Raw genomic sequence first — 46,106 nt, forward strand, 5'->3', positions numbered from 1 at the left:
CCACCTGATCCCATCCCGAACTCAGAAGTGAAAAGCGCCATCGCCGATGGTAGTGTGGGAGATCCCATGTGAGAGTAGGTCGTCGTCAAGCTTTACATTAAGAGAAACCCCATCCTACTGAGTAGGGTGGGGTTTTTTCGTTTAAGAGAAGTAACAACGCTTCCCACGTGTGGGGCTTTTATGAAGGAACGCATGTGAGAATGACGCTGTTATCAAGCTTTACATTAAGAGAAACCCCACATGACAATGTCATGTGGGTTTTTTTCGTTTAAGAGAAGTAACAACGCTTCCCACGTGTGGGGCTCTTTATCAAAGACACGCATGTGAGAGTGACGCTGTTATTAAGCTTTATATCAAGAAGGCTCTGATAGGTTATCCTGTCAGGGCTTTTTTACGTCTGTACTTTTTTCGTTTGTAGACAAAGCGCTTCATTACCAATCATCCCTTTTAGGGAGGTACCGGGTACGGTACCGTCCCATAAAGTGTGTCTTATTCCATTAAAACATGTTCTCTGACCTGTTAATGAAACAGGTGATTTTTAAAAAAATGACTCACTGGATATTGATAAGTTGAACTGTTCATGTCAATTGCTACGAATGTTCGAGAGTTGCCCGTTCGTTTGATAGCGATACGTTGTGACCGTTTAAGGTCAAATGTATTTGTTATATTTTTGCTAAGCTTTTAGCCTCTTCTTTTAACCAGCGTCTTAAGTATCTTATTGCTTCTTCATCCTTCCTGCTTTCTTTGTAAGTAATATAAAAGTTGTCACCAGTCTTGAATGCACTGCAGGGGAGTTTGACTAGTGTGGTTTCATCATGCTTTTCACTCATCATATAGTCATTGACAAGGGCAATTCCTAATGAGTGCTTGGCTGCTTCATAAGCCAGCATGAGGTGGCTGAAACGGTGAAATTGAATGTGCTCTGGGAGTGCGATAGCTACATTCGCAAACCAGCGTTTCCAATCCTCTATGTGGCGATCATAGATGCTATATGAAGTAATAAGTGGGAATTGAGCTAGCAAACTTGGAGTTGAGCTCAATTTATCAGTTAGTTCTTGATAGGTTATTGCTCCTAACTTATTTTTAATGGTCTCTAAATAATTTTGGCTGCAAACAGGAAAAAGTTCTTCTTGATAGAGAGACTCAAATAGAAACCCCCGCTTTTCTTTTTCTGTGGTGATAAAAAAATCAGCCGTCCGATCAGAAAGGTCTGGAGTTCCATGACTCATTTCAATACTCAGTTCTAGGTTTGGATGTAAATGCTTTAATTCTGGAAGCCTTGGTATCAGCCAATAGACAGCAAACGAGCTGTATACAGCCAGCCTGATATGGGTTTTCTGTTGGCCTTTAATATAGTTTGTTGCTTCTTCAATTTGCAGTAATGAGTTGCTGATTGAATCTAAATAATGCCTGCCTTCCTTTGTTAGCTCTAGGTTTCTTCCTTGACGATGGAAGAGACTCTCCCCTAGGTGATTTTCTAAAATTCTTATTTGATGGGAGACTGCGCTTTGGCTGACATTTAGCTCGCTAGCGGCTAGAGAAAAGCTATTTAGTCTAGCGACGGCTTCGAAGACCGGAAGTGATTTTAGAGGAGGGAGCATACTTTATTATCCAAATAACTAATACTTTAGCTAAATATATCATTTTATCTAATGCTATGTACTTATTAAGCTGGTGCGAATAATCCGTGTACTCAAGGGGATAAGTTGTGTCGGGTCGTACAGTAAGTAGCGCTATTTTAATTCTTGTTCTAGGAAGTTTTTTTGCAACCTTGTGTGATGTCTTTATTAAGATGGCAGACGTGGACGTGGCAATTTTTCAGTTTACTTTTTTTCGCGCTGTTTTTATGTGTCTGATCCTTTGTCCGATCGCAGTGGTCAAATACTTAGGCTCCGATAGATCAATGGCAAGGCTGGGTTTAAAGCTGCATTTTATACGGGGCAATATGTGGGTTTTAGCTGCTGTTCTACTGGTCATTTCCTTAGCTGAATTGCCTTTAGCAACGGCCAATGCTGTGTTTTATACTGCTCCTATTTTTATTATGCTTTTTGGTGCTTTTTTCTATAAAGAGCGTTTGAGTGTGGATGTTGTACTTGCCGCTGTATTGGGATTTATTGGTACGCTGGTGATTTTAAGGCCGACTGAAATTACGTTCGCTATGATAAGTGCGATTCTTTTTGCCATTGTTTTGGCTGCAAATAGCTTATTGATTAAGAAAATACCTCAAGAACAAAGCATGCTATATGGTCTGTTTGTGACTCAGCTTTTTGCTTTACCAATGGCCAGTGGATTGGCTATCTGGGAAGGTGAAGTATTTGAAATTGAAATTTTGATTTATGCGGCGTTGTCTTCGATTTGCTCAATCTTATACAGTTTGTCCTGTTTGCTAGGATATCGTTATGTAGCATCGAGTAAGGTTACTAGTGCTGAATACTCAGGGTTGATCTTTGCATTTTTACTGGGTTGGTGGATCTTTGGTGAAACACCCGATTTAGGTGTTTTTGTCGGATCGCTTTTTGTTATTATGCCTTTATTGTATTTAAGCCATAGAGATATTAGGCGATTACGAAAAGAGCAGCTACTGTCGAATACGCGATCCAATTTAGGTGCTGGTTGAGCAAAGGTTTTTAATCATTTGCTCAACCATATCGGATAAGTCTTCCATGTCTAGGTAGATACCATCTATAAACAGTCTGGCTAGTCCGTGAAGGCTAGCCCAAGTAGTTTGTCCTATCCTGAGAGAGGTGTTGTTGTTTGGCAGGATATTTTGCTCTTGCAACTCTTCTACCCAGTCGATCCATGCTTTAAAGGTTTGCTTAGAGGCTGCTTTCAACGAGTCACTAGGGTTGCCTGCTTTCCATAGGGTTCTGCCATACATCAGGTCATAAGTTTCATTATGTTGAAGCGCATACTCTAAATATGCGTGAACGTATTTTTTGAAACCGTCTTCAGCTGTATTTTTTTGTTCTCTTAAGATTTTGAGTATTTTTTCTTGCTCACCAAAGCCTTGTTCCGCCAGTGCGCAAAGTAGCGCGTTTTTATCTTTAAAATGGTGGTAGGGCGCGGTTCTTGAAACACCAACTGTGTCTGCAAGTTTACGCATACTCAGACCTTCTACACCTTGTTCTTTGATGATTAAAGAAGCTGATTCAAGTAATGATTTGGTGAGATCACCGTGGTGATATTGTGTTTTTAATATTGACATGAACAGATTAGACACTTTTATCTTGACACTGTCAAAATGAAAACCTATCTTGACAGTGTCAAAATTGCGTGCGGGCAGCTGCAGTTTAAAAAATAATAAAACAAAGCGAGTCATAATTATGAGCCATTCAATCTATCCGAACTTATTTGAACCGCTAGATCTTGGGTTTACTCAGCTAAAAAATCGTGTGCTGATGGGATCTATGCATTTAGGCTTAGAAGAGATAAAAGGTGGAATCGACAGAATGGCTGTCTTTTATGCTGAACGTGCTCGTGGTGGTGTTGGGCTTATTGTAACTGGGGGGATTGCACCTAACTCTGAAGGTGCGGTTTACGCTGGTGCTGCTAAAATGGCGTCTGAAGAAGATGTTGAAAAACATCGAATTATTACCGATGCTGTGCATGCAGAAGGCGGGAAAATATGTATGCAAATTCTGCATACAGGGCGTTATGCCTATAATCCAAAACTGGTGGCACCATCGGCTTTACAGGCTCCGATTAATCCGTTTAAACCTGAGGCGTTGACTCCAGAAGGTATAGAAAAACAAATATCTGATTTTATCAATTCAGCGACTCTAGCCAAAATGGCGGGTTATGACGGTGTTGAAGTGATGGGGTCAGAAGGTTATTTACTGAATCAATTTATTGCTACTCGTACAAATCAACGTGAGGACGAGTGGGGTGGGGAATATGATCATCGAATCAAGTTGCCGACAGAGATAGTAAAACGAATTAGAGAAGCCGTAGGCCGTGAATTTATCATTATCTATCGATTATCTATGTTGGATCTTGTTGAGGGCGGTAGTGACCTTGAAGAAGTGGTGACACTTGGCCTTGCTATCGAAAAAGCGGGCGCAAGTATCATAAGCACAGGAATTGGTTGGCACGAAGCGAGAGTGCCGACAATTGCCACCAAAGTGCCACGTGCAGCATTTACTTGGGTAACGGCAGAGCTACGTAAATCCTTATCTGTTCCTTTGGTCACTTCTAATCGCATCAATACGCCAGAAGTGGCGGAGCAAGTTCTATCTCGTGGTGATGCGGACATTGTTTCTATGGCGAGACCTTTTCTTGCCGATCCTGAGTTTGTGGTAAAAGCAGAACAAAATCGTGCTGACGAAATCAATACCTGTATTGCTTGTAATCAAGCCTGTTTGGATCATGTGTTTGATCAAAAAATGACGTCTTGCTTGGTTAATCCAAGGGCCTGCCATGAGACGGAAATCATTATTACCCCCGTAGATTCTCCTAAACGTATTGCTGTTGTTGGAGCCGGCCCTGCTGGTTTAGCGTTTGCGACCACAGCAGCAAAGCGTGGACATATTGTTACTTTATATGATGCGAGTAGTGAAATCGGCGGGCAATTTAATATCGCCAAACGCATTCCAGGTAAAGGCGAGTTTTATGAAACCTTGCGCTATTTCGCTCGTCAGGTAGAACTGACAGGCGTTAACCTTCAGCTCAATACTCGAGTTGATGGTGGACTTCTAAAAAAAGAGAAATTTGATGACGTTGTATTGGCAACTGGTATTTTACCAAGAACACCGGAGATTGAAGGGGTAAGGCATCAAAAGGTACTGAGTTACTTGGATGTAATGAGTGGGCAGCCGGTTGGAAAAAGGGTGGCTGTTATTGGTGCGGGTGGTATTGGTTTTGATATCAGTGAGTATTTAATGCATTCGGCTGCTCATAAAGAGCAAAAGATTGAGGACTTCATGTCTCAGTGGGGCGTTGATATGAACTTTTCAGCCCGCGGCGGTGTAGAAGGAATCAAGCCTATGTTTGAAAAGGCAGAACGAGAAATCTTTTTGTTACAACGTAAGAAAAGTAAAGTAGGTGCTAGATTAGGAAAAACAACGGGTTGGATTCATCGTACTGAATTGTTGAAGAAAGGCGCCACCTTTTTGTCTGATTGTGATTATCAGCGTATTGATGATGAAGGGCTGCATTTAACGGTAAATGGTGAAGCCCGCTGTCTTGATGTTGATACGATTGTGGTTTGTGCAGGACAAGAGCCAAATCGATTATTAGAGCGGGATATTGATCAGGCTGTTCACTTCATAGGTGGAGCTGATGTGGCTTCTGAGCTGGATGCTAAGAGGGCAATTAAACAAGGGACCTTGTTGGCTTGTTCATTATAAAAATATAAAAAACACTCAGAGAGTGATGGTAGAAAATATTGATACATCACTCTCGTTATTTAGCTTTAAGGATGGCTATACTAATACTTGTCTGGTTCTAGCAATGTAGTAATGAACTTGATCTTCAATTTCTGAATTGACCATGGTTTCAGGCCCGCAATCATTAGGGCAGGCCATTTTGGGGGTCGTGCCGAAAAGTCGACAAATTAGTGGGCGCTCATCGTAGACCTCACAGCCATTCGGCCCTAAGTGAACGCAATTGAGTTCTTCCAAAGCTGCGTCATGCTCTGCATCCGATTTAACGGGCAAACGTAACATTTCTTCCGAAGATGCGGTTACAGGTCCACAGCAATCATGACAACCCTGTTTGCATTTAAAGGTCGGAATTCTCTCGCGCAGTCGTGCAATTATATCTCGCTCATTGGTCATGTCTTTCTGCCTTTGGGTCGCTTTTATGGCATTGTTACAGGTATTCTGAGTTTATATTTCATCAAAATTCCTTGTAAGCCTTCCGTAAATCACTTTATCTCGTTGCTTAATGGTGTAACTTATCACATATAAAATATGTTGATAAAAATAACCATGATTGATGGCTAATTATTAGAGTTGGGGTTTATGCAGGTATTAGAAGCATTGTTTGAATGGGTTAGCTTTCACTGGGTGACTATCATTGTAGTGCTGCATATTGGTTTGTCTGTCGTGGCATCCTTGCATGTGCTGCTATTCAAAGAGAACGAACGAACCTCTCTTGCTTGGATAGGTCTAGTGATATTTTCGCCTGTATTAGGTAGTTTGTTCTATTGGTTATTTGGTATCAATCGTATTAGGCGTATAGCAAAGAGAGAGCATCCTCAGCAGCTTAAACAGGACTTTCGATATAAGGAAGATTGTATTGACTTCCATGGACTGCCTAAGCGTTGGCACTCTTCTGTCACGGCGGGATACTCTATTCATCCAGTGAATTATGTTGATGATAATAGCGTTGAACTTCTTGTTAATGGTGATAATGCTTATCCAGCAATGATTAAATCTATTCAAGCAGCAAAACATCATATTGTGTTATCGAGCTATATATTTGATTACGACTCATTAGGTCGAAAGTTTGTGACGGCATTGGCGCAGGCACAAGAGCGAGGTGTGGTTGTTCATATATTGTTAGATGGAATAGGGGTGGGCTACAGCTGGCGTAAATCCGATAGAGCGCTAAAGAGGCGAGGAGTGAAAACTGCGCAATTTTTACCAGCGATTTCATTGACGAGTATTCGCTTTATTAACCTAAGAAACCACAGAAAAATACTCTGTGTTGATGGGGAAGAAGCTTATATTGGTGGTATGAATATCAGTAAAAGTAATCTGGTTAACTCTGCAAAGCATCCGATAGATGATGTTCACTTTAAGATAACTGGTCCCGTTATTGATCAGATTAGCCAAGTTTTTATAGAAGACTGGTTTTTTGCAACAAGAGAGTTGATTCAATTTCCTTCCTACTGTCCAAATGCACTGAAGCCAAATAATGATGAAGCTATTGTCGCTAGAGTTATTCAAGATGGCCCAGATGAGCATCATAATAGGATACGTTGGACATTAATTAACGCACTCGTTTGTGCGCAAAAAAGCGTTAAGATCATTACGCCTTATTTTATTCCTGACCAAACATTAATGACGTCTCTTCATGCTGCGGCTTTGCGTGGTGTGTTTGTTGAAATCGTTGTGCCGGAGCATAGTAATATTCTATTTGTAGATTGGGTTATGGAAGCCAATTATCCAAGAATCATAGAGCACGGTATAAAAATATATAAAAATAAGCGACCGTTTGATCACAGTAAAATAGTGCTTATTGATGATGTTTGGTCATTTATAGGCTCCACTAATTGGGACGCCAGAAGTTTAGAGTTCAACTTTGAAATCAATTTAGAATGTTTTAACAAAAACCTTAACTCACAGCTCACAGAATTGTTTGAGTCAAAGAAGCTCAATACTGAGCGAGTAATAGAAGAGGATATGAATAATTTACCTATTTATAAAAAAATCCGTAATAACTTGTTCCGTTTGTTTTCTCCGTACTTGTGATTTTTAGTGCGTTACTGAGGTTACTTTATGATTAAAAGTCGATATAGCGCTGTCGAGTCGTTAAAAGTAATGGGTAGTGCCTCTAAAGAGTGTATGGGGCCAAACATTGAGGTATTGCTGTGGAATGTATTTAAATGCAAAAGGAAGGGATGGCAGAGTGATTTTCTTTCTTTGACGAGAGATAGAGATTTAGTTTTGCTGCAAGAAGCTATTTTAAATTCACCTTTCGATGGCCTTTTTAACCATTCATTGCATCATCAGTGGATTATGGCGAGTAGCTTTAGAGATCTAAAATCCAACATCGAGACAGGTGTTAAAACAGGATCAAGTGTTGTAGCAAGCAAACACTTTTTTTCAGTTTCTGATTATAGTGAGCCGGTTACCAACACTAAAAAAATGGTGTTGGCGACAGAGTATCCTCTAGTAAATTCGACGGCGTCCTTCTTTACTCAGAGGTTGCTTGTTATCAATTCTCACATGATCAACTTTGTTTCTTTCGAGAGGTTTAGGGCACATTTAGATCAGGCTTTTCAAGCTTTAGAGCATCATAATGGACCCATCTTATTCGCCGGTGATTTTAATACTTGGAACAAAAAAAGAATGCAGTATTTTGATACGTTGGCTATGTCATGCTCGTTAAAGGAAGTTCCTATCATGCGTCAACCAAGACTCGGGCACTTATTTCGCCACCTGGATCATGTCTATTGTCGAGGGTTGAGCGTTGTCGACGTACATGTTCACACAGATATTCACTCTTCTGATCATTATCCAATTAGCTTGTCACTCCGCCTCTCGGACGATTAAATTTCTTTATCGTTATTAGCTTTTATGCCTGTTTTAATAGCTTGCCTAAGGTTTGTAGGCGGGTGGATATTTCTTTTTTGTCCAAGTCTATGAACTCTTGTTGCTCTAGCTCGTTTTCGATCATGAGTTTTTGATGATGCACAAAAGACCAATGAGTTGCATGATTTGCTTGTTCTGCAACACGAATCAACCCTTCCAATTGGCGTAATTGTACCGCTAAGCATGTTTGTGAATATTGGCGAATTTGGTTAAAGGCTATGTTCGCTAGATTTTCAAATGATGTTGTCTTGTAAGTGACTTTTTCAGTCCCGCTTTCATCATAAGTAATACCTTCAGGGAAGTTTTTTTGAGTCAAATCACAAACAGCAGCAGTAAGTTTATCGACACAAGCAATTGCTGAGTATGGATCATTTATGCCAGGAGAAAGAGCTCTTAAGGCAATTTCAACCAGTTGATGCACAGCAAACTCTGGGTCTTGTATAGGAGTGCGTTGAGGCCCTAGAGTAAAAGAGCCGCGTAATATTTGCCTGTCCTTTTCTGAAAACTGTTTAATATCGCATGTCATGATAACCATACGGTTGACAATAAAATCTCCGGGGTTGACGGAGATATTTAAATGTCCACCTCGCCTAGTCATTAAATTGGTTAGAGTCGAATAATCAATGGCTTGAATATAGCCACATGAGTGGCTCTTCAATTCGTATTGTGTGTAACTTTTTTTTGCTTCAGTAGGTGTCGAAGGTGGATTTTTTTTGGCTGAGGGATAGTTGTCTTCTTCCTCTTTTTGCTGTTTGAAAATTTGGTTGATGCTGTATTGGAGTTCTTGATAAACATTGTCTATAACACTGTCAGACTGCAAATTTAGAGACACATGGTGAATGAAATAGATGAGCAGAAGAATACCAAATAGTGTCATGGCTATTGCGCCTGCAATAGTAAGACCTGGAAGGAAATCTCCACCGGCAAAGTCATCGGTTGTTCGAACTAGAATTAGGCAGTAAACAAAAAGAGAAATAAAAACGCCGAGCACAACCTGAGTGCTTGAGTCTTCCATGAAGTTGCGAATTAACCTCGGTCCAAACTGCGACGAGGCGTTAGTGAGAGCCACGATGGTAATGGAAAATGTGATACTCACTACCGTCATCACACTGCTCGCGACGGTAGTAAGAAGGTCTCGAGTAACACTGGCATCAGCATGGTATAGAAAACTTAGCCAACTTAACGAGTTTAGATTTGTATGTAGATCAATAAGCAGCAGAGATATACAGCTTAAAGTGGTAAGGGACAGAATTAAACATGGCGTAAACCAGAAGCTGGTTTTAACGGCGTCGTATACTTTCAATACTGTCGTGTTATTAATCGTTGATAACGCCAAAAGAATGCAACCTCGTTGGTTGTTTAGAGTTAGGGACTACTAATTTTTTTCGTTTGGCTCACCAGTTTTGAGTAGTTTGAGTAAATCTTCTCTTTCTAAGCTGCCTTTTAGCGCTAAATCTAACTGATATTGGTATTCATCGTTCCAGTCTGTGGTTCGTGGGCTAAGTGTAGATAGATCTCTCATGGCCGATTTCATCACTTTTAAATAAGCCTGAATGTTTTGTTCTTGATCGACCAGGATGTTTTTCAAGGCGGTCGCGCTGCTATGCCTTAGATAGAGTTTAAGCACATCATTTTGCTCTTCAATGGCTTTTATTTTGGCGTCTTGCTGGGAAAGTGTTTGCTCAACATTTGAAAGTTGAGAGCTTTGTTCTGTTATTTTTTCTGCGAATTGAGAGTCTTCTTCTGACGGTTGAAGGAGAAAGTAAGTGACGCCAGAAGAGGCTCCGACACTAAAAATAAAACATAGAAAAAAAGCGATAATAAGCATAGTTGGCTTTTTTTTAGGGGCTTCTTCCAGAGGAGTTTTATCATCAACAGGCTTTGATGGCATGGTGCTTCCTTTTTGTTCGCTCGTTTAAGGCTTAATAGTGTGCTTGTTTGTATGAAAAGGACAAGACTTTTGTTACTTAGGGTTTTCATAAGTAGTAAGGATGTCTTTTTAAACGCATTCAATAGTTTAGTTTTTTCCTTGGTGCACGTAAAATACGCACGCATTATTAAATGTAGGTAATAACCTACTAAAATAGTCAGGTAAATACTTGATAAAAACAGTAGGTTTTGTGTACTATTTACCTTCACTGAATAATTTTAATTGGATAGCTTATGCGCCTGACAACAAAAGGTCGTTATGCGGTAACCGCCATGCTTGATCTGGCATTGCATTCGGATCAAGGGCCAGTGTCTTTATCTGATATTTCGAGCCGACAAGGGATATCCTTATCTTATCTTGAGCAGCTATTTTCCAAACTTCGTAAAAAGTCACTGGTAAGTAGTGTTAGAGGCCCCGGTGGTGGATACCGTTTGAGTCGTTCGAATAATGATATTTTTGTTGCGCAAATAGTCGACGCTGTTAATGAGTCTGTCGACGCAACAGGTTGTAAAGGGCGAAGTGATTGCCAAAGTGGCAACACTTGCCTTACCCACCATTTGTGGTGTGATTTAAGTGATCAAATACATGATTTTTTAAATCAAATTAGCCTAGATCAACTGGTACGTCGAAATGATGTACGCCAAGTTGCAGAACGGCAAGAATTTGAAAGCCGACAACGTTGTCTTGAGAATGACAAAATTAGCGCGGCCATTGTTGATTAAATAGAGAATAAATTAGTAGAGCTTAATGCACTGATTCACGGTGTGTTAGTGACTATAATTGAGTGAGTTTTTATATGACTGAGCAGATTGATAAGGCGCTGGCACGGGAATACGAAGCGGGTTTTGTCTCTGATGTAGAATCAGAAACATTTGAGCCTGGTTTGAATGAAGATGTTATCCGTCGTATTTCTGGAATGAAAGGCGAACCTGAATGGATGCTCGAATGGCGCTTAAGTGCATTTCGTGAATGGTTAGAAATGGAAGAGCCGGAGTGGGCTTTGGTTGATTATCCAAAGATAGATTTTCAGTCTATTTCTTACTATTCGGCACCAAAAAGCATGAAGGATAAGCCTAAGTCTTTAGATGAAGTTGACCCTGAATTGCTGCGTACCTATGAGAAACTTGGCATTCCTCTGATAGAGCAACAAATGTTGGCAGGCATCGCCGTTGATGCGGTATTTGATTCTGTTTCTGTTGTGACAACATTCCGTGAAAAGCTAGAAGAGGCAGGTGTTATTTTTTGTCCTATTTCGGAAGCTGTTCACAAATATCCAGATCTTGTTAGAAAATACCTTGGCAGTGTTGTCCCTAAGAAAGACAACTATTATGCAGCGTTAAACTGTGCTGTATTTACTGACGGCTCTTTTGTTTATATTCCTAAAGGCACTCGTTGCCCAATGGAATTGTCTACTTACTTCCGTATTAATGAGCAAAATACTGGCCAATTTGAGCGAACTTTAATCGTTGCTGATGAAGGTAGTCATGTCAGTTATCTTGAAGGTTGTACTGCGCCACAACGTGATGAAAATCAATTACACGCTGCTGTTGTAGAATTGGTCGCCATGGATGACGCTGAGATTAAGTACTCAACGGTTCAAAACTGGTATCCAGGTGACGAAAACGGCAAAGGTGGTATTTACAACTTTGTAACCAAACGTGGTGTTTGTCATACCAATGCCAAAATATCTTGGACGCAAGTCGAAACAGGCTCTTCTGTTACTTGGAAGTACCCAAGCTGTATTTTGAAGGGTGATAACAGTGTAGGTGAGTTTTACTCGGTTGCTTTGACCCGTGGTCGTCAGCAAGCTGACACGGGCACTAAAATGATCCACATTGGTAAGAACACCAAATCGACTATTATTTCAAAAGGCATCTCGGCTGGTCGAAGCAATAATAGTTACCGTGGGCTTGTTCGTATGAACCCTGGAGCTGAAGGTGCGCGTAACTTCACCCAATGTGACTCTTTGTTGATCGGAGATCAATGTGGCGCTCATACTTTTCCATATGTAGAGAGCCGTAATCCATCAGCTATTGTGGAGCACGAAGCAACGACCTCTAAAGTTAGCGATGAGCAGATGTTCTTGTGTCGTCAACGAGGTCTTGATCCTGAAAAAGCTGTATCCATGATTGTTAATGGCTTTTGTAAGGAAGTATTTAAAGAATTACCAATGGAATTTGCCGTTGAAGCGGGCAAGTTACTAGAAATAAGCCTTGAAGGCTCAGTAGGTTAAGGAATTATTAAAGATGTCGAACACGAAAAGTTTGTTGACGATAAAAGATCTGCACGCCAGCGTTGAAGAAAAACAAATCATTAAAGGTTTGGATTTAGACGTCAAGCCGGGTGAGGTGCACGCGATTATGGGGCCAAATGGTGCCGGCAAAAGTACCTTAGGTTATGTTCTTTCAGGTCGTGATGGCTACAGCGTTGAAAGCGGTAGCGTGATGCTTGATGAAGAAGATTTGTTAGAAATGGAGACAGAGGACCGTGCTCGTGCCGGTTTGTTTCTGGCGTTCCAATACCCAGTTGAAATTCCAGGCGTAAGTAACTTAGAGTTTTTGAAGGCGTCAGTAGATGCCCAACGTGAAGCACGTGGCGAAGACGCCATTACTTCAGCTGATTTCTTGAAAGAAGCAAAAGCGGCATGTAAACAAGTTAACTTGCCAGTGGCTTTCTTGAAGCGTGGTGTTAACGAAGGCTTCTCTGGTGGCGAGAAAAAGCGTAACGAGCTAATGCAAATGTTGTTGCTTAAGCCAAAGCTTTGCATTTTAGATGAAACCGACTCAGGTTTGGATATCGATGCTTTGCAAGTGGTTGCAGAAGGCGTAAATAGCCAACGCTCTGCTGATCGTAGTTTTATTGTTGTGACTCATTATCAGCGTCTTTTGGATTATATTAAGCCTGATTTTGTGCATGTGTTGTCTGACGGCAAAATCGTCAAAAGTGGCGATGCTTCTCTTGCACTTGAGCTAGAAGCTCAAGGTTACGCTTGGTTGCAGAAAGAGCCAGTTGAAGACGAACTTGAGGGGTAATGCATGAGTGAATGGTTAGAAAGTGCCATTGCTCGGGCGCAAGGTATCAATGATTGGCTTGCTCCAAAGCGAGCTCACGCACTTGAACTTTTAGCGAATACCAAATGGCCTACACGCAAGACGGAAGCATGGCGATATACGCCACTTCGTCCAATAGAGCGCACGCAAGCGAAAGTAATAAGCGAAAAAGTCGCTTTGACACCGGTTTCTATTGCTGATTTATCCGCTATTGAATTGGTTTTTGTTAACGGTCAATTTGATTCAGCTCAGTTACCGGAAACCTTGCCTGAGGGGTTGTCCATTTCTTTGGGTGGGGATTTAGATGCTGCTGAACAGGCTGAGGCGTTAAGTGGGTTTTCGGCGATTAAACCTGAGCGACATATTTTTGGCTTGGTGAACGATGCGTTAGCACAAGATGTGGTGGTGGTATCTGTTGCTGAAGGTGTTGAGGTTACTTTGCCGATTCGTATTAGCTCTTTATTGAGTCAAGGCGCGGAATCTCATACGCGTGTCCAAGTCGCTTTAGCTACCGGCTCTAAATTAACGGTTATTGAAGATCTCCAGGCGCAAGGTGAGAGTTTAAATACCGCGTTTGTTGAATACAATATAGCGGCCAATGCACGTTTAGAGCATTATCGTTTTGCTCTTCAAACAGGTAGCAATGTGGCTGTCGGCGGTAGTCACTTCAATTTGCATGACCATGCGAAAATGAACAGCACAATCGTTGGTTTTGGTAGTGAGTTGTCTCGTTTGGACACGGACATTATTCATGCGGGCGAGTTTGCTGACGCTAAGTTAAATGCAATGTACTTGTTGGATGGCAAGGAGTTGTTTGATCTTCATGCGACCGTTGAGCACGCTATGCCAAATGGTAAAACGGAAGAGAATGTTCGTTGTATTGTCGCAGATCGTTCTCGCGCTGTATTTAATGGCCGTATTCATATACATCGTGATGCGCAGAAAACCTTAGCAGAATTGAATAATCGCAACTTGTTGTTGTCCGATAAAGCTGAGATTAACACTAAGCCTGAGTTAGAAATTTACGCAGATGACGTGAAGTGTGCTCATGGTGCAACGGTGGCTCAGATTGATAAGCAGGCTTTGTATTACTTACAGACTCGCGGTGTAAGCCGTTCGAAGGCGCAAGTAATGCTTAACTTTGGTTTTATTAATGAGCTGATTGATTTAATGCCAAATGCGGCGTTAGCGGAGTGGATTCGTCCGATTATTCGCGAGCGTTTTGCGCAAATGGAAGTGAAGTAAGCGAGACAACGATGAGTTTTGATGTAGCAGCTATTCGTGAGCAATTTCCTATTTTAAAACGCGAAATTGATGGTAAGCCACTTATTTATCTTGATAATGCGGCGACGACGCAGAAGCCGCAATGCGTGATTGATGCCTTGGTGAATTACTATACGACATGTAATTCTAATGTGCATCGTGGTGCCCATCGTCTTGCGGACGAAGCTACGCGTCGTTTTGAAGGCGCACGCGACATCGTAAAAGACTTTATTAATGCGCCGAAACGCGAAGAGGTCATTTGGACTACGGGTACTACAGAAGCGATTAATATTGTCGCCAATGGTTTGGGATCTTTGTTGTCACCGGGTGATGAAGTCATTGCAAGTGGAATGGATCACCATGCCAATCTTGTGACATGGCAGCAAGCCTGCAAAGCATCTGGTGCGACTCTAAGAATCATTCCTGTGACGGATGCTGGCGAGTTAGATCAAACGACTTACGATGCTTTGTTAAATGAGCATACTAAGTTTGTTGCTTTTCCGCATGTTTCTAATGCATTGGGTACCGTGAACCCAATTAAAGAAATGACAGCGAAAGCTAAGCAGTTTGATGCTTTAGTCTTAGTGGATGGCGCTCAAGGTGCCACTCATGGTTATGTTGATGTGCAGGATATAGGTTGTGACTTTTATGCCTTTTCAGGTCATAAAGTTTATGGGCCGATGGGTGTTGGTGTGCTTTGGGGTAAAGAATCAGTATTGTCGACGTGGCCTGTTTGGCGCACCGGCGGCGAGATGATTTCTACCGTGACTTTGCAAGACGCTACATGGAATGTATTGCCTTATCGCTTTGAAGCGGGTACGCCAAATGTGGGTGATGCCATTGCTATGGGTGAGGCGATTCGTTGGTTTAGTGCCCTGGACCAAGATGCTGTAGCGACTCATGAGAAAGCGCTACTGGATCGAGCAACTGAGCTTGCCGAGCAATTTGAAGGCTTAACCATTATTGGCACTGCCAAAGAAAAGATTGGTGTGCTGAGCTTTGTAATGGATCAGGGGCATCCAGCGGATATCGGTTTTTTGCTAGACCGACAAGGTATTGCGGTTCGTACAGGAGATCATTGTGCGCAGCCTTTGATGGCACGCTTTAATGTACCTGGTACGGCGAGAGCATCGTTCGCGATTTATAATACATTAGAAGAAGTTGACGCTTTGTTTGTTGCACTGAAAAAAGTGCGAACAATGCTGGCTTAGGAGGTTTCAATGACAGTAACAACGTTTGATCCTGTCTCTAGCGTGTCTTTAACCGCTTCTGCACAGAAATATTTTGCCTCTAAACTGGCTAAAGAGCCAAGCAAATTGATTCGATTAAGTACTAAAGAAAGTGGTTGTACTGGATTTTCTTATGTATTGGATATCGTTGATGCGGCATTGGAAAAAGATACTGTTTTAGAGTTTGGTAATGTTGTTCTTGCGGTAGACTCGCAATCCGTTTCCATGCTTCAAGGAACAGAGATTGACTTGGTGCGTGAAGGCGTTAACGAAGTTGTGAAGTTTAAAAACCCGAACGTTGTAGCTGAGTGCGGCTGTGGCGAAAGCTTTAGTGTGAGTTAACTTCATGCAAAAAATGGTAGTAACACAGCGTGCTTGTCCTGCAAGGCGAGTTCCAAGCGGTGAGCCGGTTAGTATTCCTGACGGTCAATTTATTACGATCAATCAAAGTCTTGGCGGCAATTATACGGTTACTTGGCAAGGCAACATGTTGCGTATAGATGGAACGGATGCTGAGGCCATTGGTCAACAACCTGAGGTTTTAGATTTTGAAGATCTCGGTACAGGTAACATTAGTGAAGAGCAGGTTTGGCAAGCGCTAGATACCATTTACGATCCTGAGATTCCTATTAGTCTAGTGTCGTTAGGTTTGGTGTATAAAGTGACGTTAGATCAAGATTCAAAATCTGTTTTGATCGACATGACGTTAACTGCACCAGGCTGCGGAATGGGGCCGGTATTAGTGGGTGATGTAAAGTATCGAGTGGCTAAAGTGCCAAATGTTGAGTTGGTGAAAGTGGATTTAGTGTTTGATCCACCTTGGTCGCGAGAAATGATGAGTGAAGAGGCGCAACTAGAAGCTGGGCTTTTCTTCTAAGGTCTTTTTTTGATCGCTTCGGTCATTGTTTAAAATCTTATACAATAAGAAACGGCCTTGGTGCTTAGCCAACGCCGTTTTTGTTTTAATAGGCTTAGTGCAAAAAGAGGGTAGTCATGGCTTTACCTAGTACGGAAGATATCGTAGATGATCTGTCGTTTTTTGACGATTGGGAAGATAAGTACAAGTACATCATTGATTTGGGTAAATCGTTGCCAGCATTTGATGATGCTTGGCGTACATCTGAGCGTTTGGTGAAGGGCTGTCAGAGTAGTGTTTGGATTCAGCCTGGTAGTGAGCAGGATGCAACAAAAGGTGAAGTGTTAACGTTTGCGGTAGACAGTGATGCTATTATTGTTCGTGGTTTGCTAGGGTTGGTGTTGGCAGCATTGGATCATAAAACACCGCAAGAAATTTTAAACTTCGATATTACAGCGTATTTTGAAGAGCTGGATCTTGAAAGGCATTTAAGCCCTACTAGAGGCAATGGTTTACGGTCCATTGTTGGTCGTATTAAAGGCATCGCACAGGTTGCTGCTTAACTTTTTAATTGTAAAAAAAATCGTCGTTTGATTTTTATTGGAGAGCGTTAAATGAACACCCCTGTTTATCTGGATAATTCAGCCACCACGCCAGTCGACCCGAGAGTGGCCGAAAAAATGATGGCATGTTTAACGCAGGACGGCAATTTTGGAAATCCAGCTTCGCGTTCACATCTTTTTGGTTGGCGAGCAGAAGAAGCGGTAGAAGAAGCTAGATTGCAGGTGGCTAACTTAATTAAAGCGGACTCTCGTGAGATCGTTTGGACATCTGGTGCGACGGAAGCCAATAATTTGGCCCTGAAAGGCGTAGCTCATGCTTATCGTCAAAAAGGTCGTCATATCATTACGTCGATGATTGAGCATAAAGCCGTTTTAGATCCTTGTAAGCAGCTTGAAAAAGAAGGCTTTGAAGTGACCTATTTACGGCCTGATGTGCATGGTTTAATTTCACCAAGTCAAGTTGAAGAAGCGCTTCGCGAAGACACTATTTTAGTCTCCCTAATGCATGGTAATAATGAACTTGGAGTGCTGACTAATATTGCGGAAATTGGTGAGTTAACGCGATCTCGTGGTGTTTTTTTTCATGTGGATGCCGCACAGACGACCGGTAAAGTGGATATTGATATCAATGCAATGAAAGTGGATTTAATGTCACTAACAGCGCACAAAACGTATGGTCCAAAAGGGATTGGGGCTCTGTTTGTACGTCGTTCTCCGAAAGTGAAATTAGAGGCTCAGATCCACGGTGGCGGCCATGAGCGCGGTATGCGTTCGGGTACTTTGGCAACGCATCAAATCGTCGGCATGGGTGAAGCATTTCGTTTAGCAGGTGAAGAGATGGAGCAGGATTGTGCTCGTATTAAAACCTTGCGCGAACGTTTGTGGTCGTCTTTGGCTGAGTTATCTGGTGTGCATCTTAATGGCGACTCTGATAATCGTGTTGCTGGCGTGTTAAATGTTGGTTTCTCTGGTGTTGATGGGGAGGTGTTGTTGATGTCTTTGAGCGATATCGCGGTATCTTCTGGTTCGGCTTGTACTTCAGCAAGCTTGGAGCCGTCTTATGTTTTACGTACGATTGGTTTGGCTGATGATCTGGCGCACAGCTCCTTACGTCTTTCTGTAGGGCGTTTCACGACTGAGGAAGAGGTGGACTTTGCTGCTGAGACGATTAAAAATGCAGTGAGCCGCCTTAGATCTGTGGCTTAAGCGTAAGAATTAGTACTTTTATAGCAGTTTGAATAAATAATGTTCATTTGATCGTACAATTTTAATGAATTGGTGCGTATAATACGCGCGCTGAACTTTTATGTCCCGGGCCATGCAAAAGGCATCGCCCCTTTAAATTTAATTTGGAGTTATACCATGGCGTTAGAACGCACTCTATCTATCATCAAGCCAGATGCTGTTGCTAAAAACGTAATCGGCGAAATCTACACTCGTTTTGAGCGTGCTGGTTTTAAAATCGTTGAAGCTAAAATGATTCAACTAGACGACGAATTGGCTGGTGGTTTCTACGCTGAGCACAAAGAGCGTCCTTTCTACAAAGATTTGGTTGCTTTCATGACTTCTGGTCCTGTTGTTGTTTCTGTTCTTGAAGGTGAAGGCGCTGTTCTTCGTCACCGTGAACTGATGGGTGCAACTAACCCTAAAGAAGCGACTGCTGGTACTTTGCGTGCAGATTACGCAACATCTATCGATGCAAACGCTGTACACGGTTCTGATTCGGTTGAATCTGCAACTCGTGAAATTGCTTACTTCTTCGGTAAGTAATTGACAGCTAGGACCTTTATGTCCGATCTGTTTTGTAAAAGCGGGCGTTAGCCCGCTTTTTTTACAGAGGCTTCTGAAAAGACTTTTCTTTTCAGAGGCTTTTTTCGTTTACACTTAATGCTAACTACAGCAAGCGACATTGAATTATGACTGACATCAAAAAAGTAAACCTGTTGGGTTTATCTCCTGACAAACTGATTGAGTTCTTTGAATCCATTGGCGAAAAGAAATTTCGCGCAACACAAGTGATCAAATGGATCCATCAAAAGGGGGCGGAAAGCTTCGAGGAGATGACGGATGTTAGTAAGGCGCTGCGTGCAAAATTAGAACAAATTTGTGAGATTCGAGGGCCTGAGGTCGTGTCGCAAAATATATCTTCTGATGGTACACGCAAATGGATTATTCGTACTGAAGGTGGCAAAAACGATTGTGTTGAAACCGTCTTGATTCCTGATGGTGATCGAGCAACGTTATGTGTTTCTTCACAGGTTGGCTGCTCTTTGGATTGCAGCTTTTGTTCAACCGGTAAACAAGGCTTTAACCGTAATTTAACCCCAGCTGAAATTATTGGACAGGTTTGGATTGCGATTAAATCGTTTGGCCCTATGGATCCGAACGGCCCTCGTCGTGTCACCAACGTTGTCATGATGGGGATGGGTGAGCCTTTGATGAATTTCGAGCCCGTTGTTGATGCCATGATTCTTATGATGCACGACCATGCGTACGGCTTGTCTAAGCGCCGTGTCACCTTGAGCACTTCAGGTGTTGTGCCTAAAATTTATGAGTTGGTAAAACGTACGGATGTGTCTTTGGCTATTTCATTGCATGCGCCAAATGATGCGCTACGTAATGAGCTTGTACCAATTAATAAAAAATACCCGATTGCTGAGTTAATTGAATCTTGCCAGCACTACTTGGCAAATTTGCCAGATAAGCGTCATATTACGATTGAATATACCTTGATGTTTGGTGTGAATGATAATGAAGAACAAGCCTATGAACTGGCTGAGCTTCTTAAGGTGCTTGAGTGTAAAATCAATTTGATTCCCTTTAACCCGTTCCCTCATTCTGGTTATGAGAAGCCGTCTAATAATCGTACTCGTCGCTTTCAGAGGATTTTGGCAGACGCTGGTTATACTGTGACAGTTCGAACCACACGAGGAGATGATATTGATGCTGCTTGTGGGCAGTTGGTTGGTGATTTTCACGATAAAACTCGTCGCAGTCAAAAATACATTGAGTTGCGTGAAGTGAATAGTTAAGCTTTTTAATTCGCTATTTTGTATATGACAAGGATGTCAGTATGCGTTTATGGTTATTACCATTTTTATTATGTTGTTTACTTTGTTCTTCTTGCGCTTACCAAATGGTTTCTCCAACCCCACCTCCTATTTCAGAGTCTAAAAAATTGTCTATTGCCCAAACTCATCTTCTGCTAGGGCAGTGGGGGTTGGCGAAAAAGAAATTAGATCTGGTTGATGATGCTTATCAAGGTCGTGATTATTGGCGATTACTTAGTTTGTATTGGCTGAGTGTTGAGGATTATAGCGAAGCGCTTGTGATACATGAAAAAGCTCTACTGAAGTTTCCTTATGATGGCTTTATATGGAATAACTATGGGGTACTTTTGGGGCTTAGGAATCGCTGGGATGAGGCTTGTAACGCTTTCAAGAAAGCGGATGGAAATGGCTTGGTAAAGCGCCAATCAGCGCAAATTAATCTTTCTAGATGCGCTATACGTCAGAATCAAGTAAATTTAGCCGAAATCTACCTAAAACAGGCAAAAGAAATTGCGGATTTGCCCTTGATTGGTTTGATGACAGAGCTCAATCTTGTTTTAATACGGGGTAGTAATGACAAAGCTCGCTTAATTTTTAATAATATCCAGGCTGATAAAGAAATTGCCCGAGATTCGGTGCATTTTGATGAGTACAACTGTCTGTCGCGGCATTTAATTGCACGCGAGACTGACCCTACACTGTATTCATTTGCGAGTAATTTTACATGCCTGAATGGCTCAAGGTATTGACATGACAACTGAACTTCAAACGGATGTTTCTGTAAGTAACACAAATATGGACACCATTAATATTGGTAATCGATTAAAGGCCAAAAGATTAGAGCTAGAGTTTGATGAAAGGTATGTTGCTACTGAGCTAAAAATCCCAATTGATCAGGTGCGAGCACTTGAAGCCAATAATTTTAAGTACTTCCGATCTGTTACCTTTGCTCGTGGTTTCTTAAAAAGTTATTGCCGACTTTTACAGATAGATCCTTCTGAAATACTGCGTGCTTTTGATAGCGAGCGAGAGGGCGTTGAATTAACGATCAAGCCTGTCGATAAAGTAAACAAACAAACAAACTTTGGCGACCCCATTGTTATATTCATCTCTGTGGTCATTGTTGCGGTTTTAGTTTTTTTGGTTTTTTGGTGGCCTTCTCAGACGAGCCAGCCCCTTGCAGCTAACGATGTTAAGAACGAAGTGAGTGAGACGGTACCTGCTTCAGAGACAGCTTCTGATGAATCTCTAACGGACACCTCAAGTGAGCCCGCCGCGGCCGTTGCTAACGTGTCCGATTTAAACTCTAACGTGGAGGAGGCTGTTGATACAAATTCAGATACCACGGATAGTCATTCTAAAGTGTCAACCGATAATGATGTTGTGACTGGCCTATCAGCCGAAACAATGGCCATTTTGGAAGAGGCTGGTGTCAAGCCTGAAGATGTTGTGAGAGCGACTGCTGAGGTTCCAGCTGAACTTGCGACTGCACCTAAATTGCCTTCTTATACCAATGAAATTGAAATGACATTTGATGCAGATTGTTGGGCTGAAATTCGTGATTCCTCCGGTAAAATCTTGTTTTCTGGTGTGAAGTCTGCGAATAGTCAATTGTCGTTAACTGGTAAAGCCCCTTATCGCGTCGTATTAGGTTACGCGAAAGGTGTATCATCTTTGAAATACAAAGGTGAAGAATTCGATTTTTCTTCTTTTACACGTAAAGATTTGGCTCGATTTGAGCTCAAGTAGAGACTCTTATGCATTTTGAATCACCTATTAAACGCCGCCATTCTCGTCAAATCATGGTCGGGGATGTGCCGGTTGGCGGTGGTGCGCCAATTAGTGTTCAGAGTATGACGAACACAGAAACTTGTGATATTGATGCAACAGTGGCTCAGATTCGAGCTATTGCTGAAGCTGGTGCCGATATTGTTCGTGTTTCAATTCCATCTATGGATGCGGCTGAAGCGTTCAAGAAAATACGTGAGGAAGTTTCTATACCATTAGTTGCTGATATTCATTTCGATTACAAAATTGCTTTGAAAGTGGCTGAATACGGTGTGGATTGTCTACGAATTAATCCGGGGAATATTGGTAACAAAGACCGTGTTCGTGCTGTTGTAGACTGCGCCCGTGATAAAAACATACCTATTCGTATTGGTGTTAATGCAGGATCTTTAGAAAAAGATTTGCAAAAAAAGTATGGTGAGCCGACGCCTGACGCGTTGGTGGAGTCTGCTTTCCGTCAAATTCAATATTTTGATGAGTTGGATTTTCATGAGTACAAGTTGAGCCTTAAGGCGTCTGATATTTTTATGACGGTTGAGGCCTATCGAAAAATTGCCAGTCAAATAGATAACCCTCTGCATTTAGGCATAACTGAAGCGGGTGGTTTGCGCTCTGGTACTGTGAAATCTTCTATCGGGCTTGGTTTGCTTTTGATGGATGGTATTGGTGATACGCTTCGCGTTTCATTAGCCGCCGATCCAGTGCAGGAAGTTAAAGTCGGTTGGGATATGTTGCGTAGCTTAAAATTGCGCAATCGTGGGATTAATTTTATTGCCTGCCCAAGCTGCTCACGTCAGAACTTTGATGTCATTAAAACGATGAACCAGTTAGAAGAGCGTCTTGATGATATTACCATTCCAATGGATGTTGCTGTTATAGGTTGCGTGGTGAATGGGCCTGGTGAAGCAAAAGAAGCGGACATTGGTCTTGCTGGCGGTTCGCCGAATAACTTGATTTACCAAGATGGCAAGCCGAACAGTAAAACTAAAAATGATGCGCTTGTAGATGACTTAGAAAAAATGATTCGTAAAAAGGCTCTCCTTAAAGAGCAAGAATTGGCCAATATCATTGTAAAAAATTAAGGATCCATTGTGGCTCGTAAAATTCAAGCGATTAGGGGAATGAATGACATTCTGCCTGATCAATCCTCTGTTTGGTTATATCTAGAAAAAACAGTGGCCGATGTTGTTAAGTCTTATGGGTATCAGCAAATTCGTTTTCCAATTGTAGAAAATACGGATTTGTTTAAACGCGGTGTTGGTGAGACAACAGATATTGTAGAAAAAGAAATGTATACCTTTAATGATCGTAACGGTGAGTCTTTGACTTTACGTCCTGAAGGTACAGCAAGTTGTGTTCGTGCTGCGGATCAGGCTGGATTGTTATTTAATCAAACTCAACGTTTATGGTACACCGGTCCAATGTTCCGTTATGAGCGTCCTCAAAAAGGCCGTTATCGCCAATTCCATCAAATCGGTGTTGAATCCTTTGGTATGAGTTCTGCCGATATTGATGCTGAGCTGATTATTCTATCTGCTCGCTTATGGCAAAAACTGGGATTATTAGAACATGTTGAGTTGCAGCTAAATACTATTGGTCTTGCTTCAGAGCGAGAAACCTATAAAGCCGCTTTAGTCGATTATTTGACCCAATTTAAAGATCAATTGGATGAAGATAGTCAGCGTCGATTAGGGACAAACCCTCTAAGGATTTTGGATTCTAAAGATGAATCGACTCAAGCGGTACTGAAAGATGCTCCCAACCTAGAAGACTTTATTGGTGAAGAATCTCAAGCAGATTTTGATTTTTTACAGGCTATTTTAAAAGCGAATGGTATTCCGTTTGTTATTAATCGTCGTTTAGTACGAGGTTTAGATTATTACGGTAAGACAGTGTTTGAATGGGTGACAACGCATTTAGGCTCTCAGGCTACGGTCTGTGCTGGCGGTCGTTATGATGGTTTGGTTGAGCAGTTGGGTGGAAAGTCTACTCCTGCTGTAGGCTTTGCTATGGGGATCGAGCGTTTAGTGTTGTTGCTTGAAACATTAAGTTTGATTCCGGTTGAAGCAAAATTTTCAACGGATGTGTTTGTTATCAGCATGGGGGATGATGCTGGGCTTGCTTCTTTTGTTTTAGCTGAGCGATTGCGTGAAGAAAATGCTCATCTTGTTGTGTTGCGTCACTGTGGCGGTGGTAACTTTAAAAATCAAATGAAAAAAGCCGATCGTTCAGAGGCTCGTTTTACGATTATTTTAGGACAAGATGAGGTTGATCAAGGCGTTTGTCAGATAAAAGACATGTCAACAGGTGAGCAAGAGACTCGCCCAATTGATGATGTTGCTGCCTACATTAATACTAAGTTGTAATTTGATTTAATGGAGTGCTGTCATGTTAATGTTTTTTTGGCAGCGCCTTGCATGAGGAAGAAAAAGTGTCTGAATTGAAGACTGAAGAAGAACAAATCGAAGCGTTTAAATCTTGGTGGAAAAAGAACGGCATGATGTTGGTTATTGCCATTGCTGTTGCTGTTGGTGGTTATTTCGGCTGGCAGGCATGGAAAACAAATCAAGCCAATTACACTAGTGAAGCTTCTGCATTATATCAAAATTTGGTTCAAGCCTCTGCTGATTTGAGTGATGAGAATAATCAAAAAACGGTGACTTTTATCGCTAAGCAACTTGCGGATGATTATGGTGATACGGGTTATGCCATGTTTGGTCAGCTGTTTTTAGCTCGAGTGGACGCTGAAAATGGTAAATACGATGAGGCTATTAAAGCACTAGACGATGCTATTACTAAAACACAGGATGTGTCTTTTATCGCTGTTGCTGATTTACGTGCAGCACGGCTAATGCTTCAGAAGAAAGATTATACTGGTGCCATGGCACGAGCTGAAAAAGTATCGGAAGAAGAGTTTACAGCTCAGAAGCAAGAGCTAATGGGTGATATTTTAATTGCTCAAGGCAAGCGTGATGATGCGCGTATCGCTTATCAAAAGGCGAATGAGTCATTGGGCGTGGGGGTAAATCACCCATTGCTTGATATAAAGCTTAAAGATTTGGTAAAAGGCTAATTATGAGCAAGTCTCTTTTTTTCGTTGTTGTATTTGCGGCTTTGATTGTCCAAGGGTGCTCTAATTCTCGCCCTGCTTTACCAGACCTTCCTTCTATAGAAGGTAAGGTTGATATAAAAACATCATGGCGAACCGGGGTTGATGGTAATTTTGGTGAATCTAGTGAACGTTTTAATCTTGTTGCAGAAAATGGTTCCTTGTTCTTTGTGACAGATGAGGGAACGGTTTACGAGCTTGCACAAAATAATGGTGACAAGAAAGATTCTTTCTCTACTAAATACAAGCCAAGCTCTGGCGTGATGCGACATGGCGATGTTTTGTATTTTGGGACATACAACGCGCAGCTGGTTGCTGTTTCTTTAGCCAGTAAATCTATCTTGTGGGAGAAATCACTAAGCTCAGAAGTATTGTCGGAAGCGTCTTATGCCGCAGGCAAATTAGCCATTCAAACGGCGGATGGTTGGTTGAGTGTTGTTGATGCTGAAACGGGAGATATGCTATGGCGTGCAAAAGAAGATTTGCCATCTCTAACGGTACGTGGTACAAGCGCACCCATGATTGCAGACGGTAAAGTTATTGCAGGTTTTGCTAGTGGAAAATTGAAAGCTTATTCGTTGCAGGGTGGTGATTTACTTTGGTCCTATGATGTAGGTAAGCCAGAGGGGCGCTATGAAATTGAACGCTTAAGCGATATAGATGGCCGTTTAGTGGTGAAAGATGGTGTGGTTTATTCTGTTGCTTACAATGGTACGCTTGCCGCACTTTCAATTGAAAATGGTCGACCTCTGTGGCAGCGTAGCATTCCAAGTTCTGTGGGTGTTGCGGTAAGAGGAGAGCTTCTTGTTGCTGTCGACATGACCAGTAAGGTCATTGCACTGAATGCTAAAAATGGCACTGAAATTTGGGAAAATAAAGAACTTATAGACCGAGATTTGATTACGCCAGAATTTTTCCGTGATTATGTCGCTGTGATGGATCGTGGTGGTTACGTGCATTTGCTTGATCTAACAACGGGCGAAGTTGCCGCCCATAAGGTAGCTGATAATAGCCTTGCTCCTGGCAGTCGTATGGTAGCAAATGATAAACAATTGTTTATTCTTACGCCGGACTCTAACGTGACGGCATTGAGCTATTGAGATCGATTTCTTTTTAGCGATTTTTAAAGAGGCTGCCATCCTTTTAATGGGGATGGTGGCCACTTTGTATTTTTATAGGTAAAAAAATGATTCCAGTTATTGCATTGGTAGGTAGACCCAATGTTGGCAAATCAACTCTCTTCAATCAATTGACGAGATCCCGTGATGCTTTAGTTGCCGATTACCCAGGGCTAACTCGTGACCGTAAATACGGTGACGGTAAGCTTGGTGAGCATGAATTTATCGTTATTGATACTGGTGGTATCAGTGGTGATGAGCAAGGTATTGATGAAAGAATGGCGCGCCAGTCTTTGTTGGCGATAGAAGAGGCAGACGCTGTTTTGTTTCTTGTTGATGGGCGCCATGGTTTGAATCCAGCGGACGAGATGATTGCTAATCATTTACGTCGTTCCAATAAGCCAGTTTCTCTTGTGGTGAATAAGACCGATGGTATCAATGAAGATATCGCGTTGGCGGATTTTTATTCTTTAGGTATGGGTGAGCTACATCCTATCGCCGCTTCTCACGGTAAAGGCGTGCATATCCTGATTGATAAGGTGATGCTGCCTTATGCAGAACGTGTTGAGGAGGCTAAGAATCAAATTAGCTTGGAGTCACGTGGTATTCGCATTGGTGTAGTAGGCCGACCAAACGTAGGTAAATCTACATTGGTAAACCGTATGTTAGGTGAAGATCGTGTTGTTGTGTATGACATGCCTGGTACTACGCGTGACAGTGTTTATATTCCTTATGTACGCCATGATAAAGAATATACGCTTATTGATACTGCTGGGGTTCGTCGTCGAAAACATGTAAAGGAAGCGGTAGAGAAATTTTCTATTGTTAAGACATTGCAGGCTATCCAAGACGCTAACGTGGTTATTGTTGTCATTGACTCACATGAAGACTTGGTAGAACAAGATCTTCATATGATTGGTTATGTGTTAGATGCTGGTCGTGGTGTGGTTCTTGCCATTAATAAATGGGATGGCCTTAAAAAAGACGATCGTGAACATATCAAGAGTGAAGTTGAGCGACGCTTGGGATTTGTTCCCTATGCGAAGGTTCATTATATTTCAGCTCTGCACGGTACAGGCGTCGGTGATTTGTACGATACTATTGAAAGTACTTACGAGTCTTGTTATGCAAAATGGTCAACAAACCGTTTGACAAGAATTCTTGAAGATTCTGTTGCGGAGCATCAGCCTCCAATGGTGAATAGTCGTCGAATAAAACTTCGATATGCTCACCAAGGTGGATCTAATCCTCCGCGTATTGTTGTGCATGGAAATCAAACGAGTGCTTTACCTGGCAGTTACAAGCGCTATTTGGAAAATAAATTTAGAACGGTGTTGAATATAACCGGAACCCCGATTATTTTTGAATTTAAATCCTCCGAAAACCCCTTTGCTCCGAAGAAATAATCGTTATTTCTGTAAGGTAACTTAAGAATCTCTGAGCACCCTTGTTAGATAAGGGGGCTTGGAGATTTTTTTATGCAAAATGCATGAAATCTCTTCCTAAATTTAAGGTTATTCACTATTCTCGCGCCAATGGTCTTAATTTTTTATAAGCATCGTTTGTACGTTCGCTTTCTTTTTTTGTTCAAAGGACATCTATGAAAATCGCAATTCTTTCTCGTAATCCACGACTTTATTCTACTCGTCGATTGGTTGAAGCTGGTGAACTGCTTGGGCATGAAGTAGATGTAATTGATACGATGCATTGTTATATGGACATTACAAGTAGCAATCCTTCTGTTCGTTACGACGGTAAACCTCTACCTAAATACGATGCGGTTATTCCAAGAATTGGGGCATCGGTTACTTTTTATGGTACTGCTGTGGTCCGACAGTTTGAAATGATGGGTACTTACAGCATTAACGAATCGGTGGCGATCAGTCGTTCACGCGATAAGTTAAGATCGTTGCAGCTCATGTCTCGTAAGGGATTGGGGTTGCCCAAAACTGGTTTTGCACATCATCCCGATAAGATAGGCGATTTGCTGAAAAACGTTGGTGGTGCGCCGGTAGTAATTAAGCTTCTGGAAGGTACGCAAGGTATTGGTGTTGTTTTAGCCGAATCCAACAAGACAGCAGAGTCCATTATCGAAGCCTTTATGGGATTAAAAGCTAATATCTTAGTGCAAGAATATATCAAAGAAGCAGGCGGAGCTGATATTCGTTGTTTGGTTGTAGGTGATAAAGTTATTGCTGCAATGAAAAGGCAAGGTGCTGAAGGTGAGTTTCGTTCAAATCTACACCGTGGCGGAACCGCCTCTTTAGTGAAGCTGTCGCCAGAAGAAAGGCGAACTGCGGTAGAAGCCGCAAAAGTAATGGGCTTGAATATGTGTGGCGTGGATATTCTCAGATCCAATAATGGCCCTCTTATTATGGAGGTAAACTCTTCTCCAGGATTGGAAGGTATCGAATCGGCAACGGGTAAAGACGTTGCTTCTATGATCATTAAGCACATTGAAAAAACAGCCTTATTAAGTAGTACAAAAACAAAAGGAAAAGGTTAATGAGCAAAACAGCTTTAACAATTGGTGGTGTAGATATTCCGTTAGGTGGTACTGCTCGCATAAAGCTGCCAATGGTAAAGTTGTACACTGATACAAATATGTCCATGCCGGTGTTTGTAAAGCGCGGCAAGCGTGCTGGTCCTACTTTGTTTATTAGTGCAGCGATTCATGGTGATGAACTAAATGGTATTGAGATTATTAGTCGAATTATTCAAAGCAAATATCTTGATAGCTTAAAAGGTACTTTAATCGCAGTGCCAATTGTTAATGCTTATGGTGTGTTGAGTCAAAGCCGTTATTTACCTGATAGACGAGACTTAAATCGTTCTTTTCCTGGCTCACAACGTGGCTCGTTAGCTGGGCGTGTAGCAGACCGTTTTTTGAGTGAGATAGTTTCTAAAGCTGATTATGGTATTGATCTCCATACTGGGAGTTTGCATCGTACCAATTTACCACAAGTCCGAGCGAACCTTGATGATCCTGAGACACTGGCTATTGCCAAGGCCTTTGGTGTGCCAGTTTTGATGAATTCTAATCTTCGTGACGGTTCATTACGCGAGTGTGCCAATGATGTTGCTACCAAGGTAATACTGTATGAAGCTGGAGAAGCATTGCGTTTTGATGAGCTTTCTATACGAGCTGGTGTGAAAGGTATTGTTGGTGTGATGAGGCACCTGGGAATGCTGGCTAAGTCGCGTAGCAAAAAGTCATTGTCTGAACCAAGGATTGCCCGTAGTAGTAGCTGGATAAGAGCGACTGATAGCGGTTTTACAACGCATATCAAAAAATTGGGAGATCTGGTTGAGGCTGGCGATGTACTGGCTGAAATCAAAGATCCTTATGGGGATATTTTAGATAAAGTTCTGTGTAAGAAAGGCGGTATTATTATCGGTAAGCAGAATATTCCTTTAGTTCAAGAAGGTGATGCTATGTATCATATAGCTCATTTCACATCCCCAGACGAAGTGGCAGGACATGTGGAAAGTATGCAGGATGAATTGATGGATAGCGATGCATCTTTAAACTTAATTGACTATAAATAGTCTTAATTTATTCATTAATTGCCATTTCATTATAACTGACATGTTTTAACCCTTAATTAAGAAATGATAGTGTCATCTTCTTGTCACACATCGTTTTTTTACCTTTTTTTCATTAAGATCTCAGTATTACAAGCTGAGGTCTTTTCATGTTTATTCTTCGTAGTTTAATTTATCTTTTTGCTGTTGCAGGTGTTGCGCAGCTTATTTCGTTGGAAGGATATCAACTACTTTCTGGTGCCTCATACAATGAGCAAAGTCTTACTGAGCACCTGCAAGACTTTATGTCTTTTTCTAGCTGTATGATGTTTCTTTATGCTGCGCGTATTGATAAAAAGTTACACATAGCTGCCACCTTGTTGGGGGCTTTGTTGGCTATGATGTTTGTGCGCGAATCTGATGCTGTATTGGATCAGTATGTGTTTGATGGGGCATGGCAAACTATTGTAAGTCTTATCTTTGTCTGTGTGCTGATTTTTTTGTGGGGGCGATTCTCTTCTATTTACGCCTCTTTAAAAGAGTATTCTTTGCAATCTAGCTTTGGTACTTTTCTAGCGGGATTTGTCACCATATTGGCATTTTCTAGACTAATGGGGCGTGGCTCTTTCTGGCAAGCGGTAATGGGCGACTCCTATATGCGTCTTGTTAAAAATGTTGTGGAAGAAGGGATCGAGACATTAGGCTATACCTTAATTTTGATTTCTGCGATCGAGTTGGTGATTGCTTGTCGTAAGCGAAGTAAGAAGCTGAGTGGCTAGGGCTAGTTTCGAGCGCAATAAAAAACGCGTCATGTTGAATAAGCATGACGCGTTTTTATTGGCTGTCTTTCTGTGAACCTAATTCTGGGATAGGCTCACTGTTGACGAGATTTTATTTTCGTCTTGCGGCGCTTTGTTGGAGTGGCTGCCACGCTGCCGTTGTTATTTTTTCGACGAGCTTTCTCCGCCGCGATATTTTTTTCTATAGTCGGTCTGTTTGATGTATGGGAAGCGCCTGTTGATTGGCCTGGTTTGGCTTTTTGCGGGCGACGACGTATTTGCTTATCTTTTTCTTCCGCTGGCACTAATTTGTTATCGCCATGGCCAATAAGTTCAGGGCGACCCATTTTTATCAAGGTGTTACGTAGATCTTGCCAGTTGCTTGGGTCGTGATAACGCAAGAAACCTTTTTGTACGGTTCGTTGCTTAGCATCTTTAGGGGTATAAACGTCTTCACTCTTATAGGTAACCGGTTTTAAAGGATTTTTTCCTGAGTGATACATGGCTGTCGCTAAAGACATTGGTGAAGGGTAAAAGGTTTGGACTTGGTCTGGTTTAAAGCTGTTGGTTTTCAGCCATACAGCAAGGTTAAGCATATCTTCGTCTGAGCTGCCTGGGTGTGCGGCAATAAAATAAGGAATCAAATGCTGCTTCTTGCCAGCTTCTTTTGAGTACTTATCAAACATGCGTTTGAAGCGATCATAAGTTCCCATACCAGGCTTCATCATCTTTGATAAAGTGTCTTTTTCAGAGTGTTCGGGGGCTATCTTTAGCAAGCCTCCAACGTGATGGGTAACAAGCTCACGCACATATTCAGGGTCTTCTACTGCAAGGTCATAGCGTAAACCTGAGGCGATGGACACCGTATGAATTCCTTCGACTGCACGAGTCTTACGATATAGCTGTGTTGTTGGGCTATGATCGGTATTCAAGTTGGAGCATATCGTTGGGTAGACACATGATAATTTACGGCATGATGCCTGAACTTCATCGTCGTTACAGTTTAGTGTATACATGTTAGACGTCGGTCCGCCAAGGTCAGAAATATGACCTGTGAAGCCTGGTACTTTTGCCTTGATGTCTTCTATTTCATTCAGAATAGATTCATGAGAGCGAGATTGGATTACTCGCCCTTCGTGTTCGGTTATTGAGCAAAAAGTACAACCACCAAAACAGCCTCGCATGATGTTAATGGATGTCTTGATCATGTCATAAGCTGGAATGCGCGCTTTTTTGTATTTTGGGTGCGGTACACGGGCATAAGGTAAATCAAACACGCCATCCATTTCTGGTGTTTCTAGTGGAATAGGTGGTGGGTTTACCCAGATTTCTTTTTTACCATGTTTTTGAATTAAAGCACGTGCGTTATGAGGGTTTGATTCAAGATGCAAAATACGAGAAGTGTGTGCGTATAAAACAGGATCCTTGGACACTTTCTCAAATGATGGTAGGCGAATGTAGGTTTTTTCTGGATCAAGCTTTTCACCACGACGAAGTGGCGCTGGGATCACGCGAATAGGCATGACGTCAGGCTCTTCTTCATCCTTGGTCTGGCATTTTCCTTCAGGAATGTATTCGTAAGGGCTATAAATCTGATCTACTTTACCAGGCCAATCTACACGGGTTGAATCAATTTCTGTATAACCGCCAGGTGGGGTATTTCGAACAATAGTCGTACCGCGAATATCGGTCAGTTCGTCAAGGGTTTTACCCATCGCCATTTGGTGAGTTACTTCAATCATGGCGCGTTCAGCATTGCCGTAAAGTAAGATGTCAGCGGTTGAGTCGATTAACACCGAACGGCGTACTTCATCGCTCCAGTAATCGTATTGGGCAATACGGCGAAGGCTTGCTTCAATGCCGCCAATCATCACAGGAACATCATGGAAGGCTTCTTTACAGCGCTGAGAATAAACAATTACAGCGCGATCAGGACGTTTTCCACCAACACCGTAAGGCGTGTAAGCATCGTCATTACGCACTTTTAAATCAGCGGTGTAACGGTTGATCAAGGAGTCCATGTTGCCAGCGGTCACGCCAAAATACAGGTTAGGGCGACCAAGGCGCATGAAATCTTCCGTATTACGCCAGTTGGGCTGATCAATGATTCCAACACGATACCCTTTTGCTTCCAATAAGCGGCCTAAAACCGCCATACCAAAACTAGGATGATCCACATAAGCATCACCTGACACTATGATCACATCACAGCTATCCCAGCCAAGAGCGTCCATTTCTTCTCTGGTGGTTGGTAAGAAGGGCGAAATACCATAGCACTCAGCCCAATATAATGGGTAAGAAAAGAGTTCTTTGGCGGTTTTATGTCGTTTGATCATTGTTTACTCTTGGTATTGGGCATGTAATGGACAGTGGTATTTTTTTGTCATTACGAGGATACATGGATTATCGGTGGAAAAAATGTGCCGCATTATCCCAGAAAACCCCTAGGGTAGACAGCCTAATCTAGGTCAATTCAGCCTTATATTATTTAAGGCTGAATACGCCATACACTTTCCTCAAAAGTATTGTGCCCTTGTTCTTTGTACTGAGGGTTCGTCAGAGCTAGGTTTTCAGCGGTGATTTTTTGAACTCTGCTTCCCCAGAGTGATATTACGCTGTTTTCAGCAACGGAAAATGGAGGCCCTTGCTGATCGCCATCATATTGTAATGAAATCAGTAATCCGCAAGCTGATGAGGATAACCGCGCAAGGGTATGAGTGACATACTCAGTACGTTTTGAATTTGGCATAGCGACCATAGCAGCGCGATCATAGCAGGCATCAAATTCGGTTTCGGTGAATTGGAAGTAGTCACCCTCGACGATGCGTAACGACAATCCGTCAACGGTATGAACTTTTAAGGTGCCTTCTAGGTGGGTATTATAGCTTATATCATTATCGCCTAAAAATTGAATCACTGCTAGAGAGGACAATTCAACACCCGTAACGTCATAGCCTTGTTCGGCTAACCAAATCATGTCATTAGATTTGCCGCACAAAGGCACAAGAACTCGGCTGCCTTTTGGTAGGTCAGGCCAGAACTCTATTAGTTTCGGATTGACGCCTTCTTGATGAAAGCCAATGCGCCCTGTTTTCCATCGATCCAACCAAAATTCATTTGTAATCACGATAACCTCGTTAAATTAGGCTTGTTTATGTTCAATGTGTATTGTATTTGTCTTATTTTACGTCGAACAATTCGTAATGCAAAAAAGTCATTATAGACGGCAAAAAAAGTTTTTAATTGTCTATTTTCGGATTTTACACATAAATTGTTGCAGTCTTCTGTTAAGGGGTTTTTATGTCTTTAGAACACGCGCCAGATCACATCAAACTGGCTGTTGATCTCATTGAGTTACTTGAGAGTCATGATATTGAGCCAAGCGTTGCGGTCGATGCGCTGGCTATTGTTTTGAAAGACTTTCAAGAAAAGCTTGAAAAAATAGATCAAAACTAAAATGTGCGTCATAAGCTAGACTCAGAAAAACCGAAATAGTTTCTGGGTACATTGGCTTTCTTCCTAGTTAGACAAAAAATTTTGGATAGACGAAATAAAAATAAGAGGTTATATCTATGGAACTAATGGCGATGATCACCACCGGATTTGTAGCCCTTTTGCATCTGTATATTATGTATATTGAGATGTTCTTATGGGACAAACCTAAGGGCATGAAAATATTTGGATTGCAACCAGACTTCGCTAAAGCGAGTAGGGTGATGGCCGCAAACCAAGGGCTTTATAATGGCTTTTTAGCAGTAGGCTTGCTGTGGGGGATGTGGCTTGGTACGGCTGGTTTGGGGGTGACGGTTTTCTTTTTGCTTTGTGTTGTTATTGCTGGTGTTTATGGCGCGATTACTTCCAGTAAGAAAATCTTGTTGGTACAGGGGTTGCCTGGTCTGATTGCTTTAATTGCCGTTTTATTAGCTGCTTAATAAATGCTTCAAGAGGGAAAAATATATGTCGGTAAAAGAAAATATGCAGCTAATGTCGTCGTATAATCAATGGATGAATCAGGCGATTTACAAGGCTGTTGGAGAGTTGAGCTATGCAGAACTGGTTGAAGATAAAGGCGCATTTTTTGGCTCAGTGCTCGGTACGCTTAATCATAATATTGCTGCTGATATTATTTGGCTGAAGCGCTTTGCCGACCATTTTACTGAGCTTTCCAGTCTAGACCTGGTTCGTACAATAGCGCGTCCTGCGGCGCTTAATATTCAATTGTTTGATGATTTACTCTTATTACAACGCCAACGTTTTGAATTAGATTTGCTGATTATTACTATGATGAAAGAGGTAACAGATGAAATGTTGGCCTCAGCGCTCGTGTATAAAAATATGAAGGGAATCGAACATTCTCAAAGGTTTGGCTTCACTTTGCAGCATTTTTTCAACCATCAGACTCATCATCGAGGTCAGATAACCACCTTACTTTCCCAAATGGGGGCCGATGTCGGTGTGACAGATTTGATAACCACCATTCCTCCTATGTAACTGTTATGATACGCATAAACCTCATTAAGAAAGAGCACTATTTTGCATACACTTGACCAACTTAACCGTGGAGAGTTGAAAGGCGTTGTTCGCTTACAGTTATCCGAAAATTTAAGCACGTTTCCAGAGGCTATTTTTGATCTTGCCGACAGCCTAGAAATTTTAGATTTATCTAATAATAATTTGCGTGAACTGCCAGCGGATTTATCGCGGCTGAAAAAACTACGCATAATATTTTGCTCGAATAATCGCTTCACTCAATTGCCAACGGTGCTAGGGCAATGCGAAAAGTTGGAGATGATTGGTTTTAAAAGTAATCAAATCTCTATTGTGCCTTCGGATTCGTTGCCAGCATTGACTCGTTGGCTAATACTTACTGATAACCAAATAGAGTCTCTTCCGGAGGATTTTGGGAGGCTAGTTCGTCTACAAAAGCTGGCTTTGGCTGGAAATCGGTTAACGAGCCTTCCTGAATCCATCATTCATTGTCGTAAGCTAGAGCTGGTTCGATTATCGGCTAACCAGCTGGTGGCCTTTCCTGATGTATTGTTAGACTTGCCACGTCTGGCATGGTTGGCCTTCTCTGGTAACCCATTTTGTGCTGAACGAGACTCTCACCATGATTTTAAAAGGGTGCAATTTTGCGATTTAGAGTGCCATCAAGTATTGGGGCAGGGCGCATCTGGCGTTATTTCTCTCGCTACATGGCGAAAAAATACCTTTCACTTTTCCGACTCGGTAGCGATAAAAATTTTTAAAGGTGAGGTGACCAGTGATGGTTACCCCGAGGATGAGCTGGATGCATGTCTTTCGGTTGGCAGCCACAATAATTTGGTCCAACCGCTTGCCAAGGTGGCAGAGGATGATTGCTCGGCACTCGTCATGGAGCTGATTCCTGTGCACTATACAAATTTAGGGCAGCCGCCTAGCCTTGTGTCTTGTACACGAGATACCTTCTTGATGAGTCAGCAGTTTTCAATTGATAAAATTGCCCGAATTATTCAGCAAGTGGATCAGTTAGTTGCACACTTTTGTGAGAAAAAAATAAGTCATGGGGATCTTTATGCCCATAATACTTTGATCAATGAAGAAGGTCATGTCTTGTTTGGGGACTTTGGTGCGGCATCAAAATATGCCAACTTATCGCCACAGCAACAACAAGGGGTTGAGCGGATAGAGCGACGAGCTGTAGGCTTTTTTATCGATGACATGTTGGGGTTGTGTATTGAAAAAGATCGAAATAGTGATCTTTATAAAGCGCTACGATCTCATTCCTTTTCTTAGTTAGTAAGATTTTTTAGCTAGATCATGCAAAAAAATACCTCATATCCCATGGGATATGAGGTATTTTACGAACTTAGTATTATCTAAAAAATGCTTAAAGCATTTGTTTTGCTTTTTCTGTCAAGCGAATGGTTTGATCGCAGGCATTTGCAAGCTCAATACCCTTCTTAACAAAATGACGGCTGAAGTATTCTTTATGCTCGTCGTGCTCATGGAAATTGTGAGGCGTTAGTACCGCCGTTAACACAGGCACTTCTGTTTCCAATTGAACTTGCATTAACGCATTACAAATTGCTTGGGCCACAAAATCGTGACGATAAATACCACCATCTACAACCAAGGCTGTGCCTGCTATCGCAGAGTATTGCCCACTTTTAGCCAGTAATTTTGCTTGTAAAGGGATTTCATAGCCGCCAGGAACAGGAATGACGTCTATCAAAGAGGTGTCGTAACCACGAGAACTGAGTTCGTTTTTAAAACCTTCTACACAATTCAATACAATGTCTTCGTGCCAAGAGGCATGAAGAATAGCAATGCGTTTTGTAGCTGGAGTGAAATCAATGTTATTCGTTGAGCTCTGATTCATTTTTTAATCCTAAATATCTAAGGTGAATCAGGGCGAACGGGCAGGCAAATACGCCATTTTAAAATAGCGTACCTTAAATCGGGCACAGCAAAAGAGTGCCGTGCCAATATAGGTTTTGTCTGACGCGCTCTCTATCATCCGGACTGTAACCGTCGGCTCTGGAGTTACACCAGATCTGCTGACCCTAAAAGAAAAGTTTCTTAATAGGCGCTCGCGGGCTTAGATTTTAGTTTACGTAAAGTCTTTACCGCCGGTGGGGAATTTCACCCCGCCCCGAGAACGAAGTCGAATAAATCCGACTGGTGGAATATACTTGTTTTCATCCTCTACTGTCAAAGTGTGTGTAGCCACCAATTGTGGTGATTTTGTGACAATTTTTGGCTGGAGAGTTTATTTGGGATGGCTAAATAACAAAAAATAACCAATAAATGACACTACTTAGTAGAGCTTATTATCTGGCTCAATATAAAATGAACTGATAATATACAGCAGGTTTACTGCGATGATCTTTTGGTCAGGAATAGGTTAATTGGACCATTATAGTTTTGAATGGAGTCTCATATAGTGCGCATTAAAAAGTTACTTCTACAAAGTGTTTTGATTGGTACTTCTTTGTTATGTTTAACAGCTTGCAGCTCTATAAATAAAGAGCTTACCTCAGATGATCTGGCATACGAAATAGAGGACATAGATCAAACCAATTCTGCTGATTATCTGTGCGAGAACACCCCTTTAAATATATTCTTCCACGCAGAGCAAGCCCAATTATCTTGGAAGGATAAAACCTATTTGCTGACTCAGGCAATAAGTGCTTCCGGTGCATATTATCTTGGTGAAGGTTTGTCTTTTTGGATTCAGGATACTGAAGCTGAATTAGAATTTAATGATATGAAAGTAATTCACTGTAGTCTTGTCCGTATAAAATCTTAAGTCCGCTACCTGAACATTGCTCACTTTAAATAGTAGTGTTTTCATCCCGTCATATTTGCAATCCGTGTACAATGGCATGATTCGCGCTGTCTGGCGCTTGATTATACAGTAGAGAGTACATGAGCAAGTTATTTGTAATGGGCATGGGGCCCGGCGATTTAGGTTTGGTAGCACCAAATGCCACCAAGGCATTGGCGGTTTGTAGTGATTGGGTGGCTTATGGCTATTACTTGGATTTATTGGGTGAGCTTAGTAAGGGGAAAACCTTCCATAACTTGCCTTTGGGTGAAGAAATTGGTCGCGCGCGTTTGGCGCTAGATTTGGCTGCGCAAGGAAAAAATACGGCCTTGATTTCCAGCGGAGACATTGGCATTTATGCCATGGCGACTTTAGTATTTGAATTGCTGGATATGCAATTACAAGGCAAAGAAAATCACCCTGAATGGCTGGATGTGGATATTGAAGTCATTCCCGGTATTTCCGCAATGCAAGCAGGTGCAAGTCGAGTCGGCGCCATGCTTGGTCACGACTTTTGCACCATCTCATTATCTGATTTATTAACGCCTTGGGAAACCATAGACAAACGCCTGCATGCCTGTGGTACCGGTGACTTTGTCGTGTCTTTTTATAATCCTGTTTCGAAAAAACGTGATTGGCAATTGAATCACGCCCGCGATGTCTTGCTGCAATATCGTCCCGCTAGCACACCTGTCATGATTGGCCGTCAATTAACTCGCCCGGAAGAAGAGGTTACTTTTACGACGCTTGGTGAATTAGACGCAAAAGACGTGGACATGTTTACTATGGTCAGCGTAGGGAACTCCGACACAAAGCACATAGTCAATGGTGAGAAAAATTGGATTTATACGCCGCGTGGCTATTCCAAGAAGCTTTAACGCTTTTGTCAACGTTTTAGCTCTTTCAAAAAAGTATAAGGGAAACAAATGAAAGTTTACTTTATTGGGGCAGGCCCAGGCGATCCAGATTTGATGACAGTAAAAGCGGTCAAAACAATGGAGCGCTGTCCGATCATTCTTTATGCTGGTTCTTTAATTCCGCCTCAGGTGATCGATAGTGTTCGCGGTACTGCAGAAGCAATTTACGACACAGCAGAAATGAATCTGGATGAAACCACCGCCGTTATTGAGAAAGCGGCACAAGAAGGTAAAGATGTTGCTCGTTTGCAGTCTGGAGATCCTGCTTTGTATGGTGCGATTGGCGAGCAAATTCGTCGTTTAGAAGCCTTAAGTATTGGTTATGAAGTGATTCCAGGCGTTAGCGCTGTAGCGGCATCGGCCGCTTTACTGCGCAAAGAGTTGACCTTATCTGGCGTCTCACAAACCGTTATTATGACGCGTTATGAAGGTAAAACTCCTTTTCCAGAAAGGGAGCGTTTGCCTGCATTAGCGCAAAGTGGTGCAACTTTAGCCATTCACCTTGGGGTAACTCGCATTCATAAAATTGTTGAAGAATTGCTGCCTCATTATGGTGAAGATTGCCCTGTTGCCGTATGTTATCGTACAAGTTGGCCTGATCAGGACTATGTGGTGGGAACTTTAGCAGATATTGTTGCCAAAGTAAGAGAGAAAAAATTTACTCGCACCAGTTTAATCTTGGTAGGAAGGGTATTGGATACGGAAGATTTTGCAGACTCCTATTTATACGATAAAGGGCAAGCACATATTTTTCGTAAGATACACAAAACTAAGACATCATAATTTTAAATACTATCCCTGAAAGTAGGAAGGATGAATCATGCAATTGAATAAAATACCAACAACAATTGTGACTGGCTTTTTGGGCAGTGGTAAAACAACTTTATTATCCAATGTACTAAAGCAAGCGGCAGGTAAGCGAATTGCCGTGATTGTTAATGAGTTTGGCGAGCTAGATATCGACTCGGATTTATTGCGTTCTTGTCCTCTTGATTGCCCAGAAGGTATGGAAGAGGGAAGCCAGCGTAGTGACGATGGTTTTTATGAGCTGGCGAATGGTTGTATTTGTTGCACAGTAGAAGAAGAGTTTTTGCCAGTAATGCAGCAACTGGTTGCTCGCCGTGGTGATATTGATCATATCTTGATTGAAACCAGTGGTTTGGCGTTACCAAAACCTTTAGTTCAAGCCTTCAACTGGCCAGGAATTAAAGAACATTGCACCGTCGATGCGGTGATTACCGTAGTGGATGGTGCTGCCGTTGCTGCAGGTCGTTTTGCTCACGATGAAGATAAAGTTCAAGCGCAACGCCAAGCGGACGAAAGTCTGGATCATGACCCTAGTTTGCAAGAGTTGTTAGACGATCAGCTAAGTGCAGCCGACCTAGTGGTAGTCAGTAAAAATGACTTACTCAATGACGAAGAACGCGCCCGTGTGCAAGCGATTATTGCTCGCGAAGTGCCAAATACTGTCAAAACAGCTTATATTGAAAATGGTGAAGTGGCATTGGATGTCTTGTTAGGCATAGATGCGGCAACGGAAAGTAGAATTGACGAAGTGCATAACCACCATGATCATCATCATGCTCATGGTGAGCACCATGATCATGCTCACGACCATTTTGATTCTTTTGTGGTGACCTTGGGAGAAGTTCAGTCTGATCTTTTACAAGAAACTTTGGCTCAGCTAGTTGAAGAGCATAATATCTTCCGTATTAAAGGTTTTGCGGCAGTACATGGCAAGCCAATGCGTCAAGTGTTTCAGGTGGTAGGAACCCGTCTGGATCGTTACTTTGATCGTTTATGGCTACCTGAAGAAGTGCGTAAAACTCAGTTGGTATTTATCGGTAAAGGCATCAGTAAGGAACAGGTTGAGAATATATTACATGATGCTTTGAGTGCTTAACCCCCTCCTAGCCCTTCCTTTGTTAAGGGGAGGGTTAAGAAGGAGGGCGAGAGCTGTCTTCGTGGAAATGACAAAGACAGATAAGTAAGAGAAATAAGCTGGAGAAACCGTGCACTTATTAGCAGCCAAACCGGGTGGCTTTGTTGACGATGAGGGGATTGTTGATCTTGGGCAAACCCCAGCAGAGTTAGTTATTTTAGCCGCTGCTGATAGTGTGCTTGGTGCGCTTGGTAGTGCACTTGATCAGATTACTTCTTTTAATCTGACCTATGATGGATTGGAGCACAACAGATTACCGAGTGTTCGCCTTGCCAATTGGATGCAATTGGTAAAACCAGCAGCTTACGATTTATACGAACACAAGGTGCTTGATCATGCCAAGGTAGTTGTTGTGTCGCTACTTGGTGGTGAGCATTATTGGGAGTATGGCTTCCAGCGTTTGCAAGAGTGGGTGCAAGCGAAAGCAAGTCGAACACTCATTGTTGTGCCTGGGGATGACTCGCAAGATCCATCTCTAATGAATGTCTCCACCGCGAAACCAGAAGACTGCCATCGTGTGTGGCGTTATCTGCGTGAAAGCGGGCAAGTAAACTCCCAGCAGTTTTTTTATTTCCTCGCGGATCGTTACTTCGGAACGCCTTTCTCTTGGCAAGAGCCAGCACCTTTACCTAGCGCTTTGATTTATCATGTTGGCCATTCATCTGGTTTTACCCAGTGGCAGAACCACTATGCGGATTGGCTAGTACAAGGTCGTCCTGTTGCCATCTTGGCGTTTTATCGTTCTCATCTGCAAAGCGGTAATACTGCCATGTTTGATGGCTTGATCGAGGTGCTAGAGCAAGAAGGCTTGGTGCCTTTGGCCGTAGCGGTGAGTTCTCTAAAAGACGATGTGTCGGTGGGTTTGATTGAATCTCTGGTGGACCGAACACAAGCTAAGGTGATTTTAAACACTACTGGTTTTGCGGCGAATCGTGTTGGAAGCCCTGACTTAGGCGCTGAGCCGACAGACTTTCAGTCGGCTTTTGCTTCGCCTATTCCTGTCTTGCAGCTTATCCTTTCGGGAAGTACTCAAGAAGACTGGCAAGGCCAAACTCAAGGTTTGCGCAGTCGTGATGTGGCTATGCAAATTGTCTTGCCCGAAATGGATGGACGCATTATTACTCGTGCTGTCAGCTTTAAAGCTCTGAGTCATTACAACGACATTGCCCAAGTGGATCTAGTGCGCTACGAATTACATGAAGAACGTGCGCGTTTTGTCGCTCAACTTACCAAGCGTTTTGCCAATTTATCCAGCAAACCAAACCATGAAAAGCGTATCGCTTTTGTATTAGCAAATTACCCAACCAAAGATGGTCGTATTGGCAATGGCGTTGGTTTGGATACGCCTGCCTCGGCAATCAATCTATTAAAAGCATTAGAAACAGCGGGCTATCCGATTGCGAATATTCCGCATCACGGTAATGCCTTGATCGAAGAATTGCTCGGCGCGGTGACCAATAATCCTAATACTTTGCATGAACGTGGTTGCTGGCAAAGCCTCGCCTTAGAAGACTATTTACGGTATTTCTATCAGCTTCCATTGGAATGCCAAAACGCCGTTTGGGATCGCTGGGGGCCGCCGGAAGATGATCACAAATGCCGTGAGCAAAACGGCCAGCGACGTATTATGTTGGCGGGTATTCGCTTAGGAGAAACCTTTGTCGGCATCCAACCTGCTCGCGGTTTTAATTTGGATCTCGCGGCAAATTACCATGACCCTGATTTGATCCCGCCTCACAGCTATTTGGCCTTCTATTTTTGGTTACGCCATGTCTATAAAGTCGACGCCTTTGTGCATGTGGGCAAGCACGGTAACCTTGAGTGGTTGCCGGGCAAAGGTACGGCTTTGTCAGATCAGTGTTGGCCTGATATCGCTTTGGGTCCGATGCCGCATTTTTATCCATTTATTGTTAATGATCCGGGTGAGGGTGCACAAGCCAAGCGACGCACGCAAGCGGTGATCATTGATCATCTAATGCCGCCTATGACCCGTGCCGAAACCTATGGTGACATGGCTGAGTTAGAAAACTTAGTAGATGAATATTACCAAGCTATGGGCATGGATGTGCGCCGTGAAACCTGGCTGCGTGAGCAAATTCTTGAAAAAGTCCAAACCACGCATTTGCTTGAAGAGCTGGCAGGAGTGCAGGTGGACAACGATGAATCTGTACTTGAAGGGTTAGACACCTATTTATGTGAGATAAAAGAAGCACAAATTCGCCATGGTTTGCATCGTTTAGGAGAGTTACCCGAAGACGATAAACTGGCCGATACGCTGGTGGCGTTATTGCGTTTACCACGTGGCAGCGAGATAACCAGTCAAGGCATTCTTCATGCCTTAGTTAACGATTTGTCGCTGGAACAAGACGATTTCGATCCAATGAAAAGCGAGCGAACGCCTTGGCTCGGCAATAAACCAGATGATTTACTTGATGTGAGTGAGGTGGCTTGGCGTACACATGCAGACGCCAAAGAGCGCTTAGAGTTATTAGCTAAATCATTGATATTGAATTATTTGATTGGTGAAGGCGCAATAGAAGAGATAGCCGCAAGACTCCCTCAAACGGCTGCGTTATTGGCTCATAGTAAAAAACGCTTGTTGGTTGCTTTGCTGCAAAGTGCTCATGATGAAATTCAAGCATTAATCACCGGCTTGGCTGGTGGCTTTATTCCTCCCGGACCAAGCGGAGCACCAACACGCGGTCGGCTGGATACCTTGCCAACGGGGCGTAACTTCTTCTCTGTGGATAATCGCGCCATTCCTTCTCCAGCGGCATGGGCGATTGGTCAGCAATCGGCTGAAGCCTTGATCCAGCGGCATTTACAAGAACATGGCGATTATCCGAAAGACCTAGGGTTGTCTGTGTGGGGAACCGCTACTATGCGAACCGGTGGTGATGATATCGCTCAAGCTTTTGCGTTGATGGGCGTTCGTCCGGTGTGGGCGCCTGGTTCAAATCGTGTGACTGATTTTGAAGTGCTTTCCTGTATGCAGTTAGGTCGTCCTAGGGTCGATGTTACCTTGCGAGTTTCGGGCTTTTTTCGTGATGCTTTTGCTAATGTTATGCGGCTTTATGATGCGGCCGTACAAGCCATTGCAGGCTATCAAGAGCCCGGAACAGGTAATGTGATTCGCGCCAATGTGGAAGCGCGAAAAAGCAAATTACTTGCTCAAGGCATAAATGCAGAAGAGGCAAATCGTCAAGCGACTTACCGTGTATTCGGTAGCAAGCCGGGGGCTTATGGCGCAGGATTACAAGGTTTGATTGATGAGCGCTGTTGGGATACCAAAGCGGATTTGGCGGAAGCTTATGTGAACTGGGGGGGGTACGCGTATGACGGTAATAATTACAATGGTAAGCAAGACGGGGTAGAGGCTAAGTCCGCCTTTGTTGAGCGTTTGTCTCAATTGGATGCGGTCGTGCAAAACCAAGATAACCGCGAGCACGATATTCTCGACTCGGACGATTATTATCAGTTTCAAGGTGGTATGACCAACGCCGTTACCGAGTTTAGCGGGCAAGCGCCGAGCGTTTATCACGGTGACCATTCTAACCCGAGTTCGCCAAAAATTCGTACTTTAAAAGAAGAGCTTAACCGTGTAGTGCGTTCACGAGTATTAAACCCGAAATGGATCGAAGCCATGCAAACACATGGCTACAAGGGCGCGTTTGAAATGACCGCCACGGTAGATTATTTATTTGCCTATGATGCAACAACGGATTTGGTGGCCGATTATCAATACGAGCAAGTCACCGATCGATTGTTACTTGACCCAGACAATCAAGTCTTTATGCGAGATAATAACCTTCACGCGTTAGAAGAAATGGGTGAGCGTCTATTAGAGGCGATTCAGCGGGGTATGTGGCAAAATGCAGAGGTGCACCGAGAAAAAATTCAATCCTTGTTGCTTGATTTAGATCAGCAGCAAGAGCAAGGGGAGTGATCTACTATCAATGATTGAGACAAAAAACTTGGGCAGAAGTTTTTTGATCATTTAGTGAGTGACGGACACAGCCAGAGTCGACAAAAAGAGAGAAATGATGAGCAATACAAAAGCAGCCAAAAAGGGCATTATGATTTGTGGTCACGGTAGTCGTGATAAAGACGCTGAACGCGAATTTGGCCTAGTAGCGAAGGGGCTCAAGGAACGTTATCCAGATCTTCCTGTGGAATACGGCTTTCTAGAATTCTCCGCGCCAAATATTCATATGGGCTTGGACAGCTTGGTAAACCAAGGGGTAGAGGAAATTTACGCCGTGCCAGGTATGTTGTTCGCTGCGACCCATGCAAAAAATGACATTCCTTCTGTTCTGACAACGTATGAAGAAAAACACCCAGGTTTAAAGATCACATATGGACGTGAATTGGGCCTGCAAGATGACATGATTGAAGCGTTTCAAGCGCGTATTTACGAATCCCTTGGTCTTGATCCGGAAACGCCCCCCGAAAACCTTTATGACACTATGTTAGTGGTGGTTGGTCGTGGGACATCCGATACTTCTGCCAATGCAGAAGCGGCAAAGTTAACACGTATTGTAAATGAAAACATGGGCTTTGGCTGGGCGGATACGGTGTATTCTGGTGTGACTTATCCATCGGTTGGTGTGGGCTTGGAAAAGCTAATGAAGCTTGGTTTTAAGCGTATTGTTGTTGCGCCATACTTCTTGTTTACGGGTCGCTTAATCAAGCGTATTCAAGGTTATGTTGATAAAGTTGCCCAAGAGAACCCGAGTATTGACTTCATTCAAACGCCTTACTTGAATGACCATCCTCGTGTGATCGACGCCTTCCAAAACCGAGTTAAAGAGATCATGCAGGGCGAGCTGCAAACTGGTGAAGAAACCTTGATGAACTCCTTTAAGCGTCGTCTTGCAGCAGGGGAGGTAGATGTACACCATCATCATGCCGAATTTGTAGACCCACAAGACGATACGCAAGGCTTATCAGAGTTTGATAACAAGCATTTTACTGATTTGGTTCAATCACTAGATCATGCTGATCATGGGCATTCATTGGTATTGAAGCATCATGATCACTCCCATAATCATGAGCATTCACATGGTCACTCTCACGATCATAGCCATTCGCATGGACATTCCCACGATCATGGTCATGGACACAGCCATGGTGTATACAAACACATTGGTCACCCAATGGGACCACGGACCATGATCGGTGAGGGGGTCTGCTGCTGCTTTATGGGACAATTCACTGATGACATATTGGAAGAAGAGAAACATAAGATCGACGGGGATTGTACCAAAACGGCGTTTGCTCATAGGTAGTTGATCGGTAGTTTGCAGTATAAAAAAACCAGAGCAGATGAAGTGACCCCATAAAGTTGGACTCATTTCTAAGCAGCTAGCAAGGCCTGATTTCGATATTCAATCGGACTCAGGCCTTTTAGTTTCTGTTTA

The 46,106-nt window shown here is 42.6% G+C and carries 43 protein-coding genes, 1 rRNA gene and 1 riboswitch; of the genes, 36 read left to right on the forward strand and 8 right to left on the reverse strand.

Annotated elements, in window-relative coordinates; translation table 11 throughout:
- Positions 1-91: ribosomal RNA gene (gene rrf / locus DFP80_RS19770) — 5S ribosomal RNA — on the forward strand; the annotation flags it as partial.
- 571 nt (positions 92-662) lie between these two features.
- Here rrf and DFP80_RS19775 read toward each other — a convergent pair.
- On the reverse strand, positions 663-1,601 hold the full coding sequence (locus DFP80_RS19775) for a LysR substrate-binding domain-containing protein (protein WP_113918513.1): 939 nt from the start codon (positions 1,599-1,601) through the stop codon (positions 663-665).
- A gap of 107 nt (positions 1,602-1,708) precedes the next feature.
- On the opposite strand from DFP80_RS19775, the gene DFP80_RS19780 reads away from it, so the two are divergent.
- Positions 1,709-2,617: a DMT family transporter gene (locus tag DFP80_RS19780; protein WP_113918514.1), complete on the forward strand. Its 909-nt coding sequence runs from the start codon at positions 1,709-1,711 to the stop codon at positions 2,615-2,617.
- Here the strand turns inward: DFP80_RS19780 and DFP80_RS19785 are convergent.
- A complete protein-coding gene (locus DFP80_RS19785) occupies positions 2,603-3,319 on the reverse strand; it encodes a TetR/AcrR family transcriptional regulator (protein ID WP_309472372.1) in 717 nt (238 codons plus the stop codon). The two genes, DFP80_RS19780 and DFP80_RS19785, sit on opposite strands and share 15 nt — an antisense overlap.
- Before the next feature lie 4 nt (positions 3,320-3,323).
- Between DFP80_RS19785 and DFP80_RS19790 the strand changes: the two genes are divergently transcribed.
- Positions 3,324-5,345 carry an NADPH-dependent 2,4-dienoyl-CoA reductase gene (locus tag DFP80_RS19790; RefSeq protein WP_113918515.1) on the forward strand — a complete coding sequence of 674 codons (2,022 nt, stop codon included), beginning with the start codon at positions 3,324-3,326 and terminating at the stop codon, positions 5,343-5,345.
- Between the two features lie 75 nt (positions 5,346-5,420).
- On the opposite strand, the gene DFP80_RS19795 is transcribed toward DFP80_RS19790, so the two are convergent.
- Positions 5,421-5,774, reverse strand: coding sequence for a YkgJ family cysteine cluster protein (locus DFP80_RS19795; RefSeq protein ID WP_113918516.1), 354 nt, complete (start codon positions 5,772-5,774; stop codon positions 5,421-5,423).
- Positions 5,775-5,960: 186 nt separating this feature from the next.
- Between DFP80_RS19795 and DFP80_RS19800 the strand changes: the two genes are divergently transcribed.
- Complete coding sequence (locus DFP80_RS19800) at positions 5,961-7,415, forward strand: phospholipase D-like domain-containing protein (RefSeq protein ID WP_113918517.1); 1,455 nt, start codon at positions 5,961-5,963, stop codon at positions 7,413-7,415.
- A gap of 27 nt (positions 7,416-7,442) precedes the next feature.
- Entirely contained in the window at positions 7,443-8,219 is a 777-nt protein-coding gene (locus DFP80_RS19805) for an endonuclease/exonuclease/phosphatase family protein (RefSeq protein WP_113918518.1), read from the forward strand.
- Between the two features lie 22 nt (positions 8,220-8,241).
- Here the strand turns inward: DFP80_RS19805 and DFP80_RS19810 are convergent, their stop codons facing one another.
- Both DFP80_RS19810 and DFP80_RS19815 read right to left on the reverse strand, forming a co-directional pair.
- Positions 8,242-9,594, reverse strand: a complete 1,353-nt coding sequence (locus DFP80_RS19810) for a DUF2254 domain-containing protein (RefSeq protein WP_158601390.1) — start codon at positions 9,592-9,594, stop codon at positions 8,242-8,244.
- Positions 9,595-9,633: 39 nt separating this feature from the next.
- On the reverse strand, positions 9,634-10,149 hold the full coding sequence (locus DFP80_RS19815; RefSeq protein WP_113918520.1) for a hypothetical protein: 516 nt from the start codon (positions 10,147-10,149) through the stop codon (positions 9,634-9,636).
- A 272-nt stretch (positions 10,150-10,421) separates the two neighbouring features.
- On the opposite strand from DFP80_RS19815, the gene iscR reads away from it, so the two are divergent.
- The 21 genes from iscR to DFP80_RS19920 all read left to right on the forward strand — a co-directional run bounded on the left by iscR (position 10,422) and on the right by DFP80_RS19920 (position 30,518).
- Complete coding sequence (iscR, locus tag DFP80_RS19820) at positions 10,422-10,910, forward strand: Fe-S cluster assembly transcriptional regulator IscR (protein ID WP_113918521.1); 489 nt, start codon at positions 10,422-10,424, stop codon at positions 10,908-10,910.
- A 74-nt stretch (positions 10,911-10,984) separates the two neighbouring features.
- A complete protein-coding gene (sufB, locus tag DFP80_RS19825; RefSeq protein WP_113918522.1) occupies positions 10,985-12,421 on the forward strand; it encodes a Fe-S cluster assembly protein SufB in 1,437 nt (478 codons plus the stop codon).
- A gap of 13 nt (positions 12,422-12,434) precedes the next feature.
- Positions 12,435-13,220: a Fe-S cluster assembly ATPase SufC gene (gene sufC, locus DFP80_RS19830; protein WP_113918523.1), complete on the forward strand. Its 786-nt coding sequence runs from the start codon at positions 12,435-12,437 to the stop codon at positions 13,218-13,220.
- A gap of 3 nt (positions 13,221-13,223) precedes the next feature.
- Positions 13,224-14,483, forward strand: coding sequence for a Fe-S cluster assembly protein SufD (sufD, locus tag DFP80_RS19835; protein WP_113918524.1), 1,260 nt, complete (start codon positions 13,224-13,226; stop codon positions 14,481-14,483).
- An 11-nt stretch (positions 14,484-14,494) separates the two neighbouring features.
- Entirely contained in the window at positions 14,495-15,712 is a 1,218-nt protein-coding gene (locus DFP80_RS19840) for an aminotransferase class V-fold PLP-dependent enzyme (RefSeq protein WP_113918525.1), read from the forward strand.
- Between the two features lie 9 nt (positions 15,713-15,721).
- A complete protein-coding gene (locus tag DFP80_RS19845) occupies positions 15,722-16,072 on the forward strand; it encodes a HesB/IscA family protein (RefSeq protein ID WP_113918526.1) in 351 nt (116 codons plus the stop codon).
- A 4-nt stretch (positions 16,073-16,076) separates the two neighbouring features.
- The gene (gene sufT / locus DFP80_RS19850) at positions 16,077-16,607 is read left to right on the forward strand and encodes a putative Fe-S cluster assembly protein SufT (protein ID WP_113918527.1); all 531 of its coding nucleotides are present in this window, start codon (positions 16,077-16,079) and stop codon (positions 16,605-16,607) included.
- Between the two features lie 116 nt (positions 16,608-16,723).
- On the forward strand, positions 16,724-17,149 hold the full coding sequence (locus DFP80_RS19855; RefSeq protein WP_113918528.1) for a SufE family protein: 426 nt from the start codon (positions 16,724-16,726) through the stop codon (positions 17,147-17,149).
- Between the two features lie 51 nt (positions 17,150-17,200).
- The gene (locus tag DFP80_RS19860) at positions 17,201-18,355 is read left to right on the forward strand and encodes an IscS subfamily cysteine desulfurase (protein WP_113918529.1); all 1,155 of its coding nucleotides are present in this window, start codon (positions 17,201-17,203) and stop codon (positions 18,353-18,355) included.
- A gap of 156 nt (positions 18,356-18,511) precedes the next feature.
- Positions 18,512-18,919, forward strand: coding sequence for a nucleoside-diphosphate kinase (ndk, locus tag DFP80_RS19865; protein ID WP_024022239.1), 408 nt, complete (start codon positions 18,512-18,514; stop codon positions 18,917-18,919).
- A gap of 146 nt (positions 18,920-19,065) precedes the next feature.
- A complete protein-coding gene (rlmN, locus tag DFP80_RS19870) occupies positions 19,066-20,181 on the forward strand; it encodes a dual-specificity RNA methyltransferase RlmN (RefSeq protein ID WP_113918530.1) in 1,116 nt (371 codons plus the stop codon).
- 41 nt (positions 20,182-20,222) lie between these two features.
- Positions 20,223-20,948, forward strand: coding sequence for a tetratricopeptide repeat protein (locus DFP80_RS19875; protein WP_113918531.1), 726 nt, complete (start codon positions 20,223-20,225; stop codon positions 20,946-20,948).
- Between the two features lies 1 nt (position 20,949).
- Positions 20,950-21,948: a RodZ domain-containing protein gene (locus tag DFP80_RS19880; protein ID WP_241560329.1), complete on the forward strand. Its 999-nt coding sequence runs from the start codon at positions 20,950-20,952 to the stop codon at positions 21,946-21,948.
- An 8-nt stretch (positions 21,949-21,956) separates the two neighbouring features.
- On the forward strand, positions 21,957-23,069 hold the full coding sequence (gene ispG, locus DFP80_RS19885; protein ID WP_113918533.1) for a flavodoxin-dependent (E)-4-hydroxy-3-methylbut-2-enyl-diphosphate synthase: 1,113 nt from the start codon (positions 21,957-21,959) through the stop codon (positions 23,067-23,069).
- A 9-nt stretch (positions 23,070-23,078) separates the two neighbouring features.
- Entirely contained in the window at positions 23,079-24,353 is a 1,275-nt protein-coding gene (gene hisS, locus DFP80_RS19890; RefSeq protein ID WP_113918534.1) for a histidine--tRNA ligase, read from the forward strand.
- 65 nt (positions 24,354-24,418) lie between these two features.
- Positions 24,419-25,060, forward strand: coding sequence for a YfgM family protein (locus DFP80_RS19895; protein WP_113918554.1), 642 nt, complete (start codon positions 24,419-24,421; stop codon positions 25,058-25,060).
- A 2-nt stretch (positions 25,061-25,062) separates the two neighbouring features.
- Positions 25,063-26,196 (forward strand): outer membrane protein assembly factor BamB, encoded by a 1,134-nt coding sequence (bamB, locus tag DFP80_RS19900; protein ID WP_113918535.1) that lies wholly within the window; start codon positions 25,063-25,065, stop codon positions 26,194-26,196.
- A gap of 86 nt (positions 26,197-26,282) precedes the next feature.
- A complete protein-coding gene (gene der, locus DFP80_RS19905) occupies positions 26,283-27,620 on the forward strand; it encodes a ribosome biogenesis GTPase Der (RefSeq protein WP_113918536.1) in 1,338 nt (445 codons plus the stop codon).
- 194 nt (positions 27,621-27,814) lie between these two features.
- Entirely contained in the window at positions 27,815-28,720 is a 906-nt protein-coding gene (gene rimK, locus DFP80_RS19910) for a 30S ribosomal protein S6--L-glutamate ligase (RefSeq protein WP_113918537.1), read from the forward strand.
- The gene (locus tag DFP80_RS19915; protein WP_113918538.1) at positions 28,720-29,763 is read left to right on the forward strand and encodes a succinylglutamate desuccinylase/aspartoacylase family protein; all 1,044 of its coding nucleotides are present in this window, start codon (positions 28,720-28,722) and stop codon (positions 29,761-29,763) included. The genes rimK and DFP80_RS19915 overlap by 1 nt, the downstream gene beginning before the upstream one ends.
- A gap of 146 nt (positions 29,764-29,909) precedes the next feature.
- Positions 29,910-30,518 carry a hypothetical protein gene (locus DFP80_RS19920; RefSeq protein WP_113918539.1) on the forward strand — a complete coding sequence of 203 codons (609 nt, stop codon included), beginning with the start codon at positions 29,910-29,912 and terminating at the stop codon, positions 30,516-30,518.
- 95 nt (positions 30,519-30,613) lie between these two features.
- Here DFP80_RS19920 and DFP80_RS19925 read toward each other — a convergent pair whose 3' ends face one another.
- Together DFP80_RS19925 and DFP80_RS19930 are read right to left on the reverse strand one after the other, a co-directional pair.
- Positions 30,614-32,854 (reverse strand): YgiQ family radical SAM protein, encoded by a 2,241-nt coding sequence (locus DFP80_RS19925; RefSeq protein WP_113918540.1) that lies wholly within the window; start codon positions 32,852-32,854, stop codon positions 30,614-30,616.
- A 152-nt stretch (positions 32,855-33,006) separates the two neighbouring features.
- Complete coding sequence (locus tag DFP80_RS19930; protein WP_113918541.1) at positions 33,007-33,645, reverse strand: class I SAM-dependent methyltransferase; 639 nt, start codon at positions 33,643-33,645, stop codon at positions 33,007-33,009.
- Between the two features lie 173 nt (positions 33,646-33,818).
- Here DFP80_RS19930 and rsmS point away from each other — a divergent pair, with 173 nt between their 5' ends.
- The 4 genes from rsmS to DFP80_RS19950 all read left to right on the forward strand — a co-directional run bounded on the left by rsmS (position 33,819) and on the right by DFP80_RS19950 (position 36,293).
- Complete coding sequence (gene rsmS, locus DFP80_RS19935) at positions 33,819-33,974, forward strand: pleiotropic regulatory protein RsmS (RefSeq protein ID WP_113918542.1); 156 nt, start codon at positions 33,819-33,821, stop codon at positions 33,972-33,974.
- Between the two features lie 116 nt (positions 33,975-34,090).
- Positions 34,091-34,450, forward strand: a complete 360-nt coding sequence (locus DFP80_RS19940; RefSeq protein WP_113918543.1) for a DUF1304 domain-containing protein — start codon at positions 34,091-34,093, stop codon at positions 34,448-34,450.
- Positions 34,451-34,475: 25 nt separating this feature from the next.
- Positions 34,476-35,009, forward strand: coding sequence for a DinB family protein (locus DFP80_RS19945; RefSeq protein WP_113918544.1), 534 nt, complete (start codon positions 34,476-34,478; stop codon positions 35,007-35,009).
- A 42-nt stretch (positions 35,010-35,051) separates the two neighbouring features.
- The gene (locus DFP80_RS19950) at positions 35,052-36,293 is read left to right on the forward strand and encodes a leucine-rich repeat-containing protein kinase family protein (RefSeq protein ID WP_113918545.1); all 1,242 of its coding nucleotides are present in this window, start codon (positions 35,052-35,054) and stop codon (positions 36,291-36,293) included.
- A 94-nt stretch (positions 36,294-36,387) separates the two neighbouring features.
- Here DFP80_RS19950 and DFP80_RS19955 read toward each other — a convergent pair whose 3' ends face one another.
- On the reverse strand, positions 36,388-36,879 hold the full coding sequence (locus tag DFP80_RS19955) for a 6,7-dimethyl-8-ribityllumazine synthase (RefSeq protein WP_113918546.1): 492 nt from the start codon (positions 36,877-36,879) through the stop codon (positions 36,388-36,390).
- Between the two features lie 122 nt (positions 36,880-37,001).
- Positions 37,002-37,164, reverse strand: a riboswitch (FMN riboswitch).
- A gap of 279 nt (positions 37,165-37,443) precedes the next feature.
- Here DFP80_RS19955 and DFP80_RS19960 point away from each other — a divergent pair.
- The 6 genes from DFP80_RS19960 (at position 37,444) to DFP80_RS19985 (ending at position 45,974) form a co-directional block, all read left to right on the forward strand.
- A complete protein-coding gene (locus tag DFP80_RS19960; RefSeq protein WP_158601389.1) occupies positions 37,444-37,809 on the forward strand; it encodes an MliC family protein in 366 nt (121 codons plus the stop codon).
- 119 nt (positions 37,810-37,928) lie between these two features.
- On the forward strand, positions 37,929-38,705 hold the full coding sequence (gene cobJ, locus DFP80_RS19965; protein ID WP_113918548.1) for a precorrin-3B C(17)-methyltransferase: 777 nt from the start codon (positions 37,929-37,931) through the stop codon (positions 38,703-38,705).
- Positions 38,706-38,753: 48 nt separating this feature from the next.
- On the forward strand, positions 38,754-39,527 hold the full coding sequence (gene cobM / locus DFP80_RS19970; protein WP_113918549.1) for a precorrin-4 C(11)-methyltransferase: 774 nt from the start codon (positions 38,754-38,756) through the stop codon (positions 39,525-39,527).
- Positions 39,528-39,564: 37 nt separating this feature from the next.
- The gene (gene cobW / locus DFP80_RS19975; RefSeq protein WP_113918550.1) at positions 39,565-40,647 is read left to right on the forward strand and encodes a cobalamin biosynthesis protein CobW; all 1,083 of its coding nucleotides are present in this window, start codon (positions 39,565-39,567) and stop codon (positions 40,645-40,647) included.
- Between the two features lie 109 nt (positions 40,648-40,756).
- Positions 40,757-44,632 (forward strand): cobaltochelatase subunit CobN, encoded by a 3,876-nt coding sequence (cobN, locus tag DFP80_RS19980; RefSeq protein WP_113918551.1) that lies wholly within the window; start codon positions 40,757-40,759, stop codon positions 44,630-44,632.
- Positions 44,633-44,729: 97 nt separating this feature from the next.
- Positions 44,730-45,974 carry a sirohydrochlorin chelatase gene (locus DFP80_RS19985; protein WP_113918552.1) on the forward strand — a complete coding sequence of 415 codons (1,245 nt, stop codon included), beginning with the start codon at positions 44,730-44,732 and terminating at the stop codon, positions 45,972-45,974.
- Positions 45,975-46,106: the final 132 nt, after the last annotated feature.

This window comes from Marinomonas rhizomae (assembly GCF_003315485.1).
Lineage (GTDB): Bacteria > Pseudomonadota > Gammaproteobacteria > Pseudomonadales > Marinomonadaceae > Marinomonas > Marinomonas rhizomae.

What these genes read in the sequence shown, in the direction of transcription:
- DFP80_RS19815 (WP_113918520.1), bottom strand. Translation starts at nt 10,149, where the DNA reads ATGCCATCAAAGCCTGTTGATGATAAAACTCCTCTGGAAGAAGCCCCT.
- DFP80_RS19775 (WP_113918513.1), bottom strand. Translation starts at nt 1,601, where the DNA reads ATGCTCCCTCCTCTAAAATCACTTCCGGTCTTCGAAGCCGTCGCTAGA.
- DFP80_RS19945 (WP_113918544.1), top strand. Translation starts at nt 34,476, where the DNA reads ATGTCGGTAAAAGAAAATATGCAGCTAATGTCGTCGTATAATCAATGG.
- DFP80_RS19915 (WP_113918538.1), top strand. Translation starts at nt 28,720, where the DNA reads ATGAGCAAAACAGCTTTAACAATTGGTGGTGTAGATATTCCGTTAGGT.
- DFP80_RS19985 (WP_113918552.1), top strand. Translation starts at nt 44,730, where the DNA reads ATGAGCAATACAAAAGCAGCCAAAAAGGGCATTATGATTTGTGGTCAC.
- DFP80_RS19795 (WP_113918516.1), bottom strand. Translation starts at nt 5,774, where the DNA reads ATGACCAATGAGCGAGATATAATTGCACGACTGCGCGAGAGAATTCCG.
- bamB (WP_113918535.1), top strand. Translation starts at nt 25,063, where the DNA reads ATGAGCAAGTCTCTTTTTTTCGTTGTTGTATTTGCGGCTTTGATTGTC.
- DFP80_RS19880 (WP_241560329.1), top strand. Translation starts at nt 20,950, where the DNA reads ATGACAACTGAACTTCAAACGGATGTTTCTGTAAGTAACACAAATATG.
- rimK (WP_113918537.1), top strand. Translation starts at nt 27,815, where the DNA reads ATGAAAATCGCAATTCTTTCTCGTAATCCACGACTTTATTCTACTCGT.
- DFP80_RS19855 (WP_113918528.1), top strand. Translation starts at nt 16,724, where the DNA reads ATGGCTTTACCTAGTACGGAAGATATCGTAGATGATCTGTCGTTTTTT.
- cobW (WP_113918550.1), top strand. Translation starts at nt 39,565, where the DNA reads ATGCAATTGAATAAAATACCAACAACAATTGTGACTGGCTTTTTGGGC.
- iscR (WP_113918521.1), top strand. Translation starts at nt 10,422, where the DNA reads ATGCGCCTGACAACAAAAGGTCGTTATGCGGTAACCGCCATGCTTGAT.
- DFP80_RS19845 (WP_113918526.1), top strand. Translation starts at nt 15,722, where the DNA reads ATGACAGTAACAACGTTTGATCCTGTCTCTAGCGTGTCTTTAACCGCT.
- rsmS (WP_113918542.1), top strand. Translation starts at nt 33,819, where the DNA reads ATGTCTTTAGAACACGCGCCAGATCACATCAAACTGGCTGTTGATCTC.
- DFP80_RS19805 (WP_113918518.1), top strand. Translation starts at nt 7,443, where the DNA reads ATGATTAAAAGTCGATATAGCGCTGTCGAGTCGTTAAAAGTAATGGGT.
- DFP80_RS19860 (WP_113918529.1), top strand. Translation starts at nt 17,201, where the DNA reads ATGAACACCCCTGTTTATCTGGATAATTCAGCCACCACGCCAGTCGAC.
- DFP80_RS19840 (WP_113918525.1), top strand. Translation starts at nt 14,495, where the DNA reads ATGAGTTTTGATGTAGCAGCTATTCGTGAGCAATTTCCTATTTTAAAA.
- DFP80_RS19790 (WP_113918515.1), top strand. Translation starts at nt 3,324, where the DNA reads ATGAGCCATTCAATCTATCCGAACTTATTTGAACCGCTAGATCTTGGG.
- cobJ (WP_113918548.1), top strand. Translation starts at nt 37,929, where the DNA reads ATGAGCAAGTTATTTGTAATGGGCATGGGGCCCGGCGATTTAGGTTTG.
- sufT (WP_113918527.1), top strand. Translation starts at nt 16,077, where the DNA reads ATGCAAAAAATGGTAGTAACACAGCGTGCTTGTCCTGCAAGGCGAGTT.
- DFP80_RS19925 (WP_113918540.1), bottom strand. Translation starts at nt 32,854, where the DNA reads ATGATCAAACGACATAAAACCGCCAAAGAACTCTTTTCTTACCCATTA.
- sufC (WP_113918523.1), top strand. Translation starts at nt 12,435, where the DNA reads ATGTCGAACACGAAAAGTTTGTTGACGATAAAAGATCTGCACGCCAGC.
- DFP80_RS19800 (WP_113918517.1), top strand. Translation starts at nt 5,961, where the DNA reads ATGCAGGTATTAGAAGCATTGTTTGAATGGGTTAGCTTTCACTGGGTG.
- DFP80_RS19920 (WP_113918539.1), top strand. Translation starts at nt 29,910, where the DNA reads ATGTTTATTCTTCGTAGTTTAATTTATCTTTTTGCTGTTGCAGGTGTT.
- DFP80_RS19875 (WP_113918531.1), top strand. Translation starts at nt 20,223, where the DNA reads ATGCGTTTATGGTTATTACCATTTTTATTATGTTGTTTACTTTGTTCT.
- DFP80_RS19940 (WP_113918543.1), top strand. Translation starts at nt 34,091, where the DNA reads ATGGAACTAATGGCGATGATCACCACCGGATTTGTAGCCCTTTTGCAT.
- rlmN (WP_113918530.1), top strand. Translation starts at nt 19,066, where the DNA reads ATGACTGACATCAAAAAAGTAAACCTGTTGGGTTTATCTCCTGACAAA.
- ndk (WP_024022239.1), top strand. Translation starts at nt 18,512, where the DNA reads ATGGCGTTAGAACGCACTCTATCTATCATCAAGCCAGATGCTGTTGCT.
- ispG (WP_113918533.1), top strand. Translation starts at nt 21,957, where the DNA reads ATGCATTTTGAATCACCTATTAAACGCCGCCATTCTCGTCAAATCATG.
- cobM (WP_113918549.1), top strand. Translation starts at nt 38,754, where the DNA reads ATGAAAGTTTACTTTATTGGGGCAGGCCCAGGCGATCCAGATTTGATG.
- DFP80_RS19955 (WP_113918546.1), bottom strand. Translation starts at nt 36,879, where the DNA reads ATGAATCAGAGCTCAACGAATAACATTGATTTCACTCCAGCTACAAAA.
- sufB (WP_113918522.1), top strand. Translation starts at nt 10,985, where the DNA reads ATGACTGAGCAGATTGATAAGGCGCTGGCACGGGAATACGAAGCGGGT.
- DFP80_RS19785 (WP_309472372.1), bottom strand. Translation starts at nt 3,319, where the DNA reads ATGACTCGCTTTGTTTTATTATTTTTTAAACTGCAGCTGCCCGCACGC.
- sufD (WP_113918524.1), top strand. Translation starts at nt 13,224, where the DNA reads ATGAGTGAATGGTTAGAAAGTGCCATTGCTCGGGCGCAAGGTATCAAT.
- der (WP_113918536.1), top strand. Translation starts at nt 26,283, where the DNA reads ATGATTCCAGTTATTGCATTGGTAGGTAGACCCAATGTTGGCAAATCA.